General features: G+C 61.2%; 50 protein-coding genes and 2 pseudogenes. 20 read left to right on the top strand and 32 right to left on the bottom strand.

The genetic code is table 11. The features are described from left to right. Nucleotides 1-40: 40 nt before the first annotated feature. The 3 genes from ACQKEK_RS06110 to ACQKEK_RS06100 form a co-directional block, all read right to left on the bottom strand. On the bottom strand, nt 41-1,336 hold the full coding sequence (locus ACQKEK_RS06110) for an NAD(P)/FAD-dependent oxidoreductase (protein WP_499141601.1): 1,296 nt from the start codon (nt 1,334-1,336) through the stop codon (nt 41-43). 49 nt (nt 1,337-1,385) lie between these two features. Next, on the bottom strand, nt 1,386-1,559 hold the full coding sequence (locus tag ACQKEK_RS06105; RefSeq protein WP_499141599.1) for a DUF3094 family protein: 174 nt from the start codon (nt 1,557-1,559) through the stop codon (nt 1,386-1,388). A gap of 155 nt (nt 1,560-1,714) precedes the next feature. Continuing rightward, nucleotides 1,715-4,003: a DUF1631 domain-containing protein gene (locus tag ACQKEK_RS06100; RefSeq protein WP_499141598.1), complete on the bottom strand. Its 2,289-nt coding sequence runs from the start codon at nt 4,001-4,003 to the stop codon at nt 1,715-1,717. Nucleotides 4,004-4,327: 324 nt separating this feature from the next. Between ACQKEK_RS06100 and nadC the strand changes: the two genes are divergently transcribed. Then, nucleotides 4,328-5,176: a carboxylating nicotinate-nucleotide diphosphorylase gene (gene nadC, locus ACQKEK_RS06095; RefSeq protein ID WP_128120133.1), complete on the top strand. Its 849-nt coding sequence runs from the start codon at nt 4,328-4,330 to the stop codon at nt 5,174-5,176. 38 nt (nt 5,177-5,214) lie between these two features. Here the strand turns inward: nadC and ACQKEK_RS06090 are convergent, their stop codons facing one another. Beyond that, the gene (locus ACQKEK_RS06090) at nt 5,215-5,646 is read right to left on the bottom strand and encodes a Z-ring associated ZapG family protein (RefSeq protein WP_045424472.1); all 432 of its coding nucleotides are present in this window, start codon (nt 5,644-5,646) and stop codon (nt 5,215-5,217) included. Nucleotides 5,647-5,891: 245 nt separating this feature from the next. Here ACQKEK_RS06090 and ACQKEK_RS06085 point away from each other — a divergent pair, with 245 nt between their 5' ends. The 3 genes from ACQKEK_RS06085 to zapE all read left to right on the top strand — a co-directional run bounded on the left by ACQKEK_RS06085 (nt 5,892) and on the right by zapE (nt 9,239). Continuing rightward, nucleotides 5,892-6,521: an alpha/beta hydrolase gene (locus ACQKEK_RS06085; RefSeq protein WP_499141596.1), complete on the top strand. Its 630-nt coding sequence runs from the start codon at nt 5,892-5,894 to the stop codon at nt 6,519-6,521. Nucleotides 6,522-6,637: 116 nt separating this feature from the next. Further along, nucleotides 6,638-7,996, top strand: coding sequence for a tryptophan--tRNA ligase (locus tag ACQKEK_RS06080; RefSeq protein WP_499141594.1), 1,359 nt, complete (start codon nt 6,638-6,640; stop codon nt 7,994-7,996). A 148-nt stretch (nt 7,997-8,144) separates the two neighbouring features. Next, the gene (gene zapE / locus ACQKEK_RS06075; protein ID WP_045424478.1) at nt 8,145-9,239 is read left to right on the top strand and encodes a cell division protein ZapE; all 1,095 of its coding nucleotides are present in this window, start codon (nt 8,145-8,147) and stop codon (nt 9,237-9,239) included. A 65-nt stretch (nt 9,240-9,304) separates the two neighbouring features. On the opposite strand, the gene ACQKEK_RS06070 is transcribed toward zapE, so the two are convergent. Next, nucleotides 9,305-10,297 carry a GlxA family transcriptional regulator gene (locus ACQKEK_RS06070; RefSeq protein WP_446697532.1) on the bottom strand — a complete coding sequence of 331 codons (993 nt, stop codon included), beginning with the start codon at nt 10,295-10,297 and terminating at the stop codon, nt 9,305-9,307. A gap of 166 nt (nt 10,298-10,463) precedes the next feature. Here ACQKEK_RS06070 and nfi point away from each other — a divergent pair, with 166 nt between their 5' ends. From nfi to ACQKEK_RS06045, 5 genes and pseudogenes are all read left to right on the top strand, one after another. Then, nucleotides 10,464-11,189: a deoxyribonuclease V gene (gene nfi / locus ACQKEK_RS06065; protein WP_499141592.1), complete on the top strand. Its 726-nt coding sequence runs from the start codon at nt 10,464-10,466 to the stop codon at nt 11,187-11,189. 98 nt (nt 11,190-11,287) lie between these two features. Continuing rightward, nucleotides 11,288-11,839, top strand: coding sequence for a 1,6-anhydro-N-acetylmuramyl-L-alanine amidase AmpD (gene ampD, locus ACQKEK_RS06060; RefSeq protein ID WP_499141590.1), 552 nt, complete (start codon nt 11,288-11,290; stop codon nt 11,837-11,839). A gap of 23 nt (nt 11,840-11,862) precedes the next feature. Continuing rightward, nucleotides 11,863-12,699 (top strand): regulatory signaling modulator protein AmpE, encoded by an 837-nt coding sequence (ampE, locus tag ACQKEK_RS06055; protein WP_499141588.1) that lies wholly within the window; start codon nt 11,863-11,865, stop codon nt 12,697-12,699. 70 nt (nt 12,700-12,769) lie between these two features. Then, nucleotides 12,770-14,116, top strand: a pseudogene (locus tag ACQKEK_RS06050) (HAMP domain-containing protein); the annotation flags it as partial. 141 nt (nt 14,117-14,257) lie between these two features. Beyond that, nucleotides 14,258-14,971, top strand: a complete 714-nt coding sequence (locus ACQKEK_RS06045; protein ID WP_499142214.1) for a methyl-accepting chemotaxis protein — start codon at nt 14,258-14,260, stop codon at nt 14,969-14,971. 67 nt (nt 14,972-15,038) lie between these two features. Here ACQKEK_RS06045 and ACQKEK_RS06040 read toward each other — a convergent pair whose 3' ends face one another. The 3 genes from ACQKEK_RS06040 to ada are packed head-to-tail and all read right to left on the bottom strand — an operon-like array spanning nt 15,039 to nt 17,187. Then, nucleotides 15,039-15,818 carry a TatD family hydrolase gene (locus ACQKEK_RS06040; protein ID WP_499141586.1) on the bottom strand — a complete coding sequence of 260 codons (780 nt, stop codon included), beginning with the start codon at nt 15,816-15,818 and terminating at the stop codon, nt 15,039-15,041. Between the two features lie 35 nt (nt 15,819-15,853). Further along, complete coding sequence (locus ACQKEK_RS06035) at nt 15,854-16,099, bottom strand: hypothetical protein (protein ID WP_499141584.1); 246 nt, start codon at nt 16,097-16,099, stop codon at nt 15,854-15,856. Nucleotides 16,100-16,149: 50 nt separating this feature from the next. Next, nucleotides 16,150-17,187, bottom strand: a complete 1,038-nt coding sequence (gene ada / locus ACQKEK_RS06030; protein ID WP_499141582.1) for a bifunctional DNA-binding transcriptional regulator/O6-methylguanine-DNA methyltransferase Ada — start codon at nt 17,185-17,187, stop codon at nt 16,150-16,152. 158 nt (nt 17,188-17,345) lie between these two features. Here ada and ACQKEK_RS06025 point away from each other — a divergent pair, with 158 nt between their 5' ends. Then, nucleotides 17,346-18,236 (top strand): PA4780 family RIO1-like protein kinase, encoded by an 891-nt coding sequence (locus ACQKEK_RS06025; protein ID WP_499141580.1) that lies wholly within the window; start codon nt 17,346-17,348, stop codon nt 18,234-18,236. 704 nt (nt 18,237-18,940) lie between these two features. On the opposite strand, the gene ACQKEK_RS06020 is transcribed toward ACQKEK_RS06025, so the two are convergent. From ACQKEK_RS06020 to ACQKEK_RS06010, 3 genes are read right to left on the bottom strand one after another with little or no spacing between them, the layout of a single operon-like run. Next, nucleotides 18,941-20,434, bottom strand: a complete 1,494-nt coding sequence (locus ACQKEK_RS06020) for an efflux transporter outer membrane subunit (RefSeq protein WP_499141578.1) — start codon at nt 20,432-20,434, stop codon at nt 18,941-18,943. Further along, nucleotides 20,434-23,487, bottom strand: a complete 3,054-nt coding sequence (locus ACQKEK_RS06015) for an efflux RND transporter permease subunit (protein ID WP_499141576.1) — start codon at nt 23,485-23,487, stop codon at nt 20,434-20,436. The genes ACQKEK_RS06020 and ACQKEK_RS06015 overlap by 1 nt, the downstream gene beginning before the upstream one ends. Nucleotides 23,488-23,491: 4 nt before the next feature. Further along, nucleotides 23,492-24,574: an efflux RND transporter periplasmic adaptor subunit gene (locus ACQKEK_RS06010; RefSeq protein ID WP_499141575.1), complete on the bottom strand. Its 1,083-nt coding sequence runs from the start codon at nt 24,572-24,574 to the stop codon at nt 23,492-23,494. 222 nt (nt 24,575-24,796) lie between these two features. Here ACQKEK_RS06010 and bfr point away from each other — a divergent pair, with 222 nt between their 5' ends. Beyond that, nucleotides 24,797-25,264: a bacterioferritin gene (gene bfr, locus ACQKEK_RS06005; RefSeq protein WP_045424510.1), complete on the top strand. Its 468-nt coding sequence runs from the start codon at nt 24,797-24,799 to the stop codon at nt 25,262-25,264. Nucleotides 25,265-25,324: 60 nt separating this feature from the next. On the opposite strand, the gene ACQKEK_RS06000 is transcribed toward bfr, so the two are convergent. The 5 genes and pseudogenes from ACQKEK_RS06000 to ACQKEK_RS05980 form a co-directional block, all read right to left on the bottom strand. Continuing rightward, nucleotides 25,325-26,188, bottom strand: coding sequence for a methyl-accepting chemotaxis protein (locus tag ACQKEK_RS06000; protein ID WP_499142212.1), 864 nt, complete (start codon nt 26,186-26,188; stop codon nt 25,325-25,327). Beyond that, a pseudogene (locus tag ACQKEK_RS05995) lies at nt 26,180-27,112 on the bottom strand (methyl-accepting chemotaxis protein); the annotation flags it as partial. The pseudogene ACQKEK_RS05995 and the gene ACQKEK_RS06000, both read right to left, overlap by 9 nt. 350 nt (nt 27,113-27,462) lie before the next feature. Continuing rightward, entirely contained in the window at nt 27,463-29,043 is a 1,581-nt protein-coding gene (mqo, locus tag ACQKEK_RS05990; RefSeq protein WP_499141573.1) for a malate dehydrogenase (quinone), read from the bottom strand. Nucleotides 29,044-29,338: 295 nt separating this feature from the next. Then, nucleotides 29,339-29,752: a Cu(I)-responsive transcriptional regulator gene (gene cueR, locus ACQKEK_RS05985; RefSeq protein ID WP_499141571.1), complete on the bottom strand. Its 414-nt coding sequence runs from the start codon at nt 29,750-29,752 to the stop codon at nt 29,339-29,341. Between the two features lie 79 nt (nt 29,753-29,831). Further along, on the bottom strand, nt 29,832-32,213 hold the full coding sequence (locus ACQKEK_RS05980; protein WP_499141569.1) for a heavy metal translocating P-type ATPase: 2,382 nt from the start codon (nt 32,211-32,213) through the stop codon (nt 29,832-29,834). A 155-nt stretch (nt 32,214-32,368) separates the two neighbouring features. Here ACQKEK_RS05980 and ACQKEK_RS05975 point away from each other — a divergent pair, with 155 nt between their 5' ends. After that, nucleotides 32,369-32,560: a heavy-metal-associated domain-containing protein gene (locus ACQKEK_RS05975; protein WP_499141567.1), complete on the top strand. Its 192-nt coding sequence runs from the start codon at nt 32,369-32,371 to the stop codon at nt 32,558-32,560. 44 nt (nt 32,561-32,604) lie between these two features. Here the strand turns inward: ACQKEK_RS05975 and ACQKEK_RS05970 are convergent, their stop codons facing one another. Further along, nucleotides 32,605-33,234 carry a TetR family transcriptional regulator gene (locus ACQKEK_RS05970; protein WP_045424521.1) on the bottom strand — a complete coding sequence of 210 codons (630 nt, stop codon included), beginning with the start codon at nt 33,232-33,234 and terminating at the stop codon, nt 32,605-32,607. 216 nt (nt 33,235-33,450) lie between these two features. On the opposite strand from ACQKEK_RS05970, the gene ACQKEK_RS05965 reads away from it, so the two are divergent. Further along, a complete protein-coding gene (locus tag ACQKEK_RS05965; protein ID WP_499141566.1) occupies nt 33,451-34,650 on the top strand; it encodes a multidrug effflux MFS transporter in 1,200 nt (399 codons plus the stop codon). A gap of 24 nt (nt 34,651-34,674) precedes the next feature. Here ACQKEK_RS05965 and ACQKEK_RS05960 read toward each other — a convergent pair whose 3' ends face one another. Further along, entirely contained in the window at nt 34,675-35,688 is a 1,014-nt protein-coding gene (locus tag ACQKEK_RS05960; protein WP_499141564.1) for a zinc-binding alcohol dehydrogenase family protein, read from the bottom strand. A gap of 107 nt (nt 35,689-35,795) precedes the next feature. On the opposite strand from ACQKEK_RS05960, the gene ACQKEK_RS05955 reads away from it, so the two are divergent. Next, nucleotides 35,796-36,716, top strand: a complete 921-nt coding sequence (locus tag ACQKEK_RS05955) for a LysR family transcriptional regulator (protein WP_499141563.1) — start codon at nt 35,796-35,798, stop codon at nt 36,714-36,716. 27 nt (nt 36,717-36,743) lie between these two features. Here the strand turns inward: ACQKEK_RS05955 and ACQKEK_RS05950 are convergent, their stop codons facing one another. The 3 genes from ACQKEK_RS05950 to ACQKEK_RS05940 all read right to left on the bottom strand — a co-directional run bounded on the left by ACQKEK_RS05950 (nt 36,744) and on the right by ACQKEK_RS05940 (nt 39,244). After that, nucleotides 36,744-37,694: an adenosine deaminase gene (locus ACQKEK_RS05950; protein WP_499141561.1), complete on the bottom strand. Its 951-nt coding sequence runs from the start codon at nt 37,692-37,694 to the stop codon at nt 36,744-36,746. A gap of 528 nt (nt 37,695-38,222) precedes the next feature. After that, entirely contained in the window at nt 38,223-38,504 is a 282-nt protein-coding gene (locus tag ACQKEK_RS05945) for a hypothetical protein (RefSeq protein ID WP_499141559.1), read from the bottom strand. Nucleotides 38,505-38,653: 149 nt separating this feature from the next. Then, on the bottom strand, nt 38,654-39,244 hold the full coding sequence (locus ACQKEK_RS05940) for an IMPACT family protein (protein ID WP_499141557.1): 591 nt from the start codon (nt 39,242-39,244) through the stop codon (nt 38,654-38,656). A gap of 200 nt (nt 39,245-39,444) precedes the next feature. Here ACQKEK_RS05940 and ACQKEK_RS05935 point away from each other — a divergent pair, with 200 nt between their 5' ends. After that, entirely contained in the window at nt 39,445-39,774 is a 330-nt protein-coding gene (locus tag ACQKEK_RS05935; protein WP_128120113.1) for a four-helix bundle copper-binding protein, read from the top strand. Between the two features lie 51 nt (nt 39,775-39,825). Here the strand turns inward: ACQKEK_RS05935 and ACQKEK_RS05930 are convergent, their stop codons facing one another. Genes ACQKEK_RS05930 through dksA form a run of 3 tightly spaced genes read right to left on the bottom strand, consistent with a single transcriptional unit; the run spans nt 39,826 to nt 42,086 of the window. Beyond that, the gene (locus ACQKEK_RS05930) at nt 39,826-40,470 is read right to left on the bottom strand and encodes a DUF1826 domain-containing protein (protein ID WP_499142211.1); all 645 of its coding nucleotides are present in this window, start codon (nt 40,468-40,470) and stop codon (nt 39,826-39,828) included. Further along, nucleotides 40,470-41,672 carry a zinc metallochaperone GTPase ZigA gene (gene zigA, locus ACQKEK_RS05925; RefSeq protein ID WP_499141555.1) on the bottom strand — a complete coding sequence of 401 codons (1,203 nt, stop codon included), beginning with the start codon at nt 41,670-41,672 and terminating at the stop codon, nt 40,470-40,472. The genes ACQKEK_RS05930 and zigA overlap by 1 nt, the downstream gene beginning before the upstream one ends. A gap of 39 nt (nt 41,673-41,711) precedes the next feature. Beyond that, complete coding sequence (gene dksA, locus ACQKEK_RS05920) at nt 41,712-42,086, bottom strand: RNA polymerase-binding protein DksA (protein ID WP_499141553.1); 375 nt, start codon at nt 42,084-42,086, stop codon at nt 41,712-41,714. A gap of 366 nt (nt 42,087-42,452) precedes the next feature. On the opposite strand from dksA, the gene rutR reads away from it, so the two are divergent. The 3 genes from rutR (at nt 42,453) to ACQKEK_RS05905 (ending at nt 43,889) form a co-directional block, all read left to right on the top strand. Then, a complete protein-coding gene (gene rutR, locus ACQKEK_RS05915) occupies nt 42,453-43,103 on the top strand; it encodes an HTH-type transcriptional regulator RutR (protein ID WP_499142210.1) in 651 nt (216 codons plus the stop codon). Nucleotides 43,104-43,323: 220 nt separating this feature from the next. Continuing rightward, nucleotides 43,324-43,494: an acetyltransferase gene (locus ACQKEK_RS05910; protein ID WP_499141551.1), complete on the top strand. Its 171-nt coding sequence runs from the start codon at nt 43,324-43,326 to the stop codon at nt 43,492-43,494. Beyond that, entirely contained in the window at nt 43,494-43,889 is a 396-nt protein-coding gene (locus ACQKEK_RS05905; protein ID WP_499141549.1) for a type II toxin-antitoxin system death-on-curing family toxin, read from the top strand. Before ACQKEK_RS05910 ends, ACQKEK_RS05905 begins: the two co-directional genes overlap by 1 nt. Nucleotides 43,890-43,941: 52 nt before the next feature. Here the strand turns inward: ACQKEK_RS05905 and ACQKEK_RS05900 are convergent, their stop codons facing one another. The 3 genes from ACQKEK_RS05900 to ACQKEK_RS05890 form a co-directional block, all read right to left on the bottom strand. Beyond that, the gene (locus ACQKEK_RS05900; protein ID WP_499141547.1) at nt 43,942-45,123 is read right to left on the bottom strand and encodes an MFS transporter; all 1,182 of its coding nucleotides are present in this window, start codon (nt 45,121-45,123) and stop codon (nt 43,942-43,944) included. 91 nt (nt 45,124-45,214) lie between these two features. After that, nucleotides 45,215-46,204 carry a GlxA family transcriptional regulator gene (locus ACQKEK_RS05895; RefSeq protein WP_446697540.1) on the bottom strand — a complete coding sequence of 330 codons (990 nt, stop codon included), beginning with the start codon at nt 46,202-46,204 and terminating at the stop codon, nt 45,215-45,217. A gap of 229 nt (nt 46,205-46,433) precedes the next feature. Then, a complete protein-coding gene (locus ACQKEK_RS05890) occupies nt 46,434-47,240 on the bottom strand; it encodes a DUF6597 domain-containing transcriptional factor (RefSeq protein WP_499141545.1) in 807 nt (268 codons plus the stop codon). Between the two features lie 90 nt (nt 47,241-47,330). On the opposite strand from ACQKEK_RS05890, the gene ACQKEK_RS05885 reads away from it, so the two are divergent. Then, nucleotides 47,331-47,789 (top strand): carboxymuconolactone decarboxylase family protein, encoded by a 459-nt coding sequence (locus tag ACQKEK_RS05885; protein ID WP_499141544.1) that lies wholly within the window; start codon nt 47,331-47,333, stop codon nt 47,787-47,789. A gap of 40 nt (nt 47,790-47,829) precedes the next feature. On the opposite strand, the gene ACQKEK_RS05880 is transcribed toward ACQKEK_RS05885, so the two are convergent. Beyond that, entirely contained in the window at nt 47,830-48,288 is a 459-nt protein-coding gene (locus tag ACQKEK_RS05880) for a hypothetical protein (RefSeq protein WP_499142209.1), read from the bottom strand. A gap of 288 nt (nt 48,289-48,576) precedes the next feature. Between ACQKEK_RS05880 and ACQKEK_RS05875 the strand changes: the two genes are divergently transcribed. After that, entirely contained in the window at nt 48,577-49,602 is a 1,026-nt protein-coding gene (locus ACQKEK_RS05875) for a CNNM domain-containing protein (protein WP_046163128.1), read from the top strand. A 39-nt stretch (nt 49,603-49,641) separates the two neighbouring features. Here ACQKEK_RS05875 and ACQKEK_RS05870 read toward each other — a convergent pair whose 3' ends face one another. From ACQKEK_RS05870 to ACQKEK_RS05855, 4 genes are all read right to left on the bottom strand, one after another. Then, entirely contained in the window at nt 49,642-51,870 is a 2,229-nt protein-coding gene (locus tag ACQKEK_RS05870; protein ID WP_499141542.1) for an esterase-like activity of phytase family protein, read from the bottom strand. 234 nt (nt 51,871-52,104) lie between these two features. Then, nucleotides 52,105-53,280 carry a PQQ-dependent sugar dehydrogenase gene (locus ACQKEK_RS05865; RefSeq protein ID WP_499141540.1) on the bottom strand — a complete coding sequence of 392 codons (1,176 nt, stop codon included), beginning with the start codon at nt 53,278-53,280 and terminating at the stop codon, nt 52,105-52,107. Nucleotides 53,281-53,329: 49 nt separating this feature from the next. Beyond that, a complete protein-coding gene (locus tag ACQKEK_RS05860; RefSeq protein WP_499141538.1) occupies nt 53,330-54,622 on the bottom strand; it encodes a PQQ-dependent sugar dehydrogenase in 1,293 nt (430 codons plus the stop codon). Continuing rightward, complete coding sequence (locus ACQKEK_RS05855; protein ID WP_499141537.1) at nt 54,619-55,068, bottom strand: DUF2231 domain-containing protein; 450 nt, start codon at nt 55,066-55,068, stop codon at nt 54,619-54,621. Before ACQKEK_RS05855 ends, ACQKEK_RS05860 begins: the two co-directional genes overlap by 4 nt. Nucleotides 55,069-55,659: the final 591 nt, after the last annotated feature.

Below are 55,659 nucleotides of genomic sequence, written 5' to 3'. Positions count from 1 at the left end.
GCGCCTTTTCTCCCACGAAAGACGCTGACAGCTGGTTCAATCAATGAAGCTTGAGGCGCGGCACCGTGCTAGTGCTGAGCTTGTCCCCGATCATCATCAGGCCGGTACGAGCCACGCCGTACAGCGCGATCTGATGCATCCGATACAGGGAAACGTAAAACATCCGCGCTAACCAGCCTTCCAGCATCACGTTGCCGGTGAGGTTGCCCATCAGATTGCCTACGGCTGAGAAGCTCGACAGCGATATCAGGGAGCCGTAATCGCGATACCGATAAGTGGGCAGGTCTTTGCCCTCGAGTCGCCGGGCAATCGATTTAGCGAGTAGCGATGCTTGCTGATGCGCCGCCTGCGCTCGCGGTGGTACGTTGCGATCGCTGTCCGGTTGTGGGCATGCGGCGCAATCGCCGAAGGCGAATATGTTCTCGTCTCGCGTGGTTTGCAGCGTGGGAAGCACCTGCAGCTGGTTGATCCGATTACTTTCTAGTCCGTCTATGTCTTTTAGGAAGCTTGGCGCTCGGATACCGGCAGCCCACACTTTCAGTGTGGCCGGGACAAAGTTGCCATCCTTAGTATGCAAGCCTTCATCGGTCACCTCGCTCACTGCGGCTTCAGTGAGTACGGTAACGCCCAGATCTTTGAGCGTTTGGTGCACCGGCTGGCTGATCCGCTCCGGTAGCGCCGGCAGTACCCGTGGGCCAGCTTCAATGAGCGTGATATGAACGTTTTCCGGCTTGATGCCGTTTAGCCCATAGGCGGCCAGCTCTCGTGCGGCGTGGTGAAGCTCTGCGGCAAGCTCGACGCCGGTGGCGCCAGCGCCGACAATCGCCATGTTGATGGTGCCTTGATGGCCTTCAGCGGCATGGGCGCGCATGTAGTGGCTTAGCAGTAGGCGGTGGAATCGTTCTGCTTGCTCACGTGTGTCGAGAAATATGCAGTGTTCGGCGGCGCCCTTGGTGCCGAAATCATTGGTCGTGCTGCCGACCGCGATCACTAATGTGTCATAGCTCAGCGTGCGAGCCGGCACCAACTCGACTCCATGTTCATCGAAAGAGGCTGCAAGGTGCACGCATTTGCACTCACGTTCCAGACCGCTCATACGGCCCATCTGGAATTCAAAGTGGTTCCATTTCGCCTGCGCTACATAGTTGAGCTCGTCAGCGGACGAGTTCAGCGAGCCGGCGGCCACTTCGTGCAGTAAGGGTTTCCAGATATGCGTCAGGTTGGCGTCGATCAAGGTGATACGCGCCTTGCCACGCTTGCCCAGGGTTCTACCCAGGCGGGTGGCAAGCTCCAGGCCGCCGGCGCCGCCGCCAACGATTACGATGCGATGTGTCATGGAATGAACTCATAGGCTTTACGGAATTCGGTTCGGCGCCTTGTGGCGGTCATAGGACCAGGCGGCTAAGGAGGCGGCTCAGCAGCCCCAGGCCGAGTACCACTGCCAGGACCAGCACAAGGAGCAGCCACGGGCGAAAAGGCCGGCGCTCGACTTGGTGCTGAGGCGCGCTGAGGTAGCGGTCAACGCGTTCCTGGTCTTCGGGTTTAAGATGGCTGGGCATACGCACCTCGAAAGGGGATGCAGGCATTCTAGCGGTGCGAGGGCAAAAGCCAAGCGTGACGACGCTTGGCAGTTGGTTCTGGTTGGCTGGATGACGGCGTGGGGCGGTTGCTGGGGCAGTAGCGTGGGGCAGGGTTTCACCCGTTCCCCTTGTCTCTATCGCCCGCTGTTGTTTTTAAGGCTCCGAAGATTGCCAATTACCGATTCCAGGGCGCGGTCGAACAGCAGGGCATCGTTTAGCAGGCGTATTGCACCACGGCGGAATTCTATTGCGAGGCCCATTCGGGTTTTTTCCAAGACTTTCATGCCGGTGCGGTTGACGAAAATGTATTTGCCCGTGGGCTTTATCACCGCAGCAAGCTTGCAGCGGAGCTTGTGCTCTTCGTCCTCCTGAAACTCGACCCAGCTGCCGACTCGCAGGTTATCGACCTGCATGAGCGCTTCGTCGTTGTCGTCCAGATTGATTTCTGGCTCATGCTCGCGGGTTTCGCCTGGGGCGAGTAAAACGATCTCCTCGTTGACCTCAACCATCGCTGAACTGGCAGGTTCGTTGACGGGATCTTCGCGCGGAGGCAGTTCCAGCTTCTGGTCGGCTGCAGACCCGCTAAGGTCAAGTGGATCACTGGCTTGCGCAGTGGCCGGTTTGTTGAGCTGCTGCAGGGTCTGCACATGCAGCGCTTCGAGTCGGGTAAAGAAGTCGCTGGTGGAAAAGGGGTCAAACGCCGCGCTTACCAAGCCGTCGCGAAGGTTCTTCAACAGGCTTGGAACAAGCTCCAGTAGCCGCGCACGGGACTCGAGATCTTCGTGTGGCGCAACGCTCCATATTAGGTCATCCATAGTGGCCAACGCGGCCTGCCACTGTTCGGACTGAGTGCCATGCTTCAGGCAGGTCAGCAGCAGAACCTTGCTCCACGCCTCTTGCAGCAGTCGAACAACAACTTCGGGTAGGGTTTTGCCGAACAGTCGCTGATTAAGCGCATGTTCAACCTCCTGGCGGGCCATTTCGGCTTTAGCGCGTCCTTCTTCGGCATCCCGCGTGCGCTGTTCTAGCAGTTCGCTACGGCGTCGCTCGTCGCCGGTGAAGGCGAGGAAGTCGGCGAGCAGTTCGGAGAAGATGGCAGGGTCATCGACAAAATCGTTCAACAGGCGCGCCACAATCTGCTCGATTTTCTGATACAGGCTGTCGCGCTGGACCTCGTCCTGATCGGCCCAGCCCATTGAGGCTGAGGCGATCTCATTAAGCAGACGTCGGGCTGGGTGACTACCTCGGCTGAAGAAAGTCTTGTCCAGCACCGCTACTTTTAGGACCGGGATTTGCAATCGTCCGATCAGCGCCTTGAGTGAGTCGGGCAGGGTGCGGTCGTCGAGAATGAACTCGAACAGCATCGACACAAGGTTTATGACGTCTTCGTCGACTTCGCCGACCACCCGTGATTTGCCGCTCTTGGCGCTGACCCGATGCAGTAGTTGCTCTAACTGGTTTTGCAGATCGAACTCATCGACCTGCTGCGGTGCGCGTGACTGCAAATGCGAGAGCAGCCGCATCAGATCGTTGCTGGAGATCGGAATAGCGTCGCTGGGCAGGTTACGGGCCGGTAGCGCACTTCCGCGCAGTTCCGAAAGCAATGCCTGCAGGCTGCCGAAAGCTTCCTGAACGCCACTATCAACGTATGCGGGTGCTTCGCTGAAACCCGCTCCAGACCTTGAGGGGCTGTTTCCTGACGCGACTGGGCGGCCTGAAGAGCGGCGTGGCTGCGCTGATTGCAGTTCCGGCAGGACGCTCGCCGCCACCAGTATTTGGTTGGATTCAGCATACAGCTGCTCAAGATCGGTCAGCACGTAACGCTCGAACAGCTTGAGAATGATCAGCTTAACCTTGATCTCGACGCCCAGGCTCCGGCAGGCCTCGAGGAAATACTCACAGAGTTGCTGGGGGCCCAGCGGATTATTCTTGTCGTCGAGCTTTTTGCTGACGAGGACGTTGATGCGGGTTGTGAGGTGGCTGAGTGGCTGACTGGCGCGGCTCATTACCTTGGCGACCATGGTGTCGATCGCGACCGACTCTTCCAGTTCGTCGTTCTGCACCAGCGCCAGGCTCTCAAAGGATGCTTCCTGCGGCGCAGGCTTGCCAATTTCGTATTGGTTGAGTTTGGAAAAAGACTCGAAAACCTGTTGCAGGAAGCTGCGCTCGATGCCGCGGCGCTTCATGCGCAGATCACGCATAGCTTCAAAAAAAGCGTTCTGTTCAGCGTTGCTGGTGGCGCGGTCGGCAATCTCAAAGAGCGAGTCGTCGGCGTTGTCGAACAGTGTCTGCAATGCCAGGCGCAGCTGCTGGGCGGCTTTATCGCGCACGCTGATGAGCGCGACAGGTAGTCTCCCTGCCGGCGAGGTGGGCTTTTGCTCGGCGCTGGCCTTGAGGTGCACCACTTTCGCATCGGTTCGCATCGAGACTCTCCGGTCGCCTGTGATTCAAGCGCTGTACATTTGTAGCATGCCGCTGATTTTAGGCGGGGGCAACGGCCTAAATCGCTTGGGCTGGGCTCGCCATTTCTGTGGCGTCAATTTATGAGTCCATTATATGCCGCTTGTTCACTAGCCTAACGCGGTTTTGTTTTGGACATGAAGCAGCTCACAGATACTCGCGTGTTTCGTACAGATGGTCGGAAAATGCCGCGGGCGCCGAGTCCCATCTGATGTTTCATCCGGTTCGGTTCATGCGTCATGACTAGCTCAAGCTTTATACTTTGCTGAATTATCTGGGAGCCCATTGTGACCAATATCACTCTTGCAGACCTGTCCGCCGAAATCGAAACCAATGTACGCAAGGCGTTGATGGAGGATGTTGGTGCCGGCGATATTACCGCGCAGTTGATCCCCGCAGAGCGGCTCGCCCAAGCGGTGATCATCACTCGCGAGGCGGCCATTATCAGTGGTACGGCTTGGGTCGACGCGGTGTTCCGACAGTTGGACCCGCGGGTGGCTGTGCATTGGCGTGTGGTCGACGGCGAACAGGTTGCGGCGGACCGTGTGCTGTTTCAGCTGGAGGGCCCGGCGCGTGCGCTACTAAGCGGCGAGCGCGCGGCGCTGAATTTTCTGCAGACATTGTCGGGGGTTGCGACCCGTTGCCGGCATTATGCCGATCTCGTAGAAGGCACTGGTGTGCAGCTGCTCGACACGCGCAAGACTATTCCCGGGTTGCGTCTGGCGCAGAAGTACGCCGTTACTTGTGGCGGTTGCCATAACCATCGAATCGGGCTGTACGATGCCTTTCTGATCAAAGAAAACCACATCGCTGCCTGCGGCGGTATCGCGGAAGCCGTCGCAGCCGCACACCGCATCGCTCCGGGCAAACCGGTCGAGGTCGAAGTGGAGAGTCTTGACGAGCTGGAGCAGGCCCTGCGCGCAGGCGCTGATGTGGTAATGCTTGATGAGTTGAGTCTGGCGGACATGCGCACCGCAGTGGGCATTACGGCGGGGCGGGCGAAACTGGAAGCGTCCGGAGGGATTGATGACGGTACGCTGCGTGCGATTGCCGAGACCGGCGTGGACTATATTTCCATCGGCGCGTTGACCAAGCATGTTCGTGCGGTTGACCTGTCCATGCGTCTAACGCAATAACGCAACACGAGGCGGCACCAAAGTGCCGCCAGTCAGGCTCAGTGCTTGCTTTTCAGGCCGAAGTTTTCATGCAGCGTGCCGGGTACATCTGCGTCTTTGGGTGCGTAATCCTTCGGCGGCTCGGTGAACGTCGGCGAGCTGAGGCGCTCACGGTGGCTATGATTCTCCTCGCTGTGCAGCGCCGCTTGCAGGCGCTGGCGAGTCTGCTCGTCAAGCGCCAGCTTGTCCGCACCTTCTGACAGGTGATCCTGCATGTCCTGATAGCTGTTAGTCAGCTTGCGCAACAAGCTGGCCGTGGTATTGAAATGGGTCACCACTTCGCTTTGATAGGTGTCCAGACGCTCTTGCAGTTCGTCCACCTGGCGCTGTGTGCTATTCGGCGCGCTGTTTCGCGCAATCAGGTAACCAATGACGATGCCGACGATCACGCCGACGATCGGGAGCAACCAGGTCGCGAAGGTCTGTTCCACGAATACTTCCTCTATAAAAACGGCTGTGCTGTTCAGCAGCGAAACCTTGCGCTGGCGGTCGGGCAGGGCGACTGTCGGGCCGGGACGCAGCTGCTATGCGCGGGCGCACCGCCTGATGCGGTGGTTTTTCCACGGCTTGATACGTTAACGTCTCGTTCCTGCCCTGTATACCGCAACACGCTATGGCGATCACCGCGCAGGTACAAGCAAGACGAGCCAATTAGCCCCAAGGTCACGGAGTTACTTTGTTGAAACGCGAAAACCCCATATCCATAGAGGGTCCGGCCGGCGTGCTGGAGGGCCTGCACTACGATCAGCCCGAAGCGTGCGGACTGGCGCTGATCTGTCATCCCAACCCGGTCAAGGGTGGGACCATGCTCAATAAGGTGGTGTCGACCTTGCAGCGCACGGCTCGCGATGCGGGTTATGCGACGCTTCGGTTCAACTTTCGTGGGGTTGGCGGCAGTGCTGGGCAACATGACATGCACACCGGCGAAGTCGATGACGCCGAGGCCGCGCTGCGCTGGTTTCAGGCGCAGCACCGGGGATTGCCGCTGACCTTGTTGGGTTTTTCCTTCGGTGGCTTCGTCGCGGCGACGCTAGCGGGGCGGCTCGAGTCCCGAGGCGAAGCGTTGGAAAGACTGGTTCTGGTCGCGCCCGCGGTTTCGCGTCTTGTTGATCAGCCATTGGCTGAACGCTGCAAGTTGACCGTCATCCAGCCCGACGATGATGAGGTCATCGATCCAGCGTCGGTACATGCATTTTCCGCCGGACTTCAGCATCCCCATGAATTGCTGAAAGTGGCAGAATGCGGCCACTTTTTTCACGGCAAGCTGGTAGAGCTGAAAGAGCTGGTCGGGCCGCGATTGGGCTAGCGGTGAGCTAGTCGCCGCACGTGCTGCACGATCACTCAAACTGGCCGTGGCTCGCTCCATTTTCAACGGAACGCCAGCAGGTTTGCCGCTGGCGTCGACCGAATCGAGATCAACGTATGAAAACCCGAATTCTCACCGGTATCACCACCACCGGCACGCCTCATCTGGGCAATTACGCCGGCGCCATCCGCCCGGCCATCTTGGCCAGCCGGGAGGCCGATTCCGACTCCTTCTACTTTCTCGCCGATTACCACGCGCTAATCAAATGCGACGACCCGCTGCGCATTCAGCAGTCGCGTCTGGAAATTGCTGCAACCTGGCTGGCCTGTGGCCTGGATGCGGATCGGGTGACCTTCTACCGCCAGTCCGATATTCCCGAGATACCCGAACTGACCTGGCTGTTGACCTGCGTCGCCGGCAAGGGCCTGCTAAACCGCGCCCACGCTTACAAGGCGTCGGTAGACAAGAACGTCGAACTCGGGGAAGACCCTGACGCGGGCATCACGATGGGCCTGTTCAGCTATCCAGTGCTGATGGCGGCCGACATCCTCATGTTCAATGCACACAAGGTGCCGGTCGGTCGCGATCAGATTCAGCATGTGGAAATGGCACGTGACATCGCCCAGCGTTTCAACCACTTGTTTGGCAACGGCAAGGAACTCTTCACCCTCCCCGCAGCGGTGATCGAGGAAAGCGTGGCAACACTGCCTGGCCTTGATGGACGCAAGATGTCCAAGAGCTACGACAACACCATCCCGCTGTTCGCCAGCGCTAAACAGCTGAAAAGCACCATCGCGCGGATTGTCACGGACTCCCGGCTGCCCGGTGAACCGAAGGATCCAGACGACTCCCACCTGTTCACCATCTACCAGGCATTCGCCAGCCCGGCGCAGCTAGCCGAATTCAGCTCCGACCTGCTCAGCGGTCTGGCCTGGGGCGAGGCCAAGCAGCGCTTGTTCGATCTGCTCGATCATGAGCTGGGTGATGCGAGAGAGCGCTATCACGCCCTGATACAGCGCCCGGGAGATCTGGAGGATATCCTGCAGGCAGGTGCCGCCAAGGCGCGCAAGGTCGCAACGCCATTCCTCGGCGAATTGCGGGAATCGGTGGGGCTGCGGAATTTCCGCAGCGAAGTGGCCAGTGCCGCGCCGGTGAAGAAAAAAGGTGGCAAGGCCGCTCGCTTCGCCAGTTTCCGCGAAACCGACGGCAGCTTCCGTTTCCGCTTTTTTGCCGCTGATGGCGAAGAGCTGCTGCTGTCACGGCCGTTCAGCGATCCCAAGGCGATTGGTGCGCTCAGCCAGCGCCTGATCGCGCAGGGCGTGGATGCCCTGGAACTCCGAGCCGATGAGGACAATCAATTTACCCTGTGGCTAGACGGCGATTGCATCGCTGACAGCCCCAGCTACGCCGATGAGCAGGCTTTGGAAGCAGCCATGCTGCGTCTGCGCCAGGCATTGGCGACGCTTGCTGCGTAACTCCCCACCGGATGCGCCGATCGCAGTACAGTCGGCGCTTCTCTGCTGATCTCATACGAGGCTCCAGCAATTGAACGACCTGCGTAAATTGCCAACCACCGAGGGCGCGGCTAAAGTGTCGGCCCCGTTTCACTACCCAGACCCCGCCATGACCCCTCTTGAGCGCTATCAGGAAGACCTGAAACGTCCCGACTTTTTTCACGATGCCGCCCAGGAAACTGCGGTGCGTCATCTGCAGCGTCTGTATGACGATCTGGTCGCAGACGACCGCAACAAGTCCGGGCTGCTCGGCAAGCTGTTCGGCAAGAAGCACCAGGAGCCGGTGAAAGGCCTTTATTTTTGGGGCGGCGTAGGCCGCGGCAAGACCTATCTGGTTGATACCTTCTTCGACGCGCTGCCCATTGAACGAAAGACCCGTACGCACTTTCACCGTTTCATGAAGCGCGTGCACGAAGAGATGCGCACGCTCAAGGGTGAGAAGAACCCTCTGACCATCATCGGCAAACGCTTTGCGGATGAGTCGCGGGTGATCTGTTTCGACGAATTCTTCGTGTCGGATATCACTGATGCGATGATCCTTGCGACCTTGCTGGAAGAGCTGTTCAAGAATGGCGTCAGCTTGGTCGCAACGTCCAACATCGTGCCGGACGGGCTCTACAAGGATGGCCTGCAACGTGCGCGCTTCCTGCCAGCGATCGAGCTGTTGAAGAAGCACACCGAGATCGTCAACGTCGATAGCGGTATCGATTACCGTCTACGTGCGCTCGAACAGGCCGAGCTCTACCACTTCCCACTGGATGCCGAGGCGGAGCAGAGTCTGGAAAAGAGCTTCCGCAGCTTGCTGCCAGAGAAGTGCCGGGTTCAGGAAAACGAACCTCTGATGATCGAGAACCGCGAGATCGTTGCGCGCAAGGTTGCCAGTGGCGTGGCCTGGTTCGAGTTCCGTGAGCTCTGCGACGGTCCGCGCAGCCAGAATGACTACATCGAGCTGGGCAAGATCTTCGATGCAGTGCTGGTTTCCAACATCGAGCGGATGGACGTTTCCAAGGACGACATGGCACGTCGGTTCATCAACATGGTTGACGAGTTCTACGACCGCAACGTCAAGCTGATCCTGTCGGCCGAGGTTGAGTTGAAAGACCTGTATGCAGGCGGCCGGCTCGAGTTCGAATTCCAGCGGACCCTGAGTCGTCTGCTGGAGATGCAGTCCCACGAATATCTATCGCGCCCGCACAAGCCCTGATAACGCTCATGCGTCACCCGCGGCAAGTCTGCTTCTCGCACGACTTGCCGTTTGTGTTTTATGACTCAGGCGCTTTTATGGCGATACTGCTGCCGATACTGATTCGGCGACAGCTCGGTGTGTTGGCGGAACAGGCGGGCGAAAAAGCTCGCGTCGTCGTAACCCACTTCGTAGCTGATGGTCTTGATGCTTTTTCGGGTCGTGGAAAGCAGAGTCTTTGCCGTTTCGATGCGTAATCGCTGGAGATAGTGCAGCGGCTTGTCGCCAGTGGCGGTCTGGAACCGGCGCATGAAATTGCGAATGCTCATGCCGTGATCGCGCGCTACATCTTCGAACCGAAATTTCTCCGCGAAATGCTCCTCAAGCCATTCCTGGATTTGCAAAACCCGGGTGTCCAGGTGGAGCTTCTGTCCGCCGAAGCCTATTCGGCCCGGATTGTAGTTGCGCCGGACCTCGAACAGGATGTCCCGCGCCATGCCTTGAGCGATATGGGCGCCGCAGTAGCGCTCGACCAGATGGATATAGAGGTCGCAGGCTGACGTGGTGCCGCCTGCACAGTAAAGATTGTCGCTGTCGGTCAGGTGCTTTTCCTGAGTGAACAGCACGCGCGGAAACCGTTCGACGAATTCATGGGCGAAACGCCAGTGAGTGGTGCCTTCGCGGCCGTCAAGCAACCCTGCGGCAGCCATCCAGAAGGCCCCGCTGGCCTCGCCGCAGATCGCGCTGCCGGCCGCATGCCGCTCCTGTAACCAGGGCGAAACCTGCGGATAGCGCCGGCTGATAGCGTCAAAGTCGCCCCAGAACGCCGGTAGGATCACGGCGTCTGCCTCATCCAGGGCTCCATCCACTTCAATGCGTGGGCCGCTGAATGTACTGACCGACAGCCCGTCCGGGCTGACCAATGACGTCTCGAACGCGGGGTTGAGATCGAGTCCCAGCTGCTTGCCGTAGCGCAGGCTGGCCATGTGAAAGAAGTCCTTGGCATGGAGCAGGGTGGAGGCGAACACACCGTCTGTTGCCAGAATACTGATACGTTTCAAGGGGGGGGCGGTGAGCATGCGAGATCAGGCTGTTCCGATTGTTATTGTTTGGGATAAAGCAGGGTAAAACTGCCGCAGTCCGGCAGGAGCGTCTTATTTTTTCGCGTGACTGTCCAGTCCCAATGAGGTGCGGCTGTGGAACCGTACCTGCGAGCGACCGTCAGATCAGGCTGAGAGGACCACCATGACAGAACCTAGATCGCAACCTCGCGCTGACCTTCAGCGTTGGAGCGGAAGCACTGCTGATGCCCGCGCAATCCAGACCCAGCTAGCCGACAAGGTCGTCCTGGCCGATGAGTTCGGTCCGTTAAAAGTGATCGCCGGCGTCGATGTGGGCTTCGAGGACGGCGGCAAGATCACCCGTGCCGCGGTCGTGCTTCTCGATGCCGAAACCCTCGAACCGCTGGCGCAGGCGCTGGCGCGGATACCGACTTGTATGCCTTACATTCCGGGGCTACTGTCGTTTCGCGAACTGCCTGCCGTGCTGCAGGCGCTCGACTCCCTCGATCAGACGCCCGATCTGATTTTTTCCGATGGGCATGGCATCGCTCATCCCCGTGGTCTTGGCATTGCGGCTCATCTGGGTGTCGTTACCGGGCTGCCGACCATCGGCGTCGCGAAAAAGATCCTGGTCGGGACGCATACGGCGCTCGGCGAACAGCGGGGCGAGCAGGTCGATCTGTTGGACAAGGGCGGAAAGTTGATCGGCACGGTTCTACGCAGCAAGGACAAGGTGCGTCCGCTGATCATTTCACCGGGCAACCGGGTCAGCCTGGAAACCGCACCGCAACTAGTCATGCGTTACGTCACCCGCTATCGGTTGCCCGAGCCAACCCGGCTTGCTGATCGCCTGGCCTCGCGCCGTGATGAGAAGCGCGGCCGTCCTCAGCAGTCGATGGAGTTGCTATAGCCTGAGCAGTCGATGGAGTTGCTATAGCCTGACTGCTTGCAGCGGGGTGGTTGCAGGCGCTAGCCTTCAGACCCGCAGTTCAACCAGGTTTCGCCGTGATGCAGCTGGATCATGCGACAGGATGGTGCCGAGGTGTACGCCATTGCCCTTCGCCCAACTTCAACCAGCGTCCGGATGGCGAGATTTCGCTGCTGGTCATCCACAACATCAGCCTGCCGCCTGGCCAGTTCGGGACCGGGAAAGTCCAACAGTTTTTTCAGAACTGTCTGCCGTGCGACGAGCATCCCTTCTTCGGAGAAATAGCGAACCTGCAGGTGTCAGCGCACTTTCTGATCGAACGTGATGGCGCGATCACTCAGTTCGTCTCTTGTCTGGAGCGCGCCTGGCACGCCGGTGTTTCCTGTTTCGGTGACCGGCAAAGTTGCAACGATTTCTCTATTGGGATCGAGCTGGAGGGCACTGACGAAAAGCCGTTCAGCGAAGCCCAGTACGACAGCCTGATCTCACTGTGTCGCCTGCTTCAGCAGGCCTATCCGGCGATCACGCCGGAGCGCGTCTGTGGCCATAGCGATATCGCGCCGGGACGCAAGACCGACCCCGGCCCCGCATTTGATTGGCAACGTTTGCGCACGGCCTCGATCGTTGCCTGAACTGCCCTGACAGGATTCGATAGATGATTTTTCTCGTGGTGTTCTTGGCCCTGGTCATCGATAAGCTTACTGATTGGCGACAAACGGTGCAGGATGACGGGCCTTGGCTGCGCTTGCTGGAGCACGTCGAGGGTGGTGCGGCGTCGAGGCGTGAACCTTGGCTGAGCCTGTTCCTTCTGGTGGTGCTGCCGGTGCTGTTGCTTGGCCTGCTGTTGATGGCGCTCGAGCCGCTGGCCTATGGCTGGCTAAGCCTGCCCCTGCATCTGCTGGTGCTGCTTTACAGTCTGGGTCGAGGCCAGGGCAAGCGCGAGCTCGGGCCGTTCCGCGATGCCTGGCGTCGTGGCGATGACGAAGCTGCAGCACTGGTCGCCGAGCGTGACCTGGGGCTCAGCACGACGGATGCGCCGGGCCTATTGCGTGCCGTGGAAGCACAGCTGCTCTGGCGCAGCCATCAAGGCTTCTTTGCCGTGATCTTCTGGTACGTACTGCTTGGTCCCGTGGCGGCGCTCGCCTATCGGCTGCTCGCGTTGACCATCGAGCACGCCAAGGCCGAGGCCATACGCGAGCGGGCGGGCCAGTTCAGGCATGCCTTCGACTGGCTACCGGTGCGGGTGCTGCTGGCTAGCTTCGGCTTGGTCGGCAATTTCGTCGCGGCTAATCGCGCCATGCTGGCTGATTTGTTGCACTGGGGTGTTCCTGCTCGGCAGCTCTTGGCCGAGGTCGGCCCAGTGGCGGCTGACCTTGACGAGCCCTACGCCGGGCAGGCGGGCATCGGGCGCCTCGACAGTCTCGCCGCCTTGCTCGTGCGTGCTCGCATCCTCTGGTACGCAGCGATCGCACTCTGGATTCTATTCCGCTAGCGAGTCGATGCCGCTCAGCGCTCGGTAGAGACACTCCGCACAATAGGTGCTCCGCATAAGTGCGGTGGATATGCCGGAATCGGCGTGTCTTCTGCCAGTTGTCGGGGTGTCACTCTGCCATTACCTTAAGTTACATGAGCCCCGTCCGATATCCCGTATAAGTTTTCTCGCACCTTCTCTGACGAGCCCTGCCGCAGTCTCGACGCTGATGGCAATACAACAAAAAATTGGGAGACGTCTTTTGAAAAGTCTGTTGTATCCGGCCATTGCCCTGATGAACCGTCTGAGCTTCGGCATGAAGTTCAGCCTGATCAGCGTTCTGTTTTTCGTCCCCATGCTGCTGACCAATTTCTATCTGGTGCGCGACTCCTACGAGGAATTCGTCGGCACCCGCACTGAGTTGCGCAGCCTGGAACTGCTGGGCACGGCCTTGCAGCTACGCCGGGAAATGGAAGACTGGAAAGATCTGGTCGAGATCGAAGGCATCATTGGCCAGACCGGTGAGGTGCAGGCGCTGATCACCCGACTGGCCAATGCCGAACGAGAACTTGCTGCGCGAATGCAGAACCTGACGCCGGTCAGCGATAACCCTGAGCAGGTCGCCGAATTCGAAGCGCGCCGGGATGAGCTCGATGCTGCACTGCGTGAGGCTCAGTCGCAGCAGTCCTTGCAAGCAAAAGCCGCTATGGCGCGGGCGGTGTTGGCCAAGGCGCAGGTCATGATCAAGCTGATCGCCAGCCAGTCGGGCTTGAGTCAGGACAGTCAGCGTGATGTCCGCTTACTCTCTGAGCTTCTGACCTCGGCGACGCCGACCATCACCGCTGCGCTCGGTGAAGGTCGGGCGGTGGGCTCTTACACCTTTGGTCAGGGCTATTTGAACTCCGATGCCAGCAACAAACTGGACGACCTGCTGCTCGAGCTGGAAAAGCAGCAAGCACAGTACGGTGCCCAGCTGCAGGATGTGCTGGGCAGCAGCCCCGCCGCCCAGAGCCAACTTGATACACAGGCAAAGGCGAGCCGCGACTCTCTGCAGTCCAGCAGCGATATCTTTCAGGATCAGGTGATCATGGCCGAGGCGCTGGATCAGCCCTGGGAAAATTTCTACGACCTGATCAGCGCCGAGATGGCGAAAACCTATGCGCTCAACGACTCCATCCTCGCCTTCCTGGATGACCAGCTCGAGCAGCGCCTGGAGCAGAAGCAATTACTGATGGTGCTGCTGCTGGCCGCACTGGCAGTGGTGTTTGTACTGATCGTCTACCTCTACAGCGCGTTCTACATGTCTACCCGCGCATCGCTGCGCAGCCTCGGTGCCACCATGGACCGAGTGGCGGCTGGGGATATGACAGCGCGTTTCAAGGTGCAAAGCCGCGACGAGCTGGGCGAGCTGGGTCAGGTGTTCAACGAGACGGTGTCGAAAATCCGCGAACTTATCGAGCGCGTCGGACATACAGTCGGCGAAGTGGAGCGTCAGGCTTCGCGCGTGGAAACCGTCTCTGGCGAGAGCAACCAGACGGTGTCCGAGCAGCGCGGACAGATCGAACAGGTCGCTACGGCTATGAACGAGATGTCGGCGACCGCGCAGGAAGTGGCCACCAGCGCTGAAGCCGCAGTGGGCAGCGCTCAGAGTGTCAATGAGGAAACCGTCAGCGGTCGCACCCTAGTCGAGGCGCAGGTGAGCGGCATCGGCCTCCTGGCCGCCGAGATCGAACAATCGGTCAGTGTGATCAATCAGCTGGCAAGCGACAGCAAAGCCATCAGCCAGGTATTGGATGTCATCAAGGGCGTGGCCGAGCAGACCAACCTGCTGGCGCTCAACGCGGCGATCGAGGCGGCACGCGCAGGCGAGCAGGGCCGCGGCTTCGCTGTGGTGGCGGATGAAGTGCGCAGCCTGGCCAAGCGCACCCAACAATCCACCGAAGAAATCGAACAAATGATTGGTCGCCTGCAGGGTGGCGTTGGTGCCGCGGTCAAGACCATGCACTCCAGTCACTCCATGGCTGAACAAACGGTCAGCCAGTCGGCCCAGGTTCAGCAGGCACTTGAGAATATCCTTGGTGCGGTCGGTGTCATCGTTGACCAGAATCAGCAGATCGCCGCGGCTGCCGAGCAACAGACCGCCGTCGCCCACGATATTGATCGCAACATTGTCGCGATCAACGAGGCTGGGCAGCGCACCGCCGAGGGCGCAGGCCATACCGAGCAGGCAAGTCGCGAGCTCACCGAGTTGGTCGGGCGGCTGCAGCAACTGATTGGTGCGTTCCGCGTCTGACCCTGCCGCTCATCGGCGTTGTGCCTAGGCGGTGATGTTCGGCAGAGCGGGCCTGGGCTGAGCGCGATCACTTCCAGCCAAACAACTCGCAGCTGTTGCGATAGCTGGCGTCCGCCAGCTCTTCCGGGCTAATGCCGCGCAGTTCGGCCAGCTCGCGGCAAATGTCCGGGAGGAATTCAGGGCTGTTGCGTTGGCCGGCGTGGCTGTGGGGTGTGATGTCCGGGGCGTCGGTTTCCAGGACGATGCTCTCGAGTGGCAGTTGCTGCAGCACACGGTGCATGCGGTGCGCCTGGGGCCAGGTGCCGGCGCCGCCCAGGCCGAGCTTGTAGCCGAGCTTGATGTACTCCCGCGCTTCTTCCCAGCTGCCACTGAAGGCATGTGCGATGCCGGTGCGCTTGAGCTTGTAGCGCTTCAAGGCGGCGATCATCGGCGCGTGGGCGCGGCGAACGTGAAGCAGTACCGGCAGTTCAAATTCATTGGCCAAGTCGAACTGTGCTTCGAGCAGCTCTTGCTGGCGATCCTTGTTCGGGTTTTCGATGTAATAGTCGAGGCCGATCTCGCCGATGGCGCAGAGCTTGTCTTGGCCGCGCAAGCGCTGCAACCAGTCGCGCAGCGCGTCGATATGCTCCGGTCGGTGATCCTGCAAGAACACTGGATGCAGGCCCAGCGCGGCATAGACGGCTGGCTCGTCCAATGCCATCTGCCAGACCCTGTCCCAGTTCGCCTGATGCACGCCAAGCACCAGAACGCGCTCGACTCCAGCCGTGGCGCAGCGGTCCAGCACCTCACCACGGTCCACGTCGAAGGGATCGAAGTCGAGATGGGTGTGGGTGTCGATCAAGGGCAAGGCTGGCTCTCCTTCAGTGGGTGCGTGGCAGTGCGTCAGCGGTGCGATTCTTCTTCGATCTGGATATCGCTGACGCCCAGTTCGGCCATGCGGCTGTGCTCGCTGGCGCGTTCGGGAATTTCCCAGGGCGCGTCGACGCTGGCGCGGGGCTCTTTGACGTGGTGCAACAGGATCTCCAGCTCGGCTTGCTCCATAGCAGGCGCTTCGAAGGCGCTCATTGTCAGCGAGGCGGGTTCGCCATTGATCAGGTAATGAATGCGGTAGCTTTTCAGTTCGGTCATGGCTGGGCTCTTTGCGGTGGCATGTGAAGCATCCGACCGCTAAATCACTCTCAGGCTCCCGATTCATCACGCTCCGAGTCGAGCAGGGCGGCTTTTCGCTCAACACCCCAGCGGTAACCGGTCAGTGCCTGGTTGGCGCCCACCACGCGATGACAAGGCACCAGCAACCCCACAGGGTTGCTGGCGCAGGCACGGGCTACAGCGCGCGGATGGCTGCCAAGGCTTGCAGCCAGCTCACCGTAACGTCGGGTCTCGCCCGGCGGAATACTCCGCAACGCCTGCCAGACTTGTTGCTGGAATGCGGTACCACGCAAGTCCAGCGGCAGCTGCGCGGCGCGGGTGGGCTCTTCCAGTTGGATGATGATCGAACGCAGCCATTCGCCGAGCCCAGCCTGATCGGGCAGCAGATGCGCTGCCGAGAAACGGGCGCCAAGTTCTTCAAGTAACGCCTGCCGTTCATCTCCGAACAACAGTGCGCATATCCCTTTTTCGCTGGCCGCCACCAGCAGCAGCCCCAAGGGGCACGGGCTGGTGGCATAGCGCAGGGTTTCGCCGGCACCTTTGCGTCGGCGCTGGGCCGGGCTGATCGCGGCAGTATGCTGATAGGCGCCGCGCGTGCTGCCGTAGCCGGCGTCCAAGGCTGCGCCAAGCACTGACTCGGCATCCGGCAGCTGCATTTCCAGTCGCTCTCGTCGGCGCGCTGCGGCCCAGGCGCGCGGCGTCAGGCCGGTTCGCGCCTTGAATGCGCGCGCCAGATGCGACGATGACAAGCCGATACGGGCAGCCAGCTGCTCCAGGGTCATCGGTTCGACGCTCTCATCCAGCAGGCGACAGGCGGCGATTACCAGCTCATCGAGCTGTTCGGCGAGGCTCTTGCCTTGAGGCGAACAGCGTCTGCACGCGCGGAATCCGGCGGCCTCGGCCTCGTGGATGTGGCTGAAGAAGCTGACACCCTCGCGCCGGGGACGACGTGCCGGGCAGCTCGGACGGCAAAAGATTCGGGTCGAATGCACGGCAAACACGAAGCGCCCATCGAAGCTCGGATCGCGATCGCAGAGCGCTTGCCAGCAGTGGTCGAAATCGAGCATTGCAGTGCTCCCTGGGTGAATGAGCGCGATTGTCCGCCCTGGCCGGCTCTGATGCCAATCCACAGTACGCTTTCAAACTTGCGGGCGAGCATGGAAGCCCGTTCGTGATTGCCGTAACCTGCAGATCTGCATAGTCAAATAGGGTCTGTAAGCCGCTGATGAAAACGCCAAAACGACTCGAGCCGTTGGTCGAGGATGGGCTGATCGACGAAGTGCTGCGCCCGCTGATGAGCGGCAAGGAAGCAGCGGTTTATGTAGTGCGCTGTGGTGATGAGCTACGTTGCGCCAAGGTCTACAAGGAAGCCAACAACCGCAGCTTCAGACAGGCCGTCAAATACCAGGAAGGCCGCAAGGTTCGTAGCAGCCGCGATGCTCGCGCCATGGCCAAGGGCTCCAAGCATGGGCGCAAGGAGAAGGAAGAAAACTGGCAGAACGCTGAAGTGGCCGCCTTGTTCAGGCTGGCGGATGCGGGCGTGCGCGTGCCCAAGCCGTATGACTTTCTCGATGGCGTGCTGCTAATGGAGATGATCTCCGGCGAAGACGGCGATGCCGCACCACGTCTCAACGACGTCGACCTGCACCCCGATGATGCGCGGGAATTTCATGCCTTCATGATCCATGAAGTGGTCAAGATGCTCTGCGCCGGGCTGGTGCATGGCGACCTCTCCGAGTTCAACGTGCTGCTTGATGAGCATGGGCCAGTGATCATCGACCTGCCTCAGGCAGTCGATGCGGCGGGTAACAACCACGCCTTCGAGATGCTCGAAAGGGACGTTGGCAACATGTCCGCCTACTTCGGGCAGTTCGCGCCCGAACTCAAATTCACCCGCTACGCCAAGGAAATGTGGGCACTGTACGAGGACGGCAAGCTCACGCCTGAATCCGAGCTCACCGGGGAATTCGCCGAGCCGGAAGACGCGGCGGATCTGGATGCCGTGATGCGGGAAATCAAGGCGACCCTGGCCGAACAGGAGCGCAAGGAAGCCCTGCGCAACGCAACGGACGAGCCCAGCGACGAGCCGCCCACGCCGCCGTGGATGCGTAACTGAGCAGCGCATGGCGGGGTTTGATCGCTTGATCTCGGGCACGGTGGGACCTTCTCGAACGTCCCACCTTGGAGCGATCACGGTTCAGTGTCCGCGTGATGCTAGCTGCCTATGAGCGTCGGGATCGCCAGCAAGCTGGCTCCTACAGAGCGAAGGCGTTCCGGGCGCTGAGGTTCGCAAGATTGGTCCGCTTTCCGCTTTTCGTAGGAGCGAGCTTGCTCGCGATCATCGCCCAGGGTTCCCCCGGATGCTCGCTGCCTGTACGAGTCCTGATCGCCAGCAAGCTGGCTCCTACAGAGCGAAGGTTCCGGGCGCTGAGGATCGCAAGACTGGTCGGCGGTCCGCTTTTCGTAGGAGCGAGCTTGCTCGCGATCATCGCCCGGCGTTCCCCCGGATGCTCGCTGCCTGTGCGAGTCCTGATCGCCAGCAAGCTGGCTCGTACAGGGCGATGGGTGTTCCGAGCCCTGCGGCTACAGAGCTGGTCCGCGGTCCGCTTTTCGTAGGAGCGAGCTCGCTCGCGATCATGGCTCGGCGTCCGCGTGATGCTGGCTGCCTGTGCAAGTCCGGATCGCCAGCAAGCTGCCTCCTACAGAGCAAAGGGTGTTCCGCGCGCTGCGGTTCACTGAGATGGTCGGTGTCGGATTTTCGTAGGAGCGAGCTTGCTCGCGATCATCGCCCGGCGTTCACTCAGGAGGGCGGTCGCAGAATTACTGCTCCGGCTGCTCCGGCGCTTCGCTCGTGTTGTCTGCATCCGACACCGCGCTCGGCTTCATCTCCCAGCCACCACCCAGTGCCACGAACAAAGCCACCTGAGACGTTGCCAGGGCGGTTCGTCCCTGCAACGCCTGCTGGCGAGCCTGCAGCGATCCGCGCTGCGCATCGAGCACCTCGTTGAGGTTCGCCTCGCCCAGTCGATAGCTCTTCTGCGCCAGTTCATAGGCGTAGGCCCGATGGCGGAGGGTGGTGCGCAGCGAGTCAAGGCGGCGTTGTTGCCCGTCGATGCGCACCAGTGAGCGCTCCACGTCCTCCAGTGCTTGAGCCAGTGCCTGCTGGAAGCCCAGGTAGGCGCTCTCGCCCTCTGCATCGGCCAGGTCGATCGCCGCGCCGCGCCGGCGGTAGTCGAGAAAGGGCAGGCCGAAAGTCGCACCGAGGCGGGCGAAATTCGAGGCGGTGGAAAAAGCATCGCCCAAGGCCAGCCCGGAGCGGCCGACTGCCGCCTGCAAGGCAAGCGTCGGGAACAGATCGCGGCGGGCGGCCAGCGATTGCAGTTGAGCTGCTTGCAGTTGCGCCGCTTCGGCAATCAAGTCCGGACGTCTTCGCAGCAGGTCCAGGGGTTGTCCGGGCGGGATGGGCTTGTCTGCCAGCGGAACCTTGGCGTCCGCTGTAAGCCGCCGGGCGATGCTTCCCGGTGGCTCGGCGAGCAGCGTATCCAGAGCCAGCCTCGCTTCGGCCAGGTTGATTTCCAGTTCGTCCAGGTCCGCCTGCAGTGAGGCGCGCTCGGCGGCGCTGGATTCGACATCCAGCCGAGTGACCTCGCCCGCCTCGAACAGTCGGCGGGCGATGTGTTCGAGGCCTTTCGCCAGCTCGATCCCCTCAACCAAAAGCGCGCGTTGCCCCTCAAGGGCGCGCAGTTGCATGTAGCCCTGCGCCATGTTCGAGGCGACCGCCAACCGGGCTGCAATGGCCTGGGCCTGGGCGGATCGGATCTGCTGGCGCGCACTGTCGGTTCGCGCGCGGGTGGCACCGAAGATATCCAGCTCCCAACTGGCCTGTAGCGCCAATTCCCAGTTATCGAAGGTGATCACGTCTTCATCTGGAATGAACTGGCCGATGGGGCTGTTGGGGTTCTGCTCGTTGTTGTTCTCGATCCACTGGCGGCTGGCCGAACCGGGCAGATCGAAGGTGGGGAAGAGACCGGCGCGGGCCTGCCGCAACTGCGCACGTGCGGTGTCGACGCGCAGCATGGCCAGGCGGATGTCGCGGTTGTTCTCCAGCGCCTGGCGCACGAGCTTTGTCAGCACTGGATCGTCGAATCGCTGCCACCAGTCGGCAAGCGCTTCGGCATCGGCTGGCTGTTGGCGCACCGCATGGAACCAGCTCTCCGGCACGTCGGGCGCCGGGCGCTCCGGCACGCTGGAGCAGGCGCCAAGGGCCAAAGCCAGTGCCAAGACCAGCGGCGTGCGGGACAATCGGCTCGGCATCAGGTTTCCTCCGGTTTGACGCGCATGAACAGCAGGTACAGGCAGGGCACTGCCAGCAGGGTGAGCAGGGTGGCAAAGCCCAGTCCGCCCATGATGGTGACGGCCATGTTGGCGAAGAAAGGGTCGAACAGCAGCGGCACCATGCCCAGCACCGTGGTGCCCGCTGCCATCATCACCGGCCGCAGGCGCGAAGCCGATGCCTCGACGATGGCAGTCAGACGCGGCACTTCATCCTCAATTTGCCGGTCGATCTCATCCACCAGCACCACGGCGTTCTTGATCAGCATGCCCGTCAGGCTGAGCAGGCCGAGCAGGGCCATGAAGCCGAACGGCTGGCCGGTCACCAGCAGCCCGAGCGTGACGCCGCACAGCGCCATCGGTACTACCAGCCAAATCATCAGTGGCTGACGGACCTTGGCAAATAGCAGCACCGTGACCAGCACCATCGCCAGATACGGCACTGCGAGCGTACTGGCCAGCGCCTGCTGAGCATCGGATGACTGTTCGTGGTCGCCGCCCCATTCCAGTGAATAACCGATCGGCAGTTCGATGTCCTCGATCAGCGGACGAATGCGCTCGAATGCGACGTTGGTGTACTCGCCGTCGCGCGGTTCAGCACGGACTGCAATGGTCCGTTCGCGGCCGTAACGGCGAATCATCGACTCCTCGGTCGTAGCCTCGACGCCGTCCGCTACCTGGGCCAGCGGCACGTAGCTGCGGGTGGCGGGGCTCCAGATCAGCCGTTGCAGCAGGTCGCCTGGTTCGACGCGATCCTCCGGGGTGGCGCGCAGGAGGATCGGGATCAGCTCGTCCTGCTCGCGGAACACGCTGACTTGTTGGCCCTCGCTGGCCACTGACAGCGCCTGCGCCACCTGTTGGCGTGTCAGCCCCGCGTCGGCCAGGCGGTCCAGGGCCAGCCGCGGACGCAGCACCGGCACAGGCGAGCGCCAGTCATCGCGGATGTTGAAGACCTGGCCCTGCTCCTGAAGGATTCGCTGACCTTCGGCCGACAGCCGGCGCAGCTCGTCAATGTCGGGGCCGCTGACCCGCGCTTCGAGCTTGGCTTCGGCGTTGGGGCCGAACATGAATTGCGCGGCGGCGGCGTCAGCAGACGGGTAGCGGCCCGGCAATGTCTGGTTCACCTCGCGAACCAGATCGGCGATCACCTCGGCATTTTCGGTGCGTACCAGAAAGTGCATCAGCGCCGGGTTGGGCTGTTCCGGCGCGTAGGTGAGCATGAAGCGCGACGCACCTGCGCCAACAAAGGTCGACACATCGGTTACGCCGTCCAGCTGCTTCAGGTAGGCCTCGACGTCCTCGGCGGTGCGGCTGGTCTCGCGAATGTGCGTGCCCTGGGGCAGGAACAGGTTCACGTAGAAGATCGGTGTGCTCGACGGCGGAAAGAAGCTCTGCGGCACGCGACTGAAGCCCAGCACGCTGAGGACCGTGAGCACAACTAAGATGCCCAGCGTCACCCAGGGGCGACCCAGCACTCCACCGGCGATACGGCGGTAGCGGTTGTAGATCGGCCCGCTGTAGGCATCGTCTGCGTCTGTGTCATCGTCCTCTTTGCCGCCCTTGCGCTCGAGCAGGTAGTGCCCGAACAGCGGCACCACCAGCAGCGCCAGCAGCCAGCTGAGCAGCAGCGACGCGGCGATGACGAAGAACAGCGAGAAGAGGAATTCACCGGTGGTGTCCTGGGACAGGCCGATCCCGGCAAAGGCCAGGATGCCGATGATGGTTGCGCCCAGCAGCGACCACTGCGTCTGCTGCAGCGTCTTGCGAGAGGCTTCGAGAATGCTTTTGCCGCGTTGTTTCTCGATCAGCATGCCGTCGCAGACCACTACGGCATTGTCCACGAGCATGCCCATGGCGATGATCAGCGCGCCGAGGGAGATGCGTTCCAGCTCGATCCCACCGATCCACATGAGCAGCAGCGTGCCGAGCACGGTGAGAAACAGCACGGCGCCGATGATCGCGCCGGCGCGTACACCCATGGCCAGGCACAGCACGCCGACGACGATGGCGACGGAAAGGAAGACGTTGAGCGCGAAGCTGTTGACCGACTCGTTGACGATGCTGTGCTGCTGATACAACGGATGCAGTTCGGCGCCCAGCGGCATCAGGTACTGCATGGACTCCAGCTTCGCCTCGACGCTACGACCGACTTCGACGATGTTGCTGCCCGACACACCGCTGACGCCGAGGGTCAATGCCGGCTCACCGTTGTGGCGGATGATCTGGCGCGGGCGTTCGGCGTATTCGCGTTTCAAGGTGGCGATGGAGCCCAGGTCGACGCTTTGCTGGCCTTGGCCCACTGGCAATGCACGCAGCGCATCCAGGGAGTCAAACGCGCCGGTCGGACGGATGTGGACGAAGAATTCGCCGGCCCGCACGCCGCCGGCTTCCACCGCTGCGTCGGCATCGGTCAGCGCCGCAACCAGCTCTTGTGGAGACAGCTTCAGTGCGGCCAGGCGCGCCTGATCGACTTCCACCAGAATTCGCTCTTCACGCACGCCGGCCAGTTCGACCTGACCAACGCCGTCCGCCGTGATCAGCCCGCGGCGCAGGTCCTTGGCGACTTCATGCAGCTCTTCCAGCGTCAGGCCTTCACCGGTCAGGGCAAAGAAGATGCCGTAGACATCGCCAAAGTCGTCGTTGACCAGCGGTGGGTCCAGGCCTGGAGGCAGCTGTTGTCGAGCATCTTCGACCTTGCTGCGCAGCTGGTCCCAGATCTGATCGAGCTGCTCACCCGAGTAACGGTCCTGGATTTCGACACGGATTTCCGCCAGACCGATCATCGAGCGCGAGCGGATCTGCTTGACCTCGGAAAGCTCCTGGATGGCGCTTTCCAGGGGTTCGGTCACTTCCTGCTCGACTTCGAGTGCGGTCGCGCCGGGATACTGCACCGTGACGATGGCTTCTTTGATGGTGAATTCGGGATCTTCCAGTCGGCCCATTTCGAAGAACGCGACGACGCCCCCGACCAGGCAGATCAGGACCAGCACCCAAATGTTGACCGGTTTGCAGATGGCGTAACGTGCTAAATCCATCCGCTTACTTCCGCCGTTCGGCTTTGATCGGCTGGTCTTCCGACAGCTTGCTGCCGCCCGCCACCACCACCAGCATGTCGTTGTTCAGCTCGCCGCTGACCACCGCGTGATCGTTTTCGATGCGCTCGAGCTGCAAGTCCTGGCGCTGGGCATGACCGTCCACCGCCAACCAGAGGTAATGGCTGCCGTTTGGCGCTGTTTGCACCGCGTTGAGCGGCAGGCGAAAACGCGGCGGCGTATCGCTTTGCGAGGCGGCAGGCCGCTGGAGGCGAACCCGCATGGCCATTCCCGGCAGCAGGTTGTAGTCCGCCGGCGGCTCGCCTTGCAATGTCAGGTTGTAGGTGCGTGAGCCCTCGCGAGGCTGGGTGCTGTGTTCCTTGTAGGCCAGTGGCAGGGTCAGGTCGGCGATGACCAGTTCGCCCACGGCCTCCAATGTGCTGTTCAGTGGAATGCTCAGCGCCGCGCTCTCTGGCAGGTCGACCGCGACCTCGATGTGCTGGTTGTTCTGCAGTTCCAGTACGGGCGAGCCTGTGGCAACCACCATGTCCGGTTCGACCAGGCGCCGCGCGACCACGCCATCGAACGGTGCCTCCAGCGTGCTGTGATTGACGTTACGAAGGGCGCTGTCACGGGCGACCCGCGCCGCCACCACATTGGCCTGCAGCGGTTCGACCGCGGCCGGAGCGAGAATCCCCTCGGCCAAAAGGGCGCGTTTGCGGGTCAGGTCTGCCTCCAGCTGGCGCAGCCGTGCCTCGGCTTCGCGCAGTTGCAGCTCGTAGTCGGTGTCATCGAGCTTGGCCACCGGCTGACCTTTTTCAACGCGTTCACCCTCGTCGACGAGGATCTGCTCGACGCGGCCCGGCACCTGAAATGCCAGCTGCGTGCTGGTCACGCTATCGACCACCCCCGGAAAGCGCAGCGCCTCGGGGCCGTTATCAATGCGCTGCAGGGGCTCGACGAAAGCGACACGTGGCGGGACTTGCGCAGGTTCCGTGTCCTCGGAGCAGCCAGACAGCGCCAGCAACATGCAGATCGAAGCGGTGATATTGAGATGCGGTGAGTGGCCTCTCGACGATAAAAGCGGCATCCGTTCTCCTGGGCGATAGGGACGAGCAAGACATCGCGGTGCCAATGCGAAACGCCGCGACAGAACCAGTAGAACCCCGCTCTGGCTCGGGAGTTCGGACTATGCTGAAGTGACCCGTCGGTCAGTCGGTTTTGCCTGCGGCAATGGGGCTGCGGTCAATCTGCCGCCGATTGGGCGTATCATTGCTCAGCGTTCAAAATGTCAGTGCAGGAGAGAGTCGCAATGCAAGGTCAGCCACAGGTCATCGAATATCTGAAAGAACTGCTGCGTGGGGAGCTGGCGGCGCGCGATCAGTATTTCCTGCATTCGCGGATGTATGCCGATTGGGGCTTCACCAAGCTCTACGAGCGGATCAATCACGAGATGGAAGAGGAAACCCAGCACGCCGACGCGTTGCTCAAACGCATCCTGTTCCTTGAAGGCACTCCGGACATGACGCCTGAGGCGATGCATCCAGGCCAAACGGTCCCCGAGATGTTGCGAGCCGATCTGGCACTCGAATACAAGGTGCGCGAAGCCTTGGCCAAAGGCATCACGCTGGCCGAGCAGCATGGCGATTACCAGACGCGTGAAATTCTAGAATTGCAGCTGATGGACACCGAAGAGGATCACGCCTACTGGCTGGAGCAGCAGCTCGGGATGATCGATCGAATCGGCTTGCAGAATTATCTGCAGACGCAGGCAAGCTGATCACGCAAACGAGTCACCACGAGGCCAGGCGCAATGCCTGGCCTCGTCGTTTCAGGCAGGTCAGATGCGGAAGCGACTGACCATCGTCTGCAGCTGACTGCCCAGACGTGCAAGCTCTACGCTAGACGCGGCCGTTTCATCGCTGGCCGCGGCAGTCCTCTCCGACACATCGCGCACGTTCACCACGCTCCGGCTGATCTCTTCGGCTACGGCGCTCTGCTCTTCGGCGGCCGTGGCGATCTGCTGGTTCATGGCCTGGATGTTCGACACCGTGCTGGTGATGCGTGCCAGTGATGTGCCGGCGCGGCGGGTCAGCTCGACACTGCTTTCGGTGAGGTTGCGGCTGTTCTGCATGATCGCTGACACCTGTTGCGTGCCGCCCTGCAGCGCCGTCACCAACCCTTCGATTTCCTCGGTGGATTTCTGCGTACGTTGCGCCAGGCCGCGCACTTCGTCGGCGACCACGGCAAACCCGCGTCCGGCTTCACCTGCGCGTGCTGCTTCGATTGCAGCGTTAAGCGCCAGCAGATTGGTCTGCTCGGCCACGGCGCGGATCACGTTCATTACGCTGCCAATCTTGTCGCTGTCGCTCTGCAGGGCGGTCATCGCCTCAGAGGATCGGATGACTTCACTGGCCATGCGCTCAATCTGCTCCACCACTTCGGCTACGACCCGATCACCCTCACGTGCTTCGTGATCGGCCTCGGTTGCTGCCTGCGCGGCCTGTTCGGCGTTGCGTGCGACCTCTTGAACGGTGGCCGACATTTCATGCATGGCGGTCGCGACCTGATCGGTTTCCTCCTTCTGGCTGTTGACCCCGGCACTGGTCTGGGCGGTGACAGCCGATAGTTCTTCGGCCGCGCTGCTGATCTGGCTTACACCGTCGCGTATGCCGCCAATCAGCTCACGCAAGGTGGTACCCATCTGCTGGATGCCTTGCTGCAGGACACCCAACTCGTCGCTGCGGGTGATCTTTGCAGTGGCAGTCAGATCGCCCGAAGCAATGCGTTCGACATCCGCCATGGTAGTGCGCAGCGGGAAAATGATCTGGCGGGTGATCAACCACGCTGCAAGCACCCCGAGCAGCAGTGCCAGCGCTGTGCTGACGACGAGCCTGTTGCGCGCTTCACCGCTTTCGATGTCCAGGCGGTTTAGCTGGAAGTCGTACAATTCATCGCTGAGGCGCACGATTTCCTTCTGCTGGTCGGTCATTTCCTGGCGTGCCTTTGCAATCGCCTGGGTGGCGCTGACCAGGCTTTCGATTGCTGCGCGGTATTCACCAAGCACGGTGCGGATCTGGCCAACGGCGTCGCGGTTGCTCAGATCGATCACGCCACGGTTTTGCTCCATTGTTGCCACGGTGGCATCGAGCTGGCTGTAGACGTTTTGTATTTTCTCAGCGCTCGACGAAGCCATGTAGATGCGCAGTAGGTAGTGAGCCTGCTTGATCTCATCGCGGATATCGGTAATTGCGCGAAGCTGCTCGAAGCGCTGGTCTTCGTACTCGGGGAGCTGCAGTACGCGGGAATGGACGGCGCTGGTCAGTTCACTCAGGCGTGCGGCTGCACTGTCGATTGTTTGCTGCGATCCGTTCGCCAGCACGTAGCTCTGACGCATGTTGTTCAGCGAGTGCTGGTATCGCTCGTTGTAGCCGGCCTGCTCCTTGAGCATTGCCACGTTCACGGGGTTCTTGAACGTATTGAGCAGTTTTGTCTGCTGGGCCAGGTAGATCCCCAAATTCTTGTCCAGGCGCTCGGTGGACTCGGTGTCGCCGTTTGCCAGCATGAATTGCAGCCGCGCGATGCGCAGGTCGGTCAGCGTGTCGTTGAGATGCGATATCTCAGTCATCCAGCTGCTGCGTTGAATCACGCTGCCCAGGCTGCCCCAGCCATTCCAGGCTACAACCAATGTAAGAACCAGGACGGCGCCAAAGCCCAGGGCGAGCTTTCTGCTGACGCCAATATTTCCAAACCAGCTATTCATTCAAAATCCACTTGCGAGAGACGATCAGAGAAACTGCGACGGACCGTCGACAGCTGCGGTGCGCCGCGTTTTCGGCCCGAAAAGTCGAGACTTTAGTGCGTTGTTAATATGGCGCCATAAATACGACAAATGATTGTCGAGGTCACTGCGACGTTAAGCCCGCGGCTGCAAGTCACAAAAAAACCCGCCGCAGCGGGTTTTTCTGATCGATTGCATCAGTCAGTCAGCAGCTCTTCGTTGTGGCCGGTCGAGGCAGCTAACTGCAGCTGCTCGCTGGTCATGGCTCGAACCTGCTCAGTGAGTGCCGGGTCGTCGTTCAGGGCTCGGCCATAAGCCGGGAACATGTCGTTGAGCTTAGCTTGCCACTCAGGCGACTCGACCTGCGCCTTGAAGGTGGTTTTCAGCAAGGTGAGCATGATGGGCGCAGCGGTAGACGCTCCAGGCGAGGCCCCGAGCAGTGCCGCAATGGAGCCATCCGAAGCGCTGACGATTTCAGTACCGAACTGCAGCACGCCGCCTTTTTCCGGATCGTCCTTGATGATCTGGACACGTTGCCCCGCGGTGATCAGCTCCCAATCATTGGCATCGGCCTCAGGGAAGTAATCCTTCAGCTCAGCGATACGGTCTTCCTGGCTAAGCATCAGCTGGCCGATCAGGTACTGGCTCAGATCTAGGTTATCCAGGCCGGCCTGAACCATTGGCACGGCGTTGTCAGTGCTCAAGGAACCCGGGAGGTCCATCAGCGAACCGTTCTTCAGGAATTTGCTCGAGAAAGTAGCGAAGGGACCGAACAGCAACACTCGCTCACCATCGATCACGCGCGTATCCAGGTGTGGCACGGACATCGGCGGCGAACCGACCGACGCCAGCCCGTAGACCTTGGCCTGATGCTGCGCGACAACCTCGGGGTTACGTGTCATCAGGAACTGGCCGCCTACCGGAAAGCCAGCGTAGCCCTTGGCTTCGGGAATGTCGGCCATCTGCAACAGCTTCAATGCGCCGCCGCCAGCGCCGATGAAGACAAAGCGCGCCTTGACGCTGGTCTCGGTCCCGCCGTCAGCGAGATCCGCGGAGACGACGGTCCAGGTGCCGTCATCGTTGCGCACGATGTCGCGTACCTCATGCTGCAGCTGCAGTTTGACCTGCTCGCTTTTGCCCAGAGCGTTGAACAACTGACGGGTGATCTCGCCGAAGTTCACGTCGGTGCCGATCGGCATGCGGGTGGCTGCAACCTGCTGGGCGTCGCTGCGTCCGTTCATCACCAGCGGAACCCACTCGGCGATCTGCTGTGGCTGCTCGGAGTATTCCATGCCCTTGAATAGCGGGCTCTGTTGCAGGGCTGCGTGGCGCTTGCGAAGGAAGTCGATATTGTCTTCGCCCCAGACAAAGCTCATGTGCGGGACGGCATTGATGAATCGGCGCGGCTCCTGAAGCACGCCGCGCTCCACCTGATGAGCCCAGAACTGTTTGGAGACTTCGAATGACTCGGCAATACTCACGGCCTTGCTGATGTCGATGCTGCCGTCGGCTTTCTCCGGCGTGTAGTTGAGCTCGCAGAAGGCGGAGTGCCCGGTGCCGGCGTTGTTCCAGGCATTGGAGCTTTCGTCGGCCACGCTCGGCAGACGCTCATGAACTTCCATGGTCCAGCTCGGCTCCAGTTCGTGCAGATAGGTCGCCAGGGTGGCACTCATGATGCCGCCGCCAATCAGCAGGGCATCCACGGTCTTTTCGGGTTCATTGGGCTTGGAGCAGGCGACCAGTGCGAAGCACGTAAGCGCCAGGGTCAATTTCTTCATCAAGGTTCTGTTTTGCCTGGTAAGGGTTAAGCGGGGCAGCGCGTGTCGTTCAAAGGAATGGCTCGCCGCCCGCGAGGGCAGCTGATTCGGATCCGAGGGAAGACAAGCGCATACGGGTAGGCCAGAGGCCTGGAGGCAAGGCGGCGGTGGTGATGCTCGACTTAAGCGGCAAGCGACCGGTTGCGGGCATGCCGCGACCGCCTCCTTGCGAGGGGCGCGGATTCTATTAGGGAGCTAAGCATATAGCAACGCCAAGCACTGGCTGCTTAGCTTGGGCCTCGCATGTCCTGGTCTTCTAGTTGCTCCGTGCTCCGTTACGGCAGCCAGACTCAAGGTCCTTGAGGATCGGGCAATCCGGCCGGTCATCGCCCTGACAGGTGTCGACCAGCTCTTGCAGGGTGTCGCGTAACCCCACCAGTTCAGCGATCTTTTGATTGAGCGCCTCGATATGCGCGCCGGCCAGGGACTTAACGTCAGCGCTGGCGCGATGGCGGTCCTGCCAGAGCGTGAGCAGCCTGCTCACTTCCTCCAATGAGAAGCCCATATCGCGCGAGCGCTTGATGAAGGCAAGGCGGTGCAGGTCTTCCTCGCCGTAGTGACGGTAGCCGTTGGCGCTGCGCCCGGCGGGGGAGATCAGGTCGATGGACTCGTAGTAGCGAATCATCTTTGCCGATAACCCGCTTTTCTTTGCTGCTTGGCCAATGTTCATGTGTGCATCCAGACGAATCGGTGTGAGGCTGTTGTGTGCTGCGTCGGCGCGCCGACCACAGCCCACGCGCGGCGGCACGCTAGTCCTTCGGCTCCCAACGCTTGAGCAGCAATGCGTTGCTGACCACGCTGACACTCGACAGCGCCATTGCCGCGCCTGCCACCACCGGGCTGAGAAAGCCGAACGCTGCCAACGGAATACCGACCAGGTTGTAGATGAACGCCCAGAACAGGTTCTGCTGGATCTTGCGGTAGGTGCGGCGGCTGATCTCCAGTGCCGCGGGCACCAGGCGAGGATCGCCGCGCATCAGGGTGATACCGGCGGCATGCATGGCCACATCGGTCCCGCCGCCCATGGCAATACCGACGTCGGCTGCGGCCAGCGCTGGCGCATCGTTGATGCCGTCGCCGACCATCGCCACCACCGCGCCGCCTTTTTTCAGCTCGGCGACCGTGGCGGCCTTGTCGGCCGGCAGCACTTCGGCATGCACGCTGTCGATCTGCAGCGCCTCAGCCACTACGCGCGCACTGCCGCGGTTGTCACCGGTGATCAAATGGCTGCGAATATGCCGGGCGTTGAGAGCCGCAATCGCTTCAGCGGCGCCTTCCTTGAGGCTGTCGCCAAACGCGAACAGGCCGAGCACGCGAGGTTGCGGCGCAGTCTCGATCAGCCAGGACAGCGTGCGGCCTTCGCTTTCCCATGCTTCGGCTTTGCCCGCCAGCTCGCCCGGTTGCAGGCTGCTGTCGTCCATCAGCCTGCGATTACCCAGCGCCAGCGAGCGGCCATCAAGGTCGCCCGAGATGCCACGTCCGGTTAGCGACTGGCTGCGCTCAACGTCGGCGACCGTAATGCCTTGTTCTGCGCAACGGTCGAGCACTGCCTGAGCGAGTGGATGTTCACTGCCGCGTTGCAGTGCCCCAGCTTGTTGCAACAGCGTGGCTTCGTCGCCGTCCACGGCATGCAGATGCACGACGCGTGGCTTGCCGGAGGTGAGTGTGCCGGTCTTGTCGAAGGCGACGGCTGTCACGGCATGGGCGACTTCCAGCGCCTCGGCGTCCTTGATCAGAATGCCGTGGCGTGCGGCGACGCCGGTGCCCGCCATGATCGCCGCAGGTGTCGCAAGGCCCAAGGCGCAGGGGCAGGCGATTACCAGCACGGCAACGGCGTTGATCAACGCAACTTCAGCCGGAGCGCCGACAAACAGCCAGCCGGCGACTGTTATCAGGGCGATGACCAATACGGCCGGGACGAAGACCTGGCTGACCTTGTCCACCAGCTTCTGAATGGGCGCTTTGGCCGCCTGAGCGTCCTCCACCAACCGAATGATGCGCGCCAGTACCGTTTCGCCGCCGAGGGCCGTGGTGCGCACCAGCAAGCGTCCTTCGCCGTTGATCGCGCCACCGGTGATACGGTCGCCCGGCTCTTTGTTCACCGGCAGGCTTTCACCGCTGATCAAGGCTTCATCGGCCTGGCTCTCACCTTCGACCACCTCGCCGTCCACCGGGAAGCGCTCGCCAGGCTTGACCAGTACCAGGTCGTCCAGGCGCAGGGCGGCGATGGCAACGTCCTCTTCACGACCGTCGACCACCCGTAAGGCCCGATCCGGCCTGAGCGCCTCCAGCGCACGGATAGCCGCGCTGGTCTGACGTTTGGCGCGGCTTTCCAGATACTTGCCCAACAGAACGAGGGCGATCACCACAGCAGACGCTTCGAAATACAGATGCGGCATCTGCCCGGCCTCAGCGGCCCACCACTGGTAGAGGCTCAAGCCGTAACCGGCGCTGGTGCCGATCGCTACCAGCAAATCCATGTTGCCGGCGCCAGCGCGCACGGCTTTCCAGCCGGCCACATAAAAACGCGCCCCGAGGATGAACTGCACAGGTGTGGCGAGGAGGAATTGAATCCAGGGTGGCAGCATCCAATGCAGCCCCAGCAGGTCGCCGAACATCGGGATCACCAGCGGCGCGGCCAGCAGCAACGCGGCGATCACTGCCCAGCGTTCGCGGCGCAGACGGCTGTCGCTCGTGTCCGTGGCGGGCTCGTTATCGCTGCTGGCCTGTGCCTTGTAGCCGGCTGCTTCGACGGCCTGGATCAGTACCGTTGCGTCTACCGCGCCGAGCACCTCGATGCGTGCGCGTTCGCTGGCCAGGTTCACCGACGCGCTGCGTACGCCCGGTACTTTGAGCAGGGCGCGCTCGATACGGCCGGCGCAGCTGGCGCAGGTCATGCCTTCGATAGCCAGCTCCAGCGTCTGCACCGGCACGCCGTAACCTGCCTTTTCCACGGCTTGTATCAGCGCGGCGATATCGCCTTCATGGGTTTGCACGCGGACCTGCTCGGCGGCGAGGTTCACCGCCGCATTGTCGACGCCGGGCACCTTCAGCAGGGCGCGTTCGACCCGCCCGGCGCAGCTGGCGCAGGTCATGCCGGTAATAGGCAGAGTGTAGGTTGCGCTGGTCATGGTTCGCTCCGAATGGGCCTGATGCCGATGATGATCAACCTTCACCTTATGGGAAGGTCAAGTCGAGTAACAGGTTGTCGCAGCCAGTCTATTGACCCTGTCAGTGTGGCAAGGTTGAGCATGCTGAAGTCGTCAATAAACGAGAGGAGCACCTGATGCATACGTTCAACGTGACAGGCATGACTTGCGCGCATTGCCAGCGCGCCGTGACCCAGGCGATTCAGTCCCGAGATCCCAGTGCCAAGGTTGATGTCGATCTTGAGGCAGGAGTGGTGCGAGTGGAGGGTGGGCTGGACGAGGCGGCTATCCGCGAGGCCATTGAAGAAGAGGGCTATCAGGTCCAGTGACGCGATACGCGGCAGCCGGTGCTGCCGCGGTTTTATGCGATAGGTCAGTGGGCGACGGAACTGTCCCAGTCCTTGACTAGGCCACGGAACACCGGGTCGATCAGGGCGGCGCAATCCTTTTCCGGATCGAACAGGGTCGGGTCGCGGGTCCAGTCGCTGAACACACCGACGATCAGCGCGTGCAAGGTGCGCGCGGCCAGTTTTGGCGTGATGCCTGGATAAAGACTGTCGGCGGCACTCTCCAGCAGTTTCTCGCATAGCTCGATAAACAGATTGATGAACGCGTGGTGGCGTTCTTCCGCTTCGCGCAGTTCTTCCGTGAATTCGCAGCGGTGCAGAAGAATGGTCATCACGCGGCGCTTCTGCTCGTCCCGACCCAGTGCACTGATGCCTTCGATGCAGAGTTCATGCAGCGCTCGCAACGGCTGCTGCTGGGTGCAACTGCAGAGTCGCTCGGCCATTTGCTCCGGCGGCAGGCGAACCTGGTTGAGCATTTCATGAAACAGATGTGCCTTGTTCTGGAAATGCCAATACACAGCGCCGCGAGTCACCCCGGCGTCTCGGGCAATCTGATCCAGGCTGGTATGCGCCACACCCTTGTCGAGAAATAGCCGCTCGGCAGAGGCGAGCAGGGCGATACGGGTCTTTTCGGCGTCTTCTTTGGTTCTTCGCATGTGAGAGCTACGGCAGCCTGACGCTGCATTGAATAAGGCCTTGGCGGGCGGGCTATGCGGAGTTCGTCCTTCAACTTCTGCAACTTCTGCAACTTTGGATGTTTACAATCGTCTGTGTATGTAACAGCATCTGACCTTCTCTGTAAATGATCGATCTCTACCGCGACTTCCCTGCGCGTTGACGTTTCGGCTTTTTCCGCTTCGCGAGTTCTCTCCATGCCCCTTCCGATTTTGCTCATTCTGGGTGCTCTTAGCGCCTTTGGCCCGCTGGCCATCGACTTCTATCTCCCAGCGTTCCCCTCGATTGCGCGCGCTTTTGCCACAGACGTGGAACACGTTCAGCTGTCGCTGGCGGCTTACTTTATCGGCCTGGCCCTTGGTCAGTTGATCTATGGGCCCCTGGCGGATCGGTATGGCCGGCGCTGGCCGCTGTTGGTGGGCGTGACGCTGTTTACTCTGGCGTCGCTGGCGTGCGCGTTCGCGCCGTCGCTGGACTGGCTGATCGCCGCGCGTTTCGTCCAGGCGCTGGGTGGCTGTGCAGGCATCGTGGTGACCCGCGCGGTTGTGCGTGACAGCTGCGATCCGGTCCAGGGCGCCAAAGTCTTTTCCCAACTGATGCTGGTGATGGGGCTGGCGCCGATCCTCGCACCACTGGCGGGTGGGCTGTTGATGAACGCCTTTGGCTGGCAGGCGATCTTCGTCTCGCTGACGATATTCAGTGCGCTGTGCGGCGTTGCAGTCGCGATGCGGCTGCCGGAGACCTTGCCGGCCGATGCGCCCAAACACGCCCTGAGCGGTACCTTCGGGCGCTACGTCGCGTTGTTTCGTGACGGCGAATTCATCGCCTTCGCGCTCTCCGGCGGTGTAGCCATGGCGGGCATGTTCGCCTATATCGCCGGTTCGCCCTTCGTCTTCATCGAGCTTTATGGCGTTCCGGCCGAGCACTACGGATGGCTGTTCGGCAGCAATGCGGCTGGATTCATCCTCGTTTCGCAGATCAATGCACGGCTGTTGCGCTTGCGCGGTCCGGGTTTCTGGTTAAGGCGCCTGGTTTGGTTCTACTTCGCTTGCGGCGCGGCGCTGCTGCTAATCGCGCTGAGCGAGCCCGATGCGCTGTGGCCGTTGCTGATCCCCTTGTTCGCCGGGCTGGCGAGCCTTGGCAGCATCCTGCCCAACGCGACTGCTTGTGCCATGGCAAAGCAGGGCAAGCAGGCGGGGCTGGCGTCGGCCTTGATGGGCAGCATGCAGTTCTGCGTCGCTGCCTTTGCATCGGCAGCGGTGGGTTGGATGCATAACGGCACCGCGGTGCCGATGGCCCTGGCAATCACTGTATGTGCCGGCCTGGCGGCGTGTCTGGCCTGGTACACCGGCCAGATCGCGATTACGCAGCGCAGCCAGGAGTCCGCCTCGTCCTGAGGCGGCACGCCAGCCGACCAGAGGTCAGAATCCTTCGAGGACGACCTTGCCCTTGGCTTTGCCGCTTTCGATGAAAGCATGGGCGCGACGCAGGTTCTCGGCGTTGATCGTGCCGTAGTGCTCTCCCTGCGTGGTTTTGAGTACACCGCTATCGATCAGCTCGGCGACCCGGTTGAGCAACTGGTGCTGGGCGATCATGTCCGGCGTCTGGTACAGCGAACGGGTGTACATGAACTCCCAGTGCAGCGACAGGCTCTTGCGCTTGAGCAGGCTGATGTCGAGGCTTGCCGGATCATCGATCAAGGCCAGGCGCCCTTGAGGCTGCAACGCCTCGACGATCTGCGCCAGATGCACGTCGGTGTGGGTCAGGCTGGCGACGTGGGTGACGTCGGCGATGCCCACTCGTTGCAGCTCGGCGGCCAGTGGCTGGCTGTGATCGATCACTTCATGAGCGCCCAACTCTCGCACCCAGTCCTGGGTTTCGCTGCGCGAGGCCGTGCCGATTACCTTCAGTCCGGTCAGCTGGCGCGCCAGCTGCGTCAGGATCGAGCCGACACCTCCTGCTGCACCGACGATGAGTAGACGCTGGTCACGCTCATCTTTGCTTGCGCTGATTTGCAAACGTTCGAACAGCAGTTCCCAGGCGGTGATCGACGTCAGCGGCAGCGCCGCTGCGGCCGCGAAATCAAGTGTTGCGGGCTTACGGCCGACGATGCGTTCGTCTACCCGATGCAGCTCGCTGTTGGCGCCGGGGCGGTCCAGCGCGCCGGCATAGAACACCTCATCGCCGGGCTGGAAGAGGGTGACTTCGCTGCCCACCGCGCGCACCACGCCGGCGACATCCCAGCCGAGCACCTGATACTGACCGGCTTCCGGCTGCACACGCATGCGGATCTTGGTATCCACCGGGTTCACCGAAATGGCGCGGACCTCAACAAGCAGGTCGCGCGGGCCGGGTGCGGGATCAGGCAGTTCGATGTCGATCAGTGAATTCACGTCGTCGACTGGCAGGGATTGTTGGTAGCCGATGGCTTTCATCGTGAGTCTCCTTCTAGAGCTGAGCATTGAATACCGCCATGTTCGGCTTTCGCGCTGCGATGAAAAACCGCATATTTCGCAGAGACTCTTTCAATGGAATATTGAAAATGCTGCGTAGCGATGACCTACAGGTATTCGTACTGACCGCTGAACTGGGGAGCCTGTCGGCCGCCGCTCGACAGTTGGAATTATCGCCGGCCGTTGCCAGTGCGGCGCTCAAGCGACTGGAAGCGCAATTGGGTTGCCGCTTGCTGGTGCGTTCGACCCGGAGCCTGAGGCTGACGGGCGAAGGCGAGCTCTATTTGCCCCATGCGCGTTCGGCCTTGCAGAGCCTGGTCGAGGGTCAACAACTGCTTGCGGGCGGTAAAGCGACTATCAGTGGCACGCTGCAGCTGTCAGCGCCGTCAGATTTCGGCCGCAATGTGCTTCTGCCCTGGCTGGACGAGTTCCAGCTGCAGCACCCGCTCTTGAGCCTTCGATTGTTATTGGCGGATCGCAATGCCGACCTGTTTCGGCAGCCGGTCGATATCGCGCTGCGCTATGGCCAGCCGGAAGATTCCAGCCTGGTGGCGGTCCCGGTGGCGGCGGCCAATCGGCGCGTGCTCTGCGCTTCGCCGGGCTACCTGGAGGCACATGGATCGCCGCGCACGCTGGCCGACCTCGTCGACCATAATTGTCTGCGATTCATGTTGGCCGGGCGGGTGCATGAGCGCTGGTGCTTTCTCGACGACCGCCACCGCGAGCTGGAGCAGCTGGTGAGCGGTGATCGCGTCAGCGACGATGCCGATGTAGTGCGCCGCTGGGCGCTGGCAGGGCGGGGTGTGGTGTATAAATCCTGGCTGGACATCGCGCAGGATGTACAGACGGGACGACTGGTAGTGCTGCTGCCGGAGCTGCTGGGCGAGTCGACGCCGCTGAACCTGATCTGTGCCCATCGTGCTCATTTGGGCGAGCGGGTGCGGCTGTTGCATGAGCATCTGGTCGAGCGATGCCAGCGGCTGATCCAGCTGGCGCCGTTCGCCCACTGACGGGCCGCCCACGGCGGCCCTTATCGATTACTTGGCCAGGCGGGCGTCGAGGCTGTTCTGTGCCAGCCGGCGTGCCTGATCCTCGGTCATGCCCAGGCTTTCATGCAGTGCCATGAAGTTCTCGGTGACGTAGCCGCCAAAGTAGGCCGGGTCGTCGGAGTTCACCGTCACCTTCACGCCCTGTTCCAGCATCTGCAGGATGTTGTGTTGGCTCATGTCGTCGAACACGCAGAGCTTGGTGTTCGATAGCGGGCAGACCGTAAGTGGAATCTGCTCGTCGATCAGGCGCCCGATCAGTTTCGGGTCCTCGGATGCGCGCACGCCGTGGTCGATGCGGCTGACCTTGAGCAGGTCCAGCGCTTCCCAGATGTATTCCGGCGGGCCTTCTTCGCCGGCATGGGCGACGGCGAGGAAACCTTCAGCGCGGGCTTTGGCGAAGACGCGCTCGAACTTGCTCGGTGGATGTCCCATTTCGGAACTGTCCAGGCCGACCGCGAAGAAGGCGTCACGGAAAGGCATCGCCTGTTCCAGCGTCTTGAAGGCTTCCTCTTCCGGCAGATGGCGCAGGAAGCTCAAGATCAGTCCGCTGCTGATGCCAAGCAACTCGCGGCCGTCAGCCAGCGCGCCGCTGATACCGCGCATCGCGACTTCGAAGGGGATGCCGCGATCAGTGTGAGTCTGCGGATCGTAGAAGGGCTCGGTATGCACGACGTTCTGCTCTTCGCACTTCTGCAGGTACGCCCAGGTCAGGTCGTAAAAGTCCTGCTCGGTACGTAGCACATCGGCGCCAGCGTAATAGAGATCGAGAAACTCCTGCAGGTTGCCGAAGTTATAGGCGCTGCGCAGCGCGTCGACGTTATCCCAGGGGAGGGCGATCTTGTTGCGTTCAGCCAGGCGAAACAACAGCTCGGGTTCGAGCGAGCCTTCGAGGTGCAGATGAAGCTCGGCTTTCGGTAGGGCGTTGAGCCAGTCGTACATGAGAGATTCCCCATCTGGAAAAGGCGCATTTAATCACGCTGGCCGGATTGACCCCAGGGTCAGATTGGCTGCCGATGGACTGATGTTCCCGCGCTGCACGTTCAGTTCGGTCACGAGTCGTTCGGACTGTGCAAAAAATGAGCAAGGTCGTCGAAGCGAGAGCGGGCGCGGTTAAGCACGCTTAGCCCAACGGTTATCCACAATCTTGTCCACCTGTTCTGCGGATAACCGCAAAGGCGCTTAATGGCGGTATGAAATCATCCGCTTTGATTGATTTTCTGAGCTAAAAACGCTTGGTAATCAATGGTTTTGTGCACACCGAGATACTGTTTTGGCGTTTCGGTTAAAAAATGAACGCAAGTATCGAGGCCGCGTCGCCGTTGGGCTTGCCGCATTTCTCCCATTGTTATCCACAAGGTGATGCACACGAACGGTGGACAACCTGCGGACGAAAAAAAGCCACGCTTGCCTGGGGCAGCGTGGCTTTCGAGTGCAGACGCGCCAGTAAGGCGCACGCTCTACAGTCTGTCAGTTCTGAGTGGGGGCGGGGGTGCGTGGCTCCACTGGTTCACCTACGTCCGGCTCGTCGTCGTCGGGCATGGTGACATCGACATCAGGCACTGTGACGGTTTTTTCCTTGGTGCCTACGTCCACTTCTGGCGCATCCACGTCGTATTCCGGCATGTTGCCGCCTTCGACTTCAACATCTGGAAGCGAGCCTTCTTCGGTTTTCTCGACGTCGCAGCCTGCCATCCCAAGGGTGGTGAGCAGTACGGCGCCGGGGATCAGCCACTTATATTTGCTTCTCATTCATCAGACTCCTGTTTCGCAGCGGAATGCGTGTCTCGGCACTTCCACTCGTTTGTGTTGGGGCACGTACGCCTGAATGCGCCGACCCAACGGCAAGTGCCGCTGTTATAGGGACTTCTCTGATATCGCGCAGTTCAACGGGGGGATGCTCAAGGGTCAAGCGGGTGCAGTTCCGAGCGGCCACGGCTGATGTCGGACAGCAGTTTCTGCACCTGTGGTTGTTGCGCCGCGGGGAAGGCCAGCTGCAGCTCAGCGCCTTCCGCGTCGAAGGTTTCGCTTTCGATCAACGCATCGAAGTCGCTCAGTCGCGACTTGAGCAGCGCCAGCTCGGCAAAGCGGCAATGACAGCTGCAGCGAACCCGGGCGACCAGCTCGACGCGCTCGCCGGCCTGCAGGCATTTCGCCGCTGAGCCGCCGTAAGCACGTGCCAGGCCTCCGGTACCCAGTTGTATGCCACCGAACCAGCGAATCACTACCACCACCACCTGGTCGCACTCCTGCCCTTCGATCGCGGTCAGCATGGGCCGCCCGGCCGTTCCGCCGGGCTCGCCGTCATCACTGAAACGGTACTGATTGCCAACCTTCCACGCCCAGCAGTTATGCGTGGCGCTGGCGTCGCTGACCGCCTGGATGAACGCCTGAGCCTCCTCGGCACTGGACACGGGCGCAGCCTTGGCGAGGAAGCGGCTCTTGCGGATGGTTTCCTGATATTCGCAAGGCGCGGCAAGAGTGGAGGTCATGTGCATAGCGGAACTGGCCAGTGGGGGCGAGGAGTGTAGCGGCGACGGTCGCCGATTGGGACCTGATGCACAACGCGCCATGGGGTGACTGGACCATTGGGTCGATCCAACTGAACTTCGGACGGCGTGCCCGGCACGAATGTTATGACGGGGCGATAGCCCTCACCCCATTCGCGAACATCGACCTTGGAGGACCCCCAATGCTCAATTCCAAGTACGAGGCTTGCATTCAGGCCTGTTCCAACTGCGCCATCGTATGCGAAACCTGCGCCGCATCCTGCCTGCGTGAAGACGACGTCAAGATGATGGCTCGCTGCATCGAACTCGACCGTGATTGCGCAGACCTCTGCGCGCTCGCCGCCACGTTGATGGCACGCGACAGCAAGTTGGCCAAGGAGATGTGCCGTATCTGTGCCCAGGCCTGCCGCGAGTGTGCCGAAGAGTGCGGTAGCCATCAGATGGACCACTGCCAGGCCTGCGCCGAAGCCTGCCGCCAGTGCGCCGAAGAGTGTGAAAAGATGGCTGCCTGATCGAAATGAGCTACATCCCAAGGGCCGATTAGCGCAGCTATTGGCCCTTTTTCATGCCAGCCAATCGAGCGTCAGGATCAGTCGCTTGTTTGCCAGGGAGGTCAGCGGTGACCGGTGGATGATGCCGGCGCCTTCGTTTTCGGCCCATTTCTCGCCTTTGAAGAGCGCGACTTCACCTGCTAGCAGTTGCTGAATGTCTCGGCTGTCATGCGGTTCAGCAGCCGGCTCGCCCAGACGGTGACGCGGCATGGCATCTTCGTGCAACCACTCGCTGCCGGCGCCGGCATAGGTGGTGATCAACCGCAGCGGCACGTGATCGACGTGGAAGCGGGGGCACATGGGCTTGTCCAACACACGCAGGCGCACCCCGATGCGCCGTGCTTCAAGCAGGCACGTGAAGGCGCTGACAAGCCACGCTACATCGGCGAGGAATTCGCTGTGACCGGTGACGCCACGGTAGGCTGCCGCCAACGATGGCATCGATACGGTGCCGCTTGCGTCTGGCTCGACGGTCAGTGATTCGGACAAGGGCTCGTCCAGCGCCAGCAGCACCCCGGCGAAGTGAGCGATTTGAGACGGTAACTGACGCTGCCAGGCCGCCAAGTTGACACCATCGATCAGTGCATCGGCGAGCACAGCAGACGAGTCACCAAACACCTGCTGCGGTGATGCCCAGGGCAATTGGCTCGCCAGCATCATGCGACCTCCTCGAACCATGGAGCGAAGGGATCATCCATGCGCAACCAGTGCTCTGGACCAAGGTTCCATTCGTAGTCGCTGAGCAGGCAGGTGTCGAGTTCTGCGCGCAGGCGGTGGAAGTCGATGTTCTGGCCAATGAACACCAATTCCTGTCGGCAATCACCGCATTCGTCGGTCCATTTTTGCTGGATCGCGGCGCGTGATGCTTCGTCTTCCGGCCACTGGGCCTCGGGTGTGAAGCGCCACCAGCGCCCAGCATAGTCGTAGCGCATCAGGCCGCCAGCCTGGGACCAGCTGCCGGCTTCCTGCGGACGACTGGACAACCAGAAATAGCCCTTCGAGCGAAGCAGGCGGCCATTGGTCCATTCGCGGTTAAGGAAGCTGTGAAAGCGCTGCGGGTGGAAGGGCCGCCGCGCGAGGTAGGCCGTCGAGGCAATGCCATATTCCTCGGTCTCCGGGACGTGCTCGCCGCGCATTTCCTTGAGCCAGCCCGGCGCCTGGGCGGCCCGCTCGAAGTCGAAGCGGCCGGTATCGAGGATCTTTGCCAGGGCCACATTGCCCATGCTCATGGGCAGGATTTCGGCATGGGTGTTCAGACGGCCCAGGATCGCGATGAGCTCCTCGCGCTCGGCGCTGGAGATCAGATCGATCTTGCTGATGAGGATGACGTCAGCGAACTCCACCTGCTCGATCAACAGCTCAGTGATGGAGCGCTCATCGTCCTCGCCCAGTGTTTCGCCGCGGCTTGCCAGGCTCTCGGCTTCGTGGAAGTCGCGCAGGAAATTGACCCCGTCGACTACCGTGACCATGGTGTCCAAGCGTGCAAGGTCGGCGAGGCTCTGACCCTGTTCATCGCGAAAGGTGAAGGTTTCGGCCACCGGCAGCGGCTCGGAAATGCCGGTTGATTCGATCAGCAGATAATCGAAGCGACCCTCGCGGGCGAGCTTGCCAACCTCTTCAAGCAGGTCCTCGCGCAGGGTGCAACAGATGCAACCGTTGCTCATCTCGACCAGTTTTTCTTCGGCGCGATTAAGACTGACGTCGCGCTGGACTTCGGCGACGTCGATGTTGATCTCGCTCATGTCGTTGACGATGACCGCGACGCGGCGACCTTCACGGTTCTTCAGGATGTGATTGAGCAGCGTGCTTTTGCCGGCGCCGAGGAAGCCGGACAGCACAGTGACGGGGAGGCGATTCATGGCGATCTCTCAGGCGGTTCGTTGGTGTTTTTCGCGCTCTTATTGGCGCTCTTTGGCTTCGATGCACAGCGTCGTAGTGGGGCGCAGCAGCAGGCGTTTCAGGCCTATCGGCTCGCCGGTTTCGGCGCACCAGCCGTAGTCGCCCCGGGCCAGGCTATCGAGGGAGTCGTCGATCTTGTCGAGCAGCTTCTTTTCCCTTTCCAACAGCCGCAGCTGCCACTGGCGCTGTTCTTCGGTGGTGCCGATGTCGGACGGGTCGCTACTGGGCTCGTAGTGGCGCAGCAGCTGAAATTCCTCGGCAATGCGCGCCTGCAGCTCCGTGCGTTGGCGCAGCAGCAAGTCGTGAAAGAAAGCTTGCTGGGCTTCGTTCATATAGGCGTCGGCAGGGAGGGCGAGGAGTTCGGCTTCGGTCATGGCAGGTGCACAGCAAATTGAATGCAATAGTTATAACATAACATTCGCGTTGCGATGCAACATGAGGCGGTGTCCATGCAGCCAGCTGGAGATCGGCTGATTGAGCCCAGCGTTTGAAACAGGCGCAGGACAGAGTGTGAGTCGGCCTGAAAGGCGGTCTGCGATTCGTGGGATAGCCAGATCAGTCCATGCGCTGCTCTGACGCTGCGCCCGTTGAGCAACGATAAGGTCGACCGTCGGCATTCCTGCGCGCATGCTTCGCCTCGCGCTACAGTAGCGGCCCGTTTGAGCCCGACCGGTAGCGATGTGACAGACCAGACCCCCGTACCACCACGCCGACGCCTGACTGCCAGCAAGACCGCCAAGATAAAAGGCTCGGCACGCGAGCCCAGTGCCAGCGCAGTCGACCGCCGTTCGCGCATGATCGAAAGTAAGCGTGAGACCGTCATCGATGCCGCACTCGGCCTTTTCTCCCGCTTCGGCTTGTATGGCACCAGCCTCGATCAGATCGCCACCGCGGCCGACGTCTCCAAGACCAATCTGCTGTACTACTTCGACAGCAAAGAAGAGCTCTACGTCAGCGTTTTGCGGCAGTTGCTGGAAGTCTGGCTGCAGCCCTTGCAAACATTTGCTGCGGACCAGGACCCGATCGAAGCGATAAAGGACTACCTGCGCGTCAAACTGGAGCTTTCCCGTGATTATCCTGCCGAGTCGCGGTTGTTCTGCATGGAAGTCATGCAGGGCGCGCCGCTGATGCTTGGCGAGTTGGAACAGCCTTTGCGCGAGCTCTTCGAGAGCAAGGTCGCGGTCATCCAGGGCTGGATAGACGCCGGGAAACTGGCCCCGGTCGAGCCCCGTCACCTGATCTTCTCGCTGTGGGCCACGACGCAGCACTACGCCGACTTCCGCGTGCAGATCGAGGCAGTTACAGGCAAAACGCTGGATGATCCGGTGTTTTTTGAAGAAGCGCTGACGAGTTTGCAGGCGCTGATACTCGATGGGATTCGGCCGCGCTGAGTGGCTTGCCGGTGTGGCAGGTAAGAACTCAACCACAGAATCGCTGTAGGGCATCCGAAGTCAGCTTCGACGAAATAGTCAACGACAGGCTGGTCGGTGCGCGCCAGCGGTGTAGAGTAAGCACTATTTGTCATCAGGCCTATGTAGGTAGGATTGGTAAACACAGCACGGCTAGTCACTAGAGTTTTTACATGGTCAGTGTTTAAAGAAAGAGAGGAACATGAACAAGAAAATCGAAGCTTATGGAGTTAAGGCTGTAAAGAGGCCAAAGATACCGGCTATCAAATTTCTTGATCTTTCGGGAATATATGGCCAACAAATTGTGAAGTCTGAAACTAAGTTGGTGCTGAGATCTCATAGGCAGACTTTTAAGAAGCTGGCCGATATGTAATGGATCTGATCTTCTTTCCATTCGAGCGGGTTGTTGAAATAAATTCTTTCATTCTCGAGCATGAGCCTGGGATGAAAGGTTGCATTGATATCGGCAAGCTTCAGGGGGCGTTGGGCCGAATTGATCATGCAATCGTATATGAGGGGCTGGATGATGTTTTTGAAATCGCAGCAAAATACGCATCCTGCATATCGGTAGCACATTCGCTACCTGATGCTAACAAGCGAACCGCGTTGGCAGTTGCATTGGAATATCTATCGTTGAATGACTATGAGCTAAGCGAAGACAATGAGCTTTTCGCTGATGCGCTGAGGGACTTGGTCTTGGGGCACCTTGATGAGAGCGATTTCGCCGACTTGCTCTATGCGCAATATGCGATGGAGAACGCCCGCTAAAGTAGCTTTTGAGCTCTCCTTCACCGCTCCTATGTTAATTTCAGTCAGTCAGTCAGGCTGGCTGCCGTTGCCGATAGGCCTCGGCAAGCTGCACCAGCAGTACCAGAGCGACGATCGGCAGCATGCCGATGTTCACCGCGGCCCACCCCGCCTGCGCGATCAATGCACCCGAGGCGAATGACATCACGGCGGCGACACTGCCGTTGCAGAGTTCCATCAAGCCCTGTGCCCGCGCTCGTTCCTGCGGCCCGTGCCCCTGCCCCAGCTGCGTGGTGCCGGCCACCAGTATCAGATTCCAGCCGACACCGAGCAGGCAACTGCTGATCAGAAAATGCAGATGGCTGACACCGAGCAGGGCGACCAGCGCGCTCGCGATAAGCAATCCGCCGCCCAGGCAGGCCACCATCCTGCTACCCAGCCTGTCCACCAGCGGCCCGGCGATGAACGCCGGCAGGAACATGCCCAGCATGTGCCACTGGATCACCTGACCGCTGACCTGCAGGTTCATGCCTTCGCCGTGCATTGCCAGGGGCGTTGCGTTCATCACAAGAATCATCAGCCCGTGTCCAGCAGCGGTGGTCAACACGGCAGCCCTCACCACTGGCCGGGCAAGGAGGTCGCGCCAGGACACCGCGGAGGAGGCTGCCGGTACGGGTGCGCTAGCCTGGCTGCTCTTTAATCCTGCCAGGACGAAGAATCCCACCGCTGCCAGTGCAGCGATCATCAGATAGGCGCCCGCGAAGGGCACGGATACCAGGCCGCGTGCGGCGTCGCCGAGCGCGGGTGCAGCCAGCGCAGCGACCACGCCGCCGCCGATCACACATCCTGTGGCTCGGCCCCTTAAGGCTTCACTCACCGCCTCCATGGCTGCGAACCGGTAATACATTGCTGACGCCTGATAAGCGCCGATGGGCAGTGCGCCGAGGCAGAGCAGGGTGAAGCTGTCCAGCCAGAGCGACAGTGCGCTTGTCAGACCGCCCAGCACACCGGCCAGGGTGCCAACGAGAAAGCCTATGGTGCGGCCGCGGCGCTGCATCAACCACGCAATAGGCTGCAGAGCGAGCAGGCCGCCGAGCATCAGCACTGCAAGCGGCAGGGTCGCCAGGTCTGCAATGGGTGCCAGGTGAAGGCCGACGATGGACGTCAGGATGATGCCGGTCATCGAGCATGACCAGAACAGCGCCTGGGCGATGAACAAGCGGAGTACCTGGCTGTTGCTGAACAGTAGAAGCATGGGGTCGGTCCTTGTCATGAAAAGCGGGCACAGCGGAGCCTGGCAGTGAGTCGGATTGCCGTAAGCGATAAGTTGGGAGCTGGAGGGGGCGCTAGCCGAAGCGCTGGAAGAAATCCCGTGGGCTGACTGCAAGATGCTTCTGGAAGCTGCGCCTGAGGTTTTCCGGGTGGCCGAATCCGGTCAGCCGGGCCACCGTCGCGATCGATGCCTGGGCATCGAGCAGCAGGTTGCGTGCCGCCTCGAGCCGTACGCGTTCGACGTACTGCCCAGGGCCCATGCCAACCTCCAGGTTGAACAGTCGGCACAGGGTGCGTGGCGTGATGTGCGCCTGCTCGGCCAGCGCCTCGATGGACAGGTCTTCGCCCAGGTGTCCGGGAATCCACTCGAGCAGTTCAGCGAGGCGGGCCACGCTACCGGTCGGCGCGGCCAGCATCGGGCTGAACTGGGTCTGCCCGCCTGGCCTGCGCAGAAACATCACCAGTCGTTGCGCCACTCTGAGGGCCAGCGCACGCCCAAGGTCTGCCTCGACCAGCGCCAGTGCAAGGTCGATACCCGCCGTGACGCCCGCCGAGCTGAACAGGTGAGCGGACTCCCGATCCGTCGGGTCGTAGGTATGCAGCCGGTCGCCTTGTACCTCAATAGCGCTGTATCCACTCAAGGCGGCAAGGTCCGCCCAGTGAGTGGTCGCCTTGCGGCCGTTTAATAGCCCGGCTTCGGCCAGAATCAAGGCGCCAGAACATACCGAGCCCAGGCGGCGTATCTGCGGTTCGGCACCGCGAAGCCAGTCCAGCAGCGAGCGGTTGTGCATCTGCACCTGTACGCCACTGCCTCCCGGAACCAACAGCGTGTCCAACCCCGTGGGATCCATGCTGCCCCACGGGGCGTCCGCAACTAGCTTGAACCCCGCGGAAGTAGCAAAGGGACCGGCCTGTTCGCCAATCAACAGCAGCGCATAGTGGGCGGCCAACCCCTGTCGTTGGCGCTCGACGTTGGCCGATGCAAACACCTGCATCGGCCCGGTCACATCCAGGCTCATGACGTCGGGGTAAACCAGGCAGGCAATGGTGCGAGTGGCGTCCATGGTGCACCTCTCAGGAAGATGCCTGCAGTCTGCTGCTGTCACGGCCGTGTCGCAATGACAAGGACCCCACGGATCTTGCCATCACCTGTGAGCTTACTGCTTCCCCGGCTGGGCTTTGCCGGACGGCATAATTGGATGGTCGCCGCGTTCGCATGCGCTTGAGATGACCGTGAGGCGCGGGCATGCCGATCTGTGTGGACAGGCAATCCGGCGCGTGGAATGAGGAGTCTTACCTCTCCGCGACCTTTACCCGGGCCCGATATTGCCCCGGCGTCATGCCGACCACCGTCTTGAAATCGTGGATGAAGTGCGCCTGGTCGCTGTAGCCGCAGACCATGGCGGTATCCAGCAGTGGCTGGCCGGCGCGTAACTGGTTGCGGACCAGCGCCACACGCTGGATACGGCTGAATTGCTTGGGCGTCAGACCGACCTGATAGCGAAACAGCCGTTCCAGCTGGCGCTGGCCGAGCGGTACGGTCTGGAGCAGGTCCGCCAGCCGCGCCCGGCCCTGGTTGCTGGCGATCTGTTCCAGCAGCTGCTGCACCGGGGTGCGCCGCGCTTGGAGCGCACCGAGACGACCGAGCAGGGCCCGTTCAACCAATGCCTGCTGCGCGTCTCGTTCCAGTTCGGCCAACTGATCGATCAGATGCGCGAGCGCCAGCCTGGGCCAGTCAGCGTCCTGAAGACCGGTCAGTTCGTCGAGGCCGATGCCGAACACCGCGGCACCCATGCCGGGAAGAAAACGCACGCCCATCATCTTGACCCGGCCGACCAGCTGCAGCCGGGTGCTGGCTATTTGCGGCCCGGCGATGAGGGCCCGTCGCCCGCGCGGGGTGCCATCGAAACGCAGCGGATCAGCGAAGTTGAAGATGAGCCCGCTGCCGCCGTCCGGGTGCAGCATCTGCTCGTCATAAACCTGCGAGCCGTCGCCTTCCAGCCACCAGAAACGCTGGACGTACGCGGCCAGCGCCGGGCTTGGCGGGCGGGTGACGAAGCCCTGCAGGGAGGGCAGGCGGCCGTGCAAGGAAGCGGACATGGCGGACGCTCAAAGATGTCGAAAATCTACAATAGCGCAGCGTGGCGGCTGCGTAGCCTGGGTTGCACATTCAACCGAGGAGTGACCACCATGCGTATGAACTACCAGACCGCCGCACCTGACGTGATGACCGCCTTGATAGGGCTGGAAACCTATCTGGCAAGGCAGAGCCGCCGCGAGGATGGCGTCGACAAACCGCTGATGGAGCTGGTTAAGATCCGTGTCTCGCAGATCAACGGATGCGCCTTCTGCATCGACATGCACACTAAAGACGCCCGCGCCCTGGGCGAAACCGAACAGCGCATCTATGCCCTGAGCGCTTGGCGCGAAACGCCGTTTTTCACCGACCGCGAACGTGCTGCGCTGGCCTGGGCCGAGGCCAATACGCTGCTGCCTCAGGGTGTGTCGCAGCGGTTGTTCGAGGAGGCGCGCGAGTATTTTACCGAGGCCCAGCTCGCTAACCTGACCCTGGCCATCGTGACCATTAACGCCTGGAATCGCTTCGGGGTGTCTTTCGCGCCGGTGCCGGGCAGCTACCAGCCGGAGTAGCGCAACTACCTAGCACCGCTCGGCTGGAAGGACGAGCGGCTCAGGGCATGATCTGCTGGTTGCCCATGGCGCAGAAGCGATGCGCCTGCCGGGCAGCCGGCAACGCCCGAAGCTGCGTCATGCATTGGGCCTGACTCGACGTCCGTTCTACGTTGAGCTTCGAATGTTCGTCGACGCCAATCAGGTACGACCGGTTGTAACGTGGACCGTCTTGCCAGCCACTGAATTGCTGGTCGCTGATTGCGCAGCGGTATTGCATGTGGCCGGAGAAACCCTTGAAGCGGTCGCTGCGGAAAATGTGATGGTATTTTTGCCAGTCACGGTCGCGCTGGCCCGCGCGCACCGCTTCGCGGCAGCCTTCCAGTTCGGTGATGCTTGGTTCATGCAAGAAAATGCTCTGTGCCAGGCTGGAGCCGTCGAGCTGCATCGTGGCCACCAGATCGACCCGCTGTTCGGCTGCCTGTGTCGGTAGCGCCAACAGCAAACCCAGCGCCAACATCCCTGTTCTGATCAATCTGCAATGCTCCTGAAGGGCTGTCTCATCGAGGGCCGCACCCTAGCCGAGGAGTGTGTCGGGAAACAAGTGCGAGGAGTATCTCGGCAGACGGGTTGGCTCGCTGGCCCGTTGCGTGGTCGTGAACTCCCTTGAAGGCTGCTGTCGAAATCAGTGTCCTGCGCGAGCGTTCGAATGGGGAAATCAAATGTTGCAAGCCCATCGCGGTAATCAGCTAACCCCTGGCAGCTTTGCTGTAAATTGGCCTGCCATTGGCAACGAAACCTCCCTTACATGACCCTCCTGATAGCGTTCGCTGTCTTATCCATCCTCGTTTCATTCATCTGCTCGATCCTGGAAGCTGCGCTGCTCTCGCTGACGCCTAGCTTCATCGCACACCAGAAGACGTCCCGTCCGAAGCTCTACGAGCGCTTGAAACAGCTCAAAGACAAAGTCGACCAGCCACTTGCGGCGATCCTCACCTTGAACACCGTTGCCCATACCGTCGGCGCGACCGGCGTCGGCGCTCAGGTCACCGTGGTGTTCGGCAACGGCTACGTCGGTATCGCTTCAGCGGTGATGACGGTGCTGATCCTGGTGCTCTCGGAAATCCTGCCCAAGACCATCGGTGCCCGTTACTGGCGCACGCTGGCGCCATTCCTGCCGCCGGTGCTGAACGGGATGATCTGGATCCTGAAGCCGTTCATCTACCTGTCCGACATGATCATGCGGCTGGTCGGCGGCAAGGAGCCGGAGCACGACATCCGCCAGGAAATCAAGGCGCTGACGGTGCTAGGACGCGAGAACAAAAGCCTCGACGAGGACGAGCAGCGCGTCATCAGGAACATTCTCGACCTGCACGAGATCAAGGTCCGCGACGTGATGACGCCGCGCACGGTTTGCGACCATACGGCACCGGAAACCAGCATCGGCGCATTCAAAGAGCAGGTTGCTGACAGCCAGTTTTCGCGCTACCCGGTGATTGGCGACAACGAGAGCCCGCTGGGTGTCGTGTTCCGCTATGACGCGCTGTCAGCGACGGACGACGAAGCACCGGTCTCTTCGATCATGAAGCCGGTGAAGGTTTCGCCGGAGCTGACCAGTGTCGAGAACCTCATGACCCAGCTGCTGCACGAGCGTCAGCATATGTGCCTGGTCTACGACGAGTTCGGCAGCTGGCGCGGTTTGGTGACGCTAGAAGACATCATGGAAACCATCATCGGCCAGCCGATCATGGACGAAACGGACGACATTCCGAACATGCGGCGCTTCGCCAAGCGCCGCTGGGATCATCGCATCAAGCGCGCCCGCGAGAGCTGAGCGCTGCTGTGGAGCGGCATTGCCGCTCCGCAGGCAGAGTCAGCGCTTGATTGTGCCGAGGCGCATGAAGCGCGTCTCGCCGCTGGCGTCTTCCACACCATCGTTGTCGGTGACGACGAACAGACGGCCCTGCTTGTCGACTGCCGCGCCTTCGACCTTGTCCAGCACCCAGCCGCCAGTGCTCTGCAGATCAGGCAGCAGATCGCGCTCCAGATGCTTGCTCACCAACGGGAAGCTCTGGCCTTCGGCTACGGGCTGCACGCCGGTCAGGTCGATGCGGTACAGGCGCTTGATTTGCGCTGCCGGGCCTTGCTGGTTGTCACGTTCGATGACCAGGAACTGACCGTTACCGATGGACGTCAGCTCGGACAACCCGACCCAGCCGCCTTCGACAGCCGGGTCGAGCGGGTAATGGACGAAGCTCCACTCGCCGCTGCTCGGATTGAATACGCCGATGCGCACCTTGCCGGCCGGGTCGTTCTTCCATTCGCGCTGGAAGGCCACATACACGCGGGTGCTGGCGCCTTCGCCGACCACCGATACGCCTTCGAATCCATTGCTGGTGCGCTGTGCCGAGACGGCTTTCGGAAGCGCGTATTCGGCCAGCACATCGCCTTTTGAATCGGCATGGATCAGCAGGTTCGGCTTGGCCTTGCCGCTGCCTTCGGAGGCCAACCAGAAGTCGCCATTGCTGGCTTGGGCAATGCCTTCCAGGTCGTAGTTGACGGTCTCGCCGTCCTTGCGCAGTTCGGTCTGCCCGTCGATGACTGCAGGTGTTTGACTGGTGTCGATGTGGAAGATCCGGGAGGCCTTGTAGTAGCTATCCGGTACGGCATACAGGCGATCAATCTGCGTACCGTCCGCAACCAGGCCGCTGAGCGCTCCCCAGGGGATCAGATCGCTCTCGCTGGAGCGGATCTCCGGATAATTCGCAGTCCTGGCGCCGTACTGATAAATCGAAATTGTCGAGCGATAGCCGTCTTCGGCCGAATCTTCTTCACTGCTGACCACCAGCAAGTTGCGCGCTGGGATCGGCAGGATGCCTTCGGGCCCCATGCCGGCCGGTAACAACTGATGCATCACGGGTGCCCAAGGGCGGGCAACGTCATACACCGCGACGGCGTTGCCGCGCTCGCTACCCACGAACAAGAAGTCCTGCTTACGGAAACTGGCCGCCGCGATGCCTTCCGGCTCGATGCCTTTGTTCTCCGAGCGATTCTCCGCATAGTGGCCGGCGCGGATGAAGGCGTGTTCCATCGACACCCCGGCGTCATGCCAAACCTTGCTGTCGTAGTCGAACAGCGTGAAGCCGCGGCTGCCGCCTTCCGCGCCCTCGGCATCCTCATAGTCGCCTTCGTTGGCCGTCGCCAGCAGCGGGCCGACCCAGGCGATCGAATCCGGCTCGCGGCGTTTGCCAGTGAGTACACCGACCGGCTGGATGCGGTCGTTCTCTTCCACATCCACGCCTTCGAGGTCAACCTGTCCGGCACTGAAATGGCGCAACACCCGGCCGCGACGCAGGTCGACGAGGACGATGTGGTTGTTTTCCTGCAGCGTGACGGCGGCCACGTCCTGGTCGTTGATGCTGACGTATTCCGGCTCCGGATCGCCTGGAGCGACCTCGGCCAAGCCAGTCAGGTCGACGTCACGCGTGCTCCAGCGCGACGGCTGACCTTTGAGGTCGACGATGCGCAGGAAGCCGCCCGGCAGTTGCGGAAGCAAACCATCGTTGAGGTCTTCGTCGCGTTCGTTCTCGATGGCGACCGCGGCATAACGGCCCTTCGGGCTGACGGCGATGGAATCCGGCTGACCGCCCATGGGCAGCGTGGCGACGCGCTTGGGTTGGGCGGGATTGCGAATGTCGAACACCGCCAGCACGCCGTCGGGCTGGGCAAAGCTGGCCGAAGTATTGACCGCCACCAGGACAAAGTGGTGATGCACTGCGACCGAGGTCGGCTCGCCTTCGAGCTTCACGAAGCCTGCAGGCTTTGGCGATTTCGGGTCTTGAATGTCGACCAGGCCGATCCGCTCGCCGGGGCTGTCGGTGTAGATCAGCGTACGGCCGTCGCGGCTGACTGCGGTGATTTCAGCGACGGTTTCGCGGGAGGCGTCTTCGTCCGCACCGAGGTTGTTGTACACCGGAAACGTTGCAACCCGCTCGAAGTATTCCGCGGCGCGCGATGAGGCAGCCTGAGAGGCGAGCGGCAGCAGGGCCAGTGTTAACGCGGTGGATAGCGCGGTACGGGTCAGGCGGGTCGGTGTTCTCATGCGAGCCTCGGCGTTTGGCGATGGGGTTTGGCCGAAACACGCTAGGCGGGGTCTGTTACGAGGTTGTGACGAGGCTCGTTGGGGGCAGCGATTGAATCGTTCGATGGATAGGGAAGGGGGATGATAGGCGGTTTTACCCATCGCCTAGGGCCAGATCCAGGCTGGGGCTGGCTGTTTTCACGCCCTTGATATCGAAGCTGCGCCACTCAAGGCGCAGCCCGTTTGATGCCTCGCCTATTTTGGACTGAGCTCCAGCAAACGCCCACCATCCCCATCTTCCAGCAGCCAGATGCTGCCGTCCGGGCCTTGCTCGACTTCGCGAATGCGTGCGCCCATGTCGTAGCGAGCGGCCTCGCTGGCTGCCTCGCCGTTCAAAGTGACACGGACTAAAGCCTCGGCCGACAGGCCGCCGATAAACGCATCACCTTTCCAGTCCGCAAACCGTTCGCCGTCGTAAATGATCAGGCCAGCCGGGGAGATCACTGGTGTCCAGGAAATCTTGGGCTCGATGAATTCAGGGCGGGTGTCGTGATCGGGTATCGGCCGCCCGCCGTAGTGATCGCCGTTCGAGACTTCCGGATAACCGTAGTTGCCGCTTTTCTGGATCAGGTTGAACTCGTCGCCGCCTTCCGGGCCCATCTCGTGTTCCCACAAGCGGCCCTGCGCATCGAACGCGATGCCCAATGGGTTGCGGTGGCCAAGTGACCAGATCTGCGCCGTCACGCCGCCTTGGTCGGCGAACGGATTGTCGGACGGTACGCTCCCGTCCTCGTTCAGGCGAATGACTTTGCCGAGATTGGCGTTCATGTCCTGTGCAGGGGTGAACTTCTGGCGCTCGCCGGAGGTAATCCAAAGTTTGCCGTCCGGGCCGAACGCAAGACGATGCCCGTAATGGCCTTTTCCTGAGACCTTGGGCGCCTGCCGCCAGATCACTTTCGGCTCTGAGAGGGAACCGCCATCGTCGCTTAGCTTCAGGGTTGCACGGGTGACGGCTGCGCCCCGGTTGTCACCGTCGCCATGCTCGGCATAGCTGAGGTAGATAACGTTGTTCTGTGCGAAATCGGGATGAAGGATGACGTCACCAAGCCCGCCCTGACCGCCATAGGCCACCTTTGGTACGCCCTTGATTTCGTGAACCGTCCCGGTCTCCACATCGACATGCTTGAGCACGCCGCGTTTTTCCGTGATCAACGCCGTCCCGTCTGGCAGAAAGGTCATGGCCCAGGGTTCGGAGAAACTGGCGCGTGGCGTTGCGCTGAACGGCCACTGATCCTGTTCAACGGCTTCAGGCGCAGCGGTTGCGAGCGAAGCCGTACCCAGCGCCATGGCGCTAACGAGGTGCAGAGAGAGTCGCTTCATCACCATCTGTTCTCCAAAAGTCAGGCCCCAGCGCACCTGCGGTGGGGCCATGCGATCAGGCTCTATGCCGGGCGTATCACGCAACTTCCGGCCGTTGGGCTTACTGCGTTCGGGTCACCCGCCATACGATGTTAGCCAAGTCGTCAGCCACGATGAGAGCACCGCGTGGGTCGACCGTCACACCCACGGGCCGACCATGCGTCCCTTCGGCGGTGCGGAAGCCCGTCACGAAATCAACCGGCTCGCCCGAGGGTTTCCCGTTCCTGAATGGCACGAAGACCACCTGATAGCCGGACGGGTTCTCGCGGTTCCAACTGCCGTGCTCGCCAACGAACACGCCTTCGGCAAACTTCTCGCCCATGACCGGTGAAGAGAAGTCCACGCCGAGCGCAGCGACGTGCGGGCCCAGTGCGTAGTCCGGCTTGATCGCGGCCGCGACCAGATCGGGGTTCTGCGGGCGAACACGATCATCGACGTGCTGCCCCCAGTAGCTATATGGCCAGCCATAGAAGCCGCCTTCTTGTACCGAGGTGAGATAGTCAGGGACCAGATTGGGACCAAGCTCGTCCCGCTCGTTCACCACCGCCCACAGCTGGTCCGTGTCGGGGCGAATCGTCAGTGCCGTTGGGTTACGCAGGCCCGTTGCGTAGGGCTTGTGCGCACCTGTCTCCGCATTGATCTGCCAGATCATGGCCCGGTCGACTTCCGCCTCCATCCCGCGTTCGGTGATGTTGCTGTTCGAGCCGATGCCAACGTACAAGAAACGCCCGTCCGGGCTCGCGGCGAGCGCCTTGGTCCAGTGATGGTTGATCCGATGCGGCAGGTCCGTGACCTTGACCGGCTCGCCACTGGCCTCGGTCTGACCTTCCTGATACTCGAAGCGCACCAGCGAATCCTGGTTGGCCACGTAGATGTTCCCATTGGCCAGTGCCAGGCCATACGGCGCGTTAAGGTCGTCCGCAAATATCTTCTGCAACTCGTACACGCCGTCACCGTCGGCATCGCGAAGCAGGGTCAGACGGTTACCGCTTTTGACGGAGGTGGTGCCCTTCGCCTTGATGTAGCCGGCGATGACATCCTTCGGTCTTAACTTGGGTGCATTGCCGCCCCGGCCTTCGGCCACCAGGATGTCCCCATTGGGCAGCACGAGGGTTTGCCGCGGGATCTGCATATCCGTCGCGATCGCGCTGACCGTGAAGCCCTCGGGTACCGTTGGCTTCTTATCACCCCAGCCGACCGGGTCGGCAATCGTCATGCTGGGCAATAGTCCGCGCTCAGGATCGACAAGTTTGGGGTTCTCACCTTTTACCAACGCGATGTCCTGATCCGCGCCGCCGCATGCGCTCAGTAACAACGCCACGCTCAGGGCGCTTAGTGGGGCTGCGTATTTCATGCTTCACCTCCAGCGCGCAGATTGGTAAAGCCGATCCAGGTCGCCGCACAGGCCAGGATGGTCACGATCACCGAAAGGACCAGGCCTGACGGCATGCTCGCCCAGGCGTCTTTGGCGTGCACGAGCGCATTAAAAAAGCCCAGCACCCAGGTAGCGGCCAGGAGCACCAGATAGATCAGCGGCCGCCCTTTCTTATGGGTGGCTTTGACCAGATTGACCAGCGCGAAAAGGATCGCGAACCCGCAGAAAACCAGGCCCCCGGCGATCAGCCAAGACGCGAAGTTGGTCCACTGAATCTCATAGGTCTGGAAGTACGCGATATCGCTTAGCAGGCCGCCAAGAAACAGCGGGACGGTCCCCCCGAGCAACGTTGCGTGAACTGGGTTAGGTACATGGCGCGAGATGCTGTGTGTCGTGTGATGCGTGCTGTGGGTGATAACGGTCACGGAAGCGTCCTCATCGCTGGACGACCCAGGCCTGATGCATCGCGCGGATGCGCCTGCTGCCTGAATCGCTCTGACTGTGCATAAATGGGGATCGTGCCGTTGGGGGGGAAGTTCACTTCGGTTGGTCTTGATTGGCGCGTCTCGAGGCGCATGTGCGTGCTGATCTGCCTGTTAGGTGGCACGCAACCGTGTCAGGCTCGCAAGGATTTTTACGACTGACGAGTGCTGCCCAGGCAGGTACTCAGCGAGTGCGTCGATAATCACAAGGAATTTCCCGCTTGTTTTATCTTTAATTAATCCTCAGTTTGCGCACCATCTCTTTCCGTGGGCTAGTCATTTTTCAGGGGGCGGCGCGCAAACTTTCCCTGTTCAACTAAATAATATCTATTTTGTGAGTCGGGTCGGATTAATTATGGTTGTTGCAACAGTATTAACCAGCGCATGAATACTCGCTCTAAAGATTGATTGTTTGGTTTTTGCCTGTTGTTATTCTTCCGCGGCCTGTAAAGCGTGCACGAAATTGAAACATTATTATTGAAAGATGCACCTTCCTGGCCGTCATTGGCCAATGACAGTGGCTCTGCAAGGCAG

The sequence above is a fragment of the Pseudomonas sp. NPDC077408 genome (assembly GCF_050269105.1).
In the GTDB taxonomy this organism is placed as follows: Bacteria; Pseudomonadota; Gammaproteobacteria; order Pseudomonadales; family Pseudomonadaceae; genus Stutzerimonas.
Note: the sequence above shows the minus strand (reverse complement) of the source record. Positions and strands in the feature narration are given on the sequence as shown.

Excerpts from the sequence above, each read along its gene's own strand:
- ACQKEK_RS06110 (WP_499141601.1), bottom strand. The coding sequence starts at position 1,336 with ATGACACATCGCATCGTAATCGTTGGCGGCGGCGCCGGCGGCCTGGAG.
- ACQKEK_RS06105 (WP_499141599.1), bottom strand. The coding sequence starts at position 1,559 with ATGCCCAGCCATCTTAAACCCGAAGACCAGGAACGCGTTGACCGCTAC.
- ACQKEK_RS06100 (WP_499141598.1), bottom strand. The coding sequence starts at position 4,003 with ATGCGAACCGATGCGAAAGTGGTGCACCTCAAGGCCAGCGCCGAGCAA.
- ACQKEK_RS06080 (WP_499141594.1), top strand. The coding sequence starts at position 6,638 with ATGAAAACCCGAATTCTCACCGGTATCACCACCACCGGCACGCCTCAT.
- zapE (WP_045424478.1), top strand. The coding sequence starts at position 8,145 with ATGACCCCTCTTGAGCGCTATCAGGAAGACCTGAAACGTCCCGACTTT.
- ACQKEK_RS06070 (WP_446697532.1), bottom strand. The coding sequence starts at position 10,297 with ATGCTCACCGCCCCCCCCTTGAAACGTATCAGTATTCTGGCAACAGAC.
- nfi (WP_499141592.1), top strand. The coding sequence starts at position 10,464 with ATGACAGAACCTAGATCGCAACCTCGCGCTGACCTTCAGCGTTGGAGC.
- ampD (WP_499141590.1), top strand. The coding sequence starts at position 11,288 with ATGCAGCTGGATCATGCGACAGGATGGTGCCGAGGTGTACGCCATTGC.
- ampE (WP_499141588.1), top strand. The coding sequence starts at position 11,863 with ATGATTTTTCTCGTGGTGTTCTTGGCCCTGGTCATCGATAAGCTTACT.
- ACQKEK_RS06045 (WP_499142214.1), top strand. The coding sequence starts at position 14,258 with ATGAACGAGATGTCGGCGACCGCGCAGGAAGTGGCCACCAGCGCTGAA.
- ACQKEK_RS06035 (WP_499141584.1), bottom strand. The coding sequence starts at position 16,099 with ATGACCGAACTGAAAAGCTACCGCATTCATTACCTGATCAATGGCGAA.
- ada (WP_499141582.1), bottom strand. The coding sequence starts at position 17,187 with ATGCTCGATTTCGACCACTGCTGGCAAGCGCTCTGCGATCGCGATCCG.
- ACQKEK_RS06025 (WP_499141580.1), top strand. The coding sequence starts at position 17,346 with ATGAAAACGCCAAAACGACTCGAGCCGTTGGTCGAGGATGGGCTGATC.
- ACQKEK_RS06020 (WP_499141578.1), bottom strand. The coding sequence starts at position 20,434 with ATGCCGAGCCGATTGTCCCGCACGCCGCTGGTCTTGGCACTGGCTTTG.
- ACQKEK_RS06015 (WP_499141576.1), bottom strand. The coding sequence starts at position 23,487 with ATGGATTTAGCACGTTACGCCATCTGCAAACCGGTCAACATTTGGGTG.
- ACQKEK_RS06010 (WP_499141575.1), bottom strand. The coding sequence starts at position 24,574 with ATGCCGCTTTTATCGTCGAGAGGCCACTCACCGCATCTCAATATCACC.
- bfr (WP_045424510.1), top strand. The coding sequence starts at position 24,797 with ATGCAAGGTCAGCCACAGGTCATCGAATATCTGAAAGAACTGCTGCGT.
- ACQKEK_RS06000 (WP_499142212.1), bottom strand. The coding sequence starts at position 26,188 with ATGGGTACCACCTTGCGTGAGCTGATTGGCGGCATACGCGACGGTGTA.
- mqo (WP_499141573.1), bottom strand. The coding sequence starts at position 29,043 with ATGAAGAAATTGACCCTGGCGCTTACGTGCTTCGCACTGGTCGCCTGC.
- cueR (WP_499141571.1), bottom strand. The coding sequence starts at position 29,752 with ATGAACATTGGCCAAGCAGCAAAGAAAAGCGGGTTATCGGCAAAGATG.
- ACQKEK_RS05980 (WP_499141569.1), bottom strand. The coding sequence starts at position 32,213 with ATGACCAGCGCAACCTACACTCTGCCTATTACCGGCATGACCTGCGCC.
- ACQKEK_RS05975 (WP_499141567.1), top strand. The coding sequence starts at position 32,369 with ATGCATACGTTCAACGTGACAGGCATGACTTGCGCGCATTGCCAGCGC.
- ACQKEK_RS05970 (WP_045424521.1), bottom strand. The coding sequence starts at position 33,234 with ATGCGAAGAACCAAAGAAGACGCCGAAAAGACCCGTATCGCCCTGCTC.
- ACQKEK_RS05965 (WP_499141566.1), top strand. The coding sequence starts at position 33,451 with ATGCCCCTTCCGATTTTGCTCATTCTGGGTGCTCTTAGCGCCTTTGGC.
- ACQKEK_RS05960 (WP_499141564.1), bottom strand. The coding sequence starts at position 35,688 with ATGAAAGCCATCGGCTACCAACAATCCCTGCCAGTCGACGACGTGAAT.
- ACQKEK_RS05955 (WP_499141563.1), top strand. The coding sequence starts at position 35,796 with ATGCTGCGTAGCGATGACCTACAGGTATTCGTACTGACCGCTGAACTG.
- ACQKEK_RS05950 (WP_499141561.1), bottom strand. The coding sequence starts at position 37,694 with ATGTACGACTGGCTCAACGCCCTACCGAAAGCCGAGCTTCATCTGCAC.
- ACQKEK_RS05945 (WP_499141559.1), bottom strand. The coding sequence starts at position 38,504 with ATGAGAAGCAAATATAAGTGGCTGATCCCCGGCGCCGTACTGCTCACC.
- ACQKEK_RS05940 (WP_499141557.1), bottom strand. The coding sequence starts at position 39,244 with ATGACCTCCACTCTTGCCGCGCCTTGCGAATATCAGGAAACCATCCGC.
- ACQKEK_RS05935 (WP_128120113.1), top strand. The coding sequence starts at position 39,445 with ATGCTCAATTCCAAGTACGAGGCTTGCATTCAGGCCTGTTCCAACTGC.
- ACQKEK_RS05930 (WP_499142211.1), bottom strand. The coding sequence starts at position 40,470 with ATGCTGGCGAGCCAATTGCCCTGGGCATCACCGCAGCAGGTGTTTGGT.
- zigA (WP_499141555.1), bottom strand. The coding sequence starts at position 41,672 with ATGAATCGCCTCCCCGTCACTGTGCTGTCCGGCTTCCTCGGCGCCGGC.
- dksA (WP_499141553.1), bottom strand. The coding sequence starts at position 42,086 with ATGACCGAAGCCGAACTCCTCGCCCTCCCTGCCGACGCCTATATGAAC.
- ACQKEK_RS05910 (WP_499141551.1), top strand. The coding sequence starts at position 43,324 with ATGAACAAGAAAATCGAAGCTTATGGAGTTAAGGCTGTAAAGAGGCCA.
- ACQKEK_RS05905 (WP_499141549.1), top strand. The coding sequence starts at position 43,494 with ATGGATCTGATCTTCTTTCCATTCGAGCGGGTTGTTGAAATAAATTCT.
- ACQKEK_RS05900 (WP_499141547.1), bottom strand. The coding sequence starts at position 45,123 with ATGCTTCTACTGTTCAGCAACAGCCAGGTACTCCGCTTGTTCATCGCC.
- ACQKEK_RS05895 (WP_446697540.1), bottom strand. The coding sequence starts at position 46,204 with ATGGACGCCACTCGCACCATTGCCTGCCTGGTTTACCCCGACGTCATG.
- ACQKEK_RS05890 (WP_499141545.1), bottom strand. The coding sequence starts at position 47,240 with ATGTCCGCTTCCTTGCACGGCCGCCTGCCCTCCCTGCAGGGCTTCGTC.
- ACQKEK_RS05885 (WP_499141544.1), top strand. The coding sequence starts at position 47,331 with ATGCGTATGAACTACCAGACCGCCGCACCTGACGTGATGACCGCCTTG.
- ACQKEK_RS05880 (WP_499142209.1), bottom strand. The coding sequence starts at position 48,288 with ATGTTGGCGCTGGGTTTGCTGTTGGCGCTACCGACACAGGCAGCCGAA.
- ACQKEK_RS05875 (WP_046163128.1), top strand. The coding sequence starts at position 48,577 with ATGACCCTCCTGATAGCGTTCGCTGTCTTATCCATCCTCGTTTCATTC.
- ACQKEK_RS05870 (WP_499141542.1), bottom strand. The coding sequence starts at position 51,870 with ATGAGAACACCGACCCGCCTGACCCGTACCGCGCTATCCACCGCGTTA.
- ACQKEK_RS05865 (WP_499141540.1), bottom strand. The coding sequence starts at position 53,280 with ATGGCCCCACCGCAGGTGCGCTGGGGCCTGACTTTTGGAGAACAGATG.
- ACQKEK_RS05860 (WP_499141538.1), bottom strand. The coding sequence starts at position 54,622 with ATGAAATACGCAGCCCCACTAAGCGCCCTGAGCGTGGCGTTGTTACTG.